47 protein-coding genes and 1 pseudogene (2 of these 48 cut by a window edge) are annotated in these 56,247 nt (G+C 66.2%); 20 read left to right on the top strand and 28 right to left on the bottom strand.

The window, feature by feature from the left end; translation table 11 throughout:
* From ACI766_RS20055 to ACI766_RS20035, 5 genes are all read right to left on the bottom strand, one after another.
* Positions 1-534: the 5' portion of a bifunctional allantoicase/(S)-ureidoglycine aminohydrolase gene (locus ACI766_RS20055; protein WP_003086528.1), read on the bottom strand. 303 nt of this gene lie to the left of the window's left edge; 534 of the gene's 837 nt are visible here — the first part of the coding sequence; the start codon lies at positions 532-534; the stop codon falls past the left edge of the window.
* 136 nt (positions 535-670) lie between these two features.
* Entirely contained in the window at positions 671-1,573 is a 903-nt protein-coding gene (locus ACI766_RS20050; protein WP_023086496.1) for a LysR family transcriptional regulator, read from the bottom strand.
* A gap of 165 nt (positions 1,574-1,738) precedes the next feature.
* Positions 1,739-2,455, bottom strand: coding sequence for a UTRA domain-containing protein (locus tag ACI766_RS20045; RefSeq protein ID WP_003086532.1), 717 nt, complete (start codon positions 2,453-2,455; stop codon positions 1,739-1,741).
* 81 nt (positions 2,456-2,536) lie between these two features.
* On the bottom strand, positions 2,537-3,190 hold the full coding sequence (locus ACI766_RS20040) for an HAD family hydrolase (protein ID WP_003082318.1): 654 nt from the start codon (positions 3,188-3,190) through the stop codon (positions 2,537-2,539).
* 67 nt (positions 3,191-3,257) lie between these two features.
* Positions 3,258-4,592, bottom strand: a complete 1,335-nt coding sequence (locus ACI766_RS20035; RefSeq protein WP_014603174.1) for an MFS transporter — start codon at positions 4,590-4,592, stop codon at positions 3,258-3,260.
* A 493-nt stretch (positions 4,593-5,085) separates the two neighbouring features.
* Here ACI766_RS20035 and ACI766_RS20030 point away from each other — a divergent pair, with 493 nt between their 5' ends.
* The gene (locus ACI766_RS20030) at positions 5,086-5,988 is read left to right on the top strand and encodes a LysR family transcriptional regulator (RefSeq protein WP_003086538.1); all 903 of its coding nucleotides are present in this window, start codon (positions 5,086-5,088) and stop codon (positions 5,986-5,988) included.
* Positions 5,989-5,992: 4 nt separating this feature from the next.
* Here the strand turns inward: ACI766_RS20030 and ACI766_RS20025 are convergent, their stop codons facing one another.
* The 4 genes from ACI766_RS20025 to ACI766_RS20010 form a co-directional block, all read right to left on the bottom strand.
* Positions 5,993-7,174, bottom strand: coding sequence for an iron-containing alcohol dehydrogenase (locus ACI766_RS20025; RefSeq protein ID WP_009876076.1), 1,182 nt, complete (start codon positions 7,172-7,174; stop codon positions 5,993-5,995).
* Positions 7,175-7,275: 101 nt separating this feature from the next.
* Positions 7,276-8,766, bottom strand: coding sequence for an APC family permease (locus ACI766_RS20020; protein ID WP_033940058.1), 1,491 nt, complete (start codon positions 8,764-8,766; stop codon positions 7,276-7,278).
* A gap of 259 nt (positions 8,767-9,025) precedes the next feature.
* The gene (gene toxA, locus ACI766_RS20015; RefSeq protein WP_023086494.1) at positions 9,026-10,942 is read right to left on the bottom strand and encodes an exotoxin A; all 1,917 of its coding nucleotides are present in this window, start codon (positions 10,940-10,942) and stop codon (positions 9,026-9,028) included.
* A 249-nt stretch (positions 10,943-11,191) separates the two neighbouring features.
* Positions 11,192-11,560 (bottom strand): DUF2195 family protein, encoded by a 369-nt coding sequence (locus ACI766_RS20010; RefSeq protein WP_003112477.1) that lies wholly within the window; start codon positions 11,558-11,560, stop codon positions 11,192-11,194.
* Positions 11,561-12,035: 475 nt separating this feature from the next.
* Here ACI766_RS20010 and ACI766_RS20005 point away from each other — a divergent pair.
* The 3 genes and pseudogenes from ACI766_RS20005 (at position 12,036) to ACI766_RS19995 (ending at position 14,298) form a co-directional block, all read left to right on the top strand.
* Positions 12,036-12,901: pseudogene (locus tag ACI766_RS20005) on the top strand (hypothetical protein).
* Between the two features lie 103 nt (positions 12,902-13,004).
* Entirely contained in the window at positions 13,005-14,024 is a 1,020-nt protein-coding gene (locus tag ACI766_RS20000) for an S-type pyocin domain-containing protein (RefSeq protein ID WP_368483871.1), read from the top strand.
* Position 14,025: 1 nt separating this feature from the next.
* Entirely contained in the window at positions 14,026-14,298 is a 273-nt protein-coding gene (locus ACI766_RS19995; protein ID WP_016561652.1) for a colicin immunity domain-containing protein, read from the top strand.
* A gap of 452 nt (positions 14,299-14,750) precedes the next feature.
* Here the strand turns inward: ACI766_RS19995 and ACI766_RS19990 are convergent, their stop codons facing one another.
* From ACI766_RS19990 to ACI766_RS19975, 4 genes are all read right to left on the bottom strand, one after another.
* Positions 14,751-15,305: a Bro-N domain-containing protein gene (locus ACI766_RS19990; RefSeq protein ID WP_010793921.1), complete on the bottom strand. Its 555-nt coding sequence runs from the start codon at positions 15,303-15,305 to the stop codon at positions 14,751-14,753.
* Between the two features lie 532 nt (positions 15,306-15,837).
* Positions 15,838-16,371 (bottom strand): REP-associated tyrosine transposase, encoded by a 534-nt coding sequence (locus ACI766_RS19985; RefSeq protein ID WP_003101814.1) that lies wholly within the window; start codon positions 16,369-16,371, stop codon positions 15,838-15,840.
* Positions 16,372-16,730: 359 nt separating this feature from the next.
* Entirely contained in the window at positions 16,731-17,978 is a 1,248-nt protein-coding gene (locus ACI766_RS19980; protein ID WP_003086547.1) for a ribonucleotide-diphosphate reductase subunit beta, read from the bottom strand.
* Positions 17,979-18,241: 263 nt separating this feature from the next.
* Complete coding sequence (locus ACI766_RS19975; protein ID WP_003082358.1) at positions 18,242-21,133, bottom strand: ribonucleoside-diphosphate reductase subunit alpha; 2,892 nt, start codon at positions 21,131-21,133, stop codon at positions 18,242-18,244.
* A gap of 732 nt (positions 21,134-21,865) precedes the next feature.
* Here ACI766_RS19975 and ACI766_RS19970 point away from each other — a divergent pair.
* From ACI766_RS19970 to ACI766_RS19960, 3 genes are all read left to right on the top strand, one after another.
* A complete protein-coding gene (locus ACI766_RS19970) occupies positions 21,866-22,576 on the top strand; it encodes a winged helix-turn-helix domain-containing protein (protein ID WP_003082360.1) in 711 nt (236 codons plus the stop codon).
* Positions 22,577-22,659: 83 nt separating this feature from the next.
* Positions 22,660-24,276 carry an ATP-binding protein gene (locus ACI766_RS19965; RefSeq protein ID WP_003109067.1) on the top strand — a complete coding sequence of 539 codons (1,617 nt, stop codon included), beginning with the start codon at positions 22,660-22,662 and terminating at the stop codon, positions 24,274-24,276.
* Positions 24,277-24,595: 319 nt separating this feature from the next.
* Complete coding sequence (locus ACI766_RS19960; RefSeq protein WP_003082372.1) at positions 24,596-24,805, top strand: cold-shock protein; 210 nt, start codon at positions 24,596-24,598, stop codon at positions 24,803-24,805.
* Between the two features lie 105 nt (positions 24,806-24,910).
* On the opposite strand, the gene ACI766_RS19955 is transcribed toward ACI766_RS19960, so the two are convergent.
* From ACI766_RS19955 to ndvB, 4 genes are all read right to left on the bottom strand, one after another.
* Entirely contained in the window at positions 24,911-25,294 is a 384-nt protein-coding gene (locus ACI766_RS19955) for a hypothetical protein (RefSeq protein ID WP_003163102.1), read from the bottom strand.
* Positions 25,295-25,311: 17 nt separating this feature from the next.
* Positions 25,312-26,115 carry a putative RNA methyltransferase gene (locus tag ACI766_RS19950; RefSeq protein ID WP_023090735.1) on the bottom strand — a complete coding sequence of 268 codons (804 nt, stop codon included), beginning with the start codon at positions 26,113-26,115 and terminating at the stop codon, positions 25,312-25,314.
* Entirely contained in the window at positions 26,115-27,266 is a 1,152-nt protein-coding gene (dapE, locus tag ACI766_RS19945; RefSeq protein WP_003082377.1) for a succinyl-diaminopimelate desuccinylase, read from the bottom strand. The genes ACI766_RS19950 and dapE overlap by 1 nt, the downstream gene beginning before the upstream one ends.
* Before the next feature lie 114 nt (positions 27,267-27,380).
* Positions 27,381-29,990 carry a glycosyltransferase NdvB gene (gene ndvB, locus ACI766_RS19940; protein WP_003449096.1) on the bottom strand — a complete coding sequence of 870 codons (2,610 nt, stop codon included), beginning with the start codon at positions 29,988-29,990 and terminating at the stop codon, positions 27,381-27,383.
* Positions 29,991-30,201: 211 nt separating this feature from the next.
* On the opposite strand from ndvB, the gene tcdA reads away from it, so the two are divergent.
* Positions 30,202-31,014 carry a tRNA cyclic N6-threonylcarbamoyladenosine(37) synthase TcdA gene (gene tcdA, locus ACI766_RS19935; protein ID WP_003082382.1) on the top strand — a complete coding sequence of 271 codons (813 nt, stop codon included), beginning with the start codon at positions 30,202-30,204 and terminating at the stop codon, positions 31,012-31,014.
* On the opposite strand, the gene ACI766_RS19930 is transcribed toward tcdA, so the two are convergent.
* Both ACI766_RS19930 and ACI766_RS19925 read right to left on the bottom strand, forming a co-directional pair.
* Entirely contained in the window at positions 31,015-31,743 is a 729-nt protein-coding gene (locus ACI766_RS19930) for a 4'-phosphopantetheinyl transferase family protein (RefSeq protein WP_003082383.1), read from the bottom strand.
* A gap of 227 nt (positions 31,744-31,970) precedes the next feature.
* A complete protein-coding gene (locus ACI766_RS19925) occupies positions 31,971-32,759 on the bottom strand; it encodes a dienelactone hydrolase family protein (protein ID WP_003082385.1) in 789 nt (262 codons plus the stop codon).
* 175 nt (positions 32,760-32,934) lie between these two features.
* Here ACI766_RS19925 and ACI766_RS19920 point away from each other — a divergent pair, with 175 nt between their 5' ends.
* From ACI766_RS19920 to ACI766_RS19910, 3 genes are all read left to right on the top strand, one after another.
* Entirely contained in the window at positions 32,935-33,606 is a 672-nt protein-coding gene (locus tag ACI766_RS19920) for a polysaccharide lyase family 7 protein (protein ID WP_003082396.1), read from the top strand.
* Positions 33,607-34,105: 499 nt separating this feature from the next.
* Positions 34,106-34,426, top strand: coding sequence for a hypothetical protein (locus tag ACI766_RS19915; protein WP_003082401.1), 321 nt, complete (start codon positions 34,106-34,108; stop codon positions 34,424-34,426).
* A gap of 77 nt (positions 34,427-34,503) precedes the next feature.
* The gene (locus tag ACI766_RS19910; RefSeq protein WP_073655342.1) at positions 34,504-36,561 is read left to right on the top strand and encodes a lipoxygenase family protein; all 2,058 of its coding nucleotides are present in this window, start codon (positions 34,504-34,506) and stop codon (positions 36,559-36,561) included.
* 43 nt (positions 36,562-36,604) lie between these two features.
* On the opposite strand, the gene ACI766_RS19905 is transcribed toward ACI766_RS19910, so the two are convergent.
* Entirely contained in the window at positions 36,605-37,339 is a 735-nt protein-coding gene (locus tag ACI766_RS19905; RefSeq protein WP_003106697.1) for a TerC family protein, read from the bottom strand.
* A 456-nt stretch (positions 37,340-37,795) separates the two neighbouring features.
* Between ACI766_RS19905 and ACI766_RS19900 the strand changes: the two genes are divergently transcribed.
* On the top strand, positions 37,796-38,992 hold the full coding sequence (locus tag ACI766_RS19900; RefSeq protein WP_003082409.1) for a lytic murein transglycosylase: 1,197 nt from the start codon (positions 37,796-37,798) through the stop codon (positions 38,990-38,992).
* A 31-nt stretch (positions 38,993-39,023) separates the two neighbouring features.
* On the opposite strand, the gene ACI766_RS19895 is transcribed toward ACI766_RS19900, so the two are convergent.
* Genes ACI766_RS19895 through napE form a run of 6 tightly spaced genes read right to left on the bottom strand, consistent with a single transcriptional unit; the run spans position 39,024 to position 43,607 of the window.
* Positions 39,024-39,620, bottom strand: coding sequence for a cytochrome c3 family protein (locus tag ACI766_RS19895; RefSeq protein WP_003082412.1), 597 nt, complete (start codon positions 39,618-39,620; stop codon positions 39,024-39,026).
* Between the two features lie 10 nt (positions 39,621-39,630).
* The gene (locus ACI766_RS19890) at positions 39,631-40,122 is read right to left on the bottom strand and encodes a nitrate reductase cytochrome c-type subunit (protein WP_003082414.1); all 492 of its coding nucleotides are present in this window, start codon (positions 40,120-40,122) and stop codon (positions 39,631-39,633) included.
* Positions 40,123-40,132: 10 nt separating this feature from the next.
* A complete protein-coding gene (napA, locus tag ACI766_RS19885; protein WP_003162643.1) occupies positions 40,133-42,637 on the bottom strand; it encodes a nitrate reductase catalytic subunit NapA in 2,505 nt (834 codons plus the stop codon).
* Positions 42,618-42,947 carry a chaperone NapD gene (locus ACI766_RS19880; RefSeq protein ID WP_003082422.1) on the bottom strand — a complete coding sequence of 110 codons (330 nt, stop codon included), beginning with the start codon at positions 42,945-42,947 and terminating at the stop codon, positions 42,618-42,620. Before ACI766_RS19880 ends, napA begins: the two co-directional genes overlap by 20 nt.
* Positions 42,940-43,431: a ferredoxin-type protein NapF gene (gene napF / locus ACI766_RS19875; RefSeq protein ID WP_003162642.1), complete on the bottom strand. Its 492-nt coding sequence runs from the start codon at positions 43,429-43,431 to the stop codon at positions 42,940-42,942. Before napF ends, ACI766_RS19880 begins: the two co-directional genes overlap by 8 nt.
* Positions 43,432-43,439: 8 nt before the next feature.
* Positions 43,440-43,607: a periplasmic nitrate reductase, NapE protein gene (gene napE, locus ACI766_RS19870; RefSeq protein WP_003082429.1), complete on the bottom strand. Its 168-nt coding sequence runs from the start codon at positions 43,605-43,607 to the stop codon at positions 43,440-43,442.
* 221 nt (positions 43,608-43,828) lie between these two features.
* Here napE and ACI766_RS19865 point away from each other — a divergent pair, with 221 nt between their 5' ends.
* From ACI766_RS19865 to ACI766_RS19850, 4 genes are all read left to right on the top strand, one after another.
* Positions 43,829-44,431 carry an outer membrane protein gene (locus ACI766_RS19865; protein ID WP_003082431.1) on the top strand — a complete coding sequence of 201 codons (603 nt, stop codon included), beginning with the start codon at positions 43,829-43,831 and terminating at the stop codon, positions 44,429-44,431.
* A gap of 79 nt (positions 44,432-44,510) precedes the next feature.
* A complete protein-coding gene (phoP, locus tag ACI766_RS19860; RefSeq protein ID WP_003082436.1) occupies positions 44,511-45,188 on the top strand; it encodes a two-component system response regulator PhoP in 678 nt (225 codons plus the stop codon).
* Positions 45,185-46,531, top strand: coding sequence for a two-component system sensor histidine kinase PhoQ (phoQ, locus tag ACI766_RS19855; protein ID WP_003082438.1), 1,347 nt, complete (start codon positions 45,185-45,187; stop codon positions 46,529-46,531). The genes phoP and phoQ overlap by 4 nt, the downstream gene beginning before the upstream one ends.
* 101 nt (positions 46,532-46,632) lie before the next feature.
* Positions 46,633-49,995 carry a diguanylate cyclase gene (locus tag ACI766_RS19850; RefSeq protein WP_009876084.1) on the top strand — a complete coding sequence of 1,121 codons (3,363 nt, stop codon included), beginning with the start codon at positions 46,633-46,635 and terminating at the stop codon, positions 49,993-49,995.
* A 3-nt stretch (positions 49,996-49,998) separates the two neighbouring features.
* Here ACI766_RS19850 and ACI766_RS19845 read toward each other — a convergent pair whose 3' ends face one another.
* On the bottom strand, positions 49,999-51,000 hold the full coding sequence (locus tag ACI766_RS19845; protein ID WP_003106595.1) for an AraC family transcriptional regulator: 1,002 nt from the start codon (positions 50,998-51,000) through the stop codon (positions 49,999-50,001).
* A 335-nt stretch (positions 51,001-51,335) separates the two neighbouring features.
* On the opposite strand from ACI766_RS19845, the gene dctA reads away from it, so the two are divergent.
* Positions 51,336-52,646 carry a C4-dicarboxylate transporter DctC gene (gene dctA, locus ACI766_RS19840; protein ID WP_003133810.1) on the top strand — a complete coding sequence of 437 codons (1,311 nt, stop codon included), beginning with the start codon at positions 51,336-51,338 and terminating at the stop codon, positions 52,644-52,646.
* A gap of 74 nt (positions 52,647-52,720) precedes the next feature.
* Here dctA and ACI766_RS19835 read toward each other — a convergent pair whose 3' ends face one another.
* Entirely contained in the window at positions 52,721-53,611 is an 891-nt protein-coding gene (locus ACI766_RS19835; RefSeq protein WP_003109209.1) for a LysR substrate-binding domain-containing protein, read from the bottom strand.
* 201 nt (positions 53,612-53,812) lie between these two features.
* Here ACI766_RS19835 and ACI766_RS19830 point away from each other — a divergent pair, with 201 nt between their 5' ends.
* From ACI766_RS19830 to ACI766_RS19820, 3 genes are all read left to right on the top strand, one after another.
* The gene (locus ACI766_RS19830; RefSeq protein WP_003112463.1) at positions 53,813-54,442 is read left to right on the top strand and encodes a glutathione S-transferase family protein; all 630 of its coding nucleotides are present in this window, start codon (positions 53,813-53,815) and stop codon (positions 54,440-54,442) included.
* On the top strand, positions 54,439-55,458 hold the full coding sequence (locus ACI766_RS19825; RefSeq protein WP_003112461.1) for an LLM class oxidoreductase: 1,020 nt from the start codon (positions 54,439-54,441) through the stop codon (positions 55,456-55,458). Before ACI766_RS19830 ends, ACI766_RS19825 begins: the two co-directional genes overlap by 4 nt.
* A gap of 101 nt (positions 55,459-55,559) precedes the next feature.
* Positions 55,560-56,247 carry the 5' portion of an acyl-CoA dehydrogenase family protein gene (locus ACI766_RS19820; RefSeq protein ID WP_003082447.1) on the top strand. 452 nt of this gene lie beyond the right edge of the window, so the window shows 688 of its 1,140 coding nt (coding positions 1-688); it begins with the start codon at positions 55,560-55,562; its stop codon lies beyond the right edge, outside the window.

The raw sequence follows: 56,247 nt of genomic DNA, 5'->3' as shown, positions 1-56,247 counted from the left end.
GGTGCTCCAGCGGCCTTCGGTGTCCGGCATCACCAGCGGCTGGATGTCCTGCTCGTTGGTGACGAAGGCTTCCGGCAGCGGTACGCCGTCGACCTTCTGGTAGTGCTTGCGGATCCAGTGGAAGCGGGTGTGCTGGCCGGTGGTATTGCGCACCTTGTAGTCGGCGCCCGGCGGAATGAAGGCGTAGCCGCCCGGCTGCATGGCGTGGACCTGGCCCTGCAGGGTCAGGCTCAGCTCGCCCTCGACGACGAACAGCACGGCCTCGGCGTTGGGATCCTGCTCCGGTTTGTCGCTGCCACCGTTGGGCGCCAGTTCGACGATGTACTGCGAGAAGGTCTCGGCGAAGCCGGACAGCGGGCGGGCGATCACCCACATGCGCATGTTGTCCCAGAACGGCAGGTGGCTGGTGACGATATCGCGCATCACCCCCTTGGGAATCACGGCATAGGCTTCGGTGAACATCGCCCGGTCGGTGAGCAGCTCGGTCTGTGCCGGGTGCCCGCCGTGCGGCGCGTAGTAGCTGGACTTGGACATGGAGCGTTTCCTCGTTGTTGTCTTGCTGCCGGCTCACGCGCCGCCGGAGCGAAACGGGCGGGCGCGAGCCGTTGCTGACGGCAACGATATCCAGCGCCTGGCGCATGCACAAATTAAATGTTGGAATCCAGCATATTCATTTTTCGAATGCGGGGCGGCTCCGGGTATCTTCCGCCAGCACCCGCGACAGCACGCGCGCCAGCGCCTTCACCATCGGATCCGCCGCCGGCCGGTGCAGCAGCGCCACTTCGAACACGTCCACCGCCGGCAGCCCGGCGTTCTTCGGCAGCACCGCATGGCCTGCGCTCACCGCGCGCAGCGGCAGCAGGCCGATGCCCATGCCGTCGGCGATGGCCGATTGCAGGCCGCTGAGGCTGGAACTGGTGAAGCTGATGTGCCAGCGCCGGCCGACCGCTTCCAGGGCGGCGATCATCTCGTCGCGGTAGACCCCGCGCGGCGGGAAGGTGACGATGGGCAGCGGGTCGAGGTCGATGCAGGGGTTCCTGGCGCTGTCCACCCAGCATGTCTTTTCCGGCCAGCAGGCCAGTGCCTCGCGGCTGGCGCGTCGCTGCTTGAGCAGCACCAGGTCCAGTTCGCCGCGGTCGTAGCTGGCGCTGAGGTCGCGGCTCATGCCGCTGGTGACTTCCAGCTTGACCTGTGGATAACGCCGGTTGAAGGCCGCCAGTCGCTCGGTGGTACGGCCGGCGGCGAAGTCGTCCGGCACGCCGATACGTACCGTCAGCGCCACCGTGCCGCCGGATAGCGCCTCGGCCAGTTCGTCGTTCAGTGCCAGCAGGCGGCGGGCATAGCCGAGCAGCGTATCGCCGGCGTCGGTCGGCAACACGTCGCGGTTGCCGCGCTCCAGCAGGCGGTGTCCGGCCATTTCCTCCAAGCGGCGAACCTTCTGGCTGACGGTCGACTGGGTCGAGTGCAGGCGCGCGGCGGCAGTGGTGAAGCTGCCGCAGTCGGCCACCGTGACGATGGCGCGGAGCAGGTCGAGGTCGAACAGGCGGCTATTCGATTTTTCACTGTCGCTCATGGTCGTATCGCATTTTCGAATGTCGTCGCCGCTTTTAGCAGGCCGTGCCGTCAGCGGCAACCGCTCAGCGTCGACGCAGCGTGCCCAGCGGTCGACCAATGCGCTGGAAGCGGCGGGAAACCCGCCAGGCGGTCATGCATGCGCCAGGAACAGGACCGCGGAGCGCTACTCGGGCACCTCGACGTTGACCTGTAGCGCGTCGTGGCGCCAGTACTCCAGGTCGCAGTCGATCAGGCGGCCCGCCTGGTCGCGGTTGACCCGCACGATCTGCAGCGCCGGGCTGCCCACCGAAACCCGCAGCGGCCCGGCGGCTTCCGCCGGGAGGATGGTCGGGACCATCTCGAAGCGCACCCGGCCGTAGCGGATGCCGTAGTGGTTGGCGTAGAGATCGGTCAGCGAGCGAGTCAGGTCGAAGCGCTCGATGCCGGGAAAGTAGGCGGGATTCAGGTAGTGCTCGACGTACAGCACCAGCCGCCCGTCGACCCGCCGCGCCCGGCGGATCTGGAACACCCGCGACAGCGCCGGCAGCTCCAGGCGCTGGCAGATGTCGACGCTGGCCGGGATCATCGCCGCGCCGAGCACCTCGGTCTCCGGCACCCGGCCCTGGTCGGCGACCATCGCGTGGAAGTGGCTGCGCACCAGCGGGTTGTACAGCAGCCGCTGCGGCGAGACGAACCAGCCGCGGCGTTCCTCGCGGTAGATCAGGCCCTGGTCCTCCAACTGGCCGAGCGCCTCGCGCAGGGTGATGCGGGTGGTCGAGAACAGCTCGCTCAATTGCCGTTCGCTGGGCAGCTTGCTGCCGCGCGCGAGCAGGCCGCGCTCGATCTGCTCGCGCAGGGACTGGTAGATCACCGTCAGGGGGCGGGACGGCTCGTCGCGCATATCGACGCTTCTCCGCTGGGGCTCCGGGGGGCTACAGGGTAATGCTTCCGGGCCGCCGGCGGTATAGCGCGGCGCGCCTTCTCAGCGCCATTCCAGCACTGGCCAGCCGGCCTCGCGGGCGTGCCCGAGCAGCGCCGGGTCGGGGTTCACCGTGTGCGGTCGGTCGACCCGCGAGAGCAGCGGCAGGTCGTTGCGCGAGTCGGAATAGAAGGTCGCGCCGGCCAGCGTCTCGCCCTCCTGGGCCAGCCAGGCGTCGAGGCGACGGACCTTGCCCTCGCGGTAGGTGAGGGTGCCGCGGGTGCGCCCGGTGTAGAGGCCGTCGCGCTCCTCGATGTCGATCGCCAGCACCTCGTCCACCCCCAGCCGGCGGCCGATGGCGCTGACCAGGAAGTGCGCCGAGGCGGAGATGATCAGCAGGCGGTCGCCGGCCTGGCGGTGGCGTTCCAGGCAGCGCAGGGCGTCGGCGTGGATGCGCGGCGCTATGATCCGCGCGACGAAATCCTCGACGGCGCCGGCGATCTCCGCCGGGGTGCGGCCGGCGATGGGCGCCAGGCTGAAGTCCATGTAGTCCTCCATGGCCAGCCGGCCCTCGGCATAGAGTTCCATGAGGCGGCGTTCCTGGTGCAGGAAGGCGGTCTTCTCGACCCAGCCCAGTTCGGTCATGTAGCGCCCCCAGAGGGTCGCGCAGTCGCCGTCGATCAGGGTGTCGTCGAGGTCGAAGAGGGCAAGTGGCATAGGCGGTTCCTTGTTCGCTAGGGATTGGCCCGGCACGCCTGGCGCCGGGCGGTGGTTCGGCGAGGTTTCAACGCGGCTTGCCGGCCGCCAGCAGCGGCCCGCCGGCATGCGCCTTCGGTTCGACGCGGCACGCGCCTGGCCGGCTGTTCCAGAACGGCACCAGCAGCAGGCTGGCGAGCAGCGCGGTGGCGGTGAACACGAAGAACACCGTGAGGGTGTCGAAGTAGCCCGGCAGCAGGCCGCCGAGGATCGCCCCGACCGAGCCGCAGCCGTTGACGAAGCCGGTGGCGGTACCGGCTGCTTCGCTGGTACCGAAGTCGATGGCGGCGGCGCCGCTGATCATCGAGTCCGGCCCGTAGAGGGTGACGCCCATCATGAACAGCAGGCCGACCACCAGGTACAGGCTGCCGCTCTGCATCGCCGGGACGAACAACGCCAGGCTCACGGTCAGCGCCGCCAGGCTGAGCACGCAGGCCGGCATGCGGCGGGCGCCGAACAGCTTGTCCGAGGCCAGGCCGATGAGGATCGGCCCGGCCAGCCCGGCGACCTCGAAGGCCGAAGGCACGATGGCCGAGGCGACCTTGCCGATCTCCGGCATGCGTTCGTAGATGATCACCGGGCCCCAGAGCAGGATCGCGTAGCGCGCCGGCTTGAGCAGGAAGTAGGCGATGCCGAGGACCAGCACGTGGGGATTCCTGAGCGCCTTCAGCAGGGCGCCGGAATGGCTCGGCCGGGGCGCGTTGGCGGGGGGCGCGGCCTCGGCCTCCACGGGCGGCAGGCCGACGTCCTGCGGACGGTTGCGCTGGAGGAAGAAGAACAGCGCGGCCACCGCCAGCACCACTCCCGCCGAGGACAGGAAGGCCATGCGCCAGTCATGCGTCAACCGGTAGGCGCACCAGCCGGCGAACGGCGTCGCCACCAGCCCGCCGAAGGCGTAGCAGGTACTCCACAGGCCGAGCACGCGGCCTCGCTCGTAGGTGGCGAAGAAGGCGCCGATGTTCTTGCACAGCCCCGACCAGCCGGTGGACTGCGCCAGGCCCTGAACCACCATGCAGGCGGCGAAGATCGGCAGGGTGGCGAAGGTACCCATCGCCAGCGCCGCCAGCGCCGAGGTGAGCAAACCGCCGAGCACCACCACGCGGGTGCCGAAACGGTCGGCGAACACCCCCCACATGAACTGGCCCACGGCGTAGGCGGCCAGGTAGAGGGCATCGAGATCGGCCATGGCGCTCTTGTCGAGCTCGAAGGAGGGGTCTTCGGCGATGCCGAGCTTGGCCACCGAGAAGGCCTTGCGGGTGAAGTAGAAGGCGGCGTAGGCCAGCCAGGTGATGACGAAGATCTGGATGCGCCAGCGCTGGAGCGATTGCCAGCCACGGTGCAGGGTACCGTTGTGGTTGTTCATGTGGGTCCCTATGGGTCTAGACAGTGCGGGGAGGTTGTTCTTGTTGTGCTGCTGCAAAGCTGTCCGGATGCATGGTCTAGGCCAGATGCCTTTCCCATGACTTTTTTCGTGCGCAAGGTTGGCTGTCGACGCGCTCCTGCTCGGTCCTGCCGAGGCTGAGATGGATTGTGAAGGCTTGGTGGCGGTGCATGGCGCCGATCCGGTCAGGCTGGGCCGGCTGGCGAAGGTCAATCTAGCACTGGGTATTTTTATGGTCTAGACCAAAAGCAGGGCGAAACGATTCGATTTTTTCGAGGGATTGCCTGGGATTGGTGCATTTTCTTGTCCTGGCGGCACCTTTGGGCGGGACTTTTCTACGTATTTTCAAGAAATTGGAATAGACCAGATTTTCGATGATACGCCAGCGCCTCTGGTGCGCCGTGCGCCGCCGCTGGATGGCCGCGTGTCGCGGCGCTCGGCTAGACTGCGGGACCTCGCGCCGGATCGGACCGCCATGCTGAGAAACGTCACCGACCTAGACCTGCGTCTGTTGCGCATCTTCGCCTGCGTGGTGAAGTGCGGCGGTTTCACCGCGGCCCAGGCCGAGCTGAACATGAGCCAGTCGAACATCAGCATGCACATCGCCAGCCTGGAGAAGCGCCTCGGCTACCGGCTCTGCGAGCGCGGCAAGGGCGGTTTCCGACTGACCGCCAAGGGTCGCCGGGTGCTGGAGGCTTCGCGAACGATGTTCGACGCCATCGGCCTGTTTCGCGACCAGGCGCAGGCGTTGTCCGGACGTTTGGTCGGGGAGCTGTACCTGGGCCTCGCGGACAATCTCGCGACCTTGCCCCAGGCCCGTTTCGGCGATGCGCTGGCGCGCTTCCAGCGGCGCGACCAGGATGTCCAACTGAACCTTTTCGTCAATTCGCCCACCGAGCTGGAACTGGCGGTGATCGAAGGCGAGCTGGACCTGGCGATCTCCTATTTCAGCCGTTCGCGGCCGAGCCTCGAATACCGCCCGCTGTATCGCGAAGAGATCGGCGTGTTCTGCGGCGATCGCCATCCGCTGTTCGCCGAGGCGCAGCCGACCCTGGAGCGGATCGCCGCCTGTGACTGGGTGATGCACGGCTTTCTGCCGGAAAACCTGGTCCTGCCGCTACGCCCGTCGCGCAGCCGCGCCACCGCCTACCACATGGAAGCGGTCGCCCATGCCGTGCTGGCCGGCACCCACCTGGGCTACCTGCCGACCCATTACGCCGAAGCCTGGATCGAGCGTGGGCGGATGCGCGCGCTGTTGCCGGAGCGGCTGAGCTACCCGGTGGAGCACAGCATGATCGTCTATGCCGGGCGCCCCCTCAGCGAAGCCGCCCGCGCCTTCATCGACGACCTGCTGCAGGTCCACGGCCTGGCGTCCTGAGCGCTCAGGCGAGAGTCCCGGCCACCGCCTGGCGGTAGATGCGCGCATAATCCCGGGCATCGAGCGGCAGGGCGTTGGTCGCCGAGGACGACAGGTCGGCCAGCGCCTGCTCGCCCACCCATTGCGCGTCCTCGCCATCCAGGCCGAGGGCGGCGAGGTTCGCCGGGATGCCGATGCGCGCGCGCAGTTCGAGGATCCACGCCAGCAGGCCGTCGAAGCTCGCTTCGTCGAGTTCCAGGTAGCGCGCCAGGCGCGCGGCGTCGGCTTCTACCGCCGGGCGGTTGGCCAGCAGAACGTAGGGCAGCAGCACGGCGTTCAGCAGGCCGTGGTGCAGGTGATGGCGAGCGCCCAGCGGGTGGGCCAGGGCGTGGACCCCGCCAAGCCCCTTCTGGAATGCCACTGCGGCGCTGGCCGAGGCTACCAGCATGCCTTCCCGGGCGGCGAGGTCGTTGCCGTCGCGCACGGCGTTTTCCAGGTGCTGCCTGACCAGGCGCACGCCTTCCAGGGCGATGCCCGCCGACATCGGATGGTAGAGCGGCGAGAACAGCGCCTCCAGGTGATGGGTGAGGGCGTCCATGCCGGTGGCGGCGCTCAGCGCCGGCGGCAACCCGCGGGTCAGGCGCGGGTCGAGGAATACGCAGGCGGCCAGCAGCTCGCGATGGCCGACGACCCGCTTGATGCCCAGTTGCGTGTCGGTCAGCACCGCCTCGCGTCCCAGTTCCGAGCCGGTGCCGGCGGTCGTGGGCAGCGCCAGCAGCGGCGGCAGGCCGAGCAGCGGGTAGTCGGCGAGGGTCGGATAGCTGCGCAGCGTCTGGGTCCATTCGAAGCGTTCGAGGCCGTGCGGATCGCGGCTGAGCAGGGCGATTCCCTTGGCCGCGTCGAGGGCGCTGCCGCCGCCGAGAGCGATCAGCGCGTCATGCCCGCCAGCCTCGAAGCGCCTGGCGCCGCCGTGGACTTCAGCGAGGCTGGGGTTGCTCGACAGTTCGTGGAACAGGTCATGGTCGATGCCGGCGCGTTCCAGGCACTCGCGCACCAGGCGCAGGGGCTCCAGGGCGAGCATGCCGGGATCGGTGACCAGCAGGGGCCGGCGTGCGCCCGCCAGCGCGCAACGCCTCGGCAGTTGTTCCAGGGCGCCGACGCCGCAGAGGATATCGGTGGGGTAGTTCCAGTAATGCAGGTCGCTCATGGCGATGCTCCGTGAAAGCAGGATGATCCGGGCCCCGCCGGGCGCGAAGCCAGCGTGCGGGAACAACCGGAGGAGGCGCCGGAACGGCCGGCGCGTGCGGGTCAGTCCGCCGGCGGAGCGGCGAAGCTGAGGCTGGTGGCGATGCGCCGATGCGGCTTGGCGATGAGCATGTAGAGCAGGCCGAACGCGGCCAGCGCGGAGAACACCACGACCACCGCCCAGACCTGGAACCAGGGCGCGTCGGGCGGGGCGAGGCTGGCCCGCGGCCAGGCGACGTTGAGCGCCTCGAACGACAGCCAGGCGACTGCCAGGACGTTCACCGCCAGCCCCGCGCGCCCCAGGCGCAAGGCGCCCTTGTCCGGGTCCCAGCGGCCGACGAGGCGGGCCCAGAGAGCGCAGGCGGCGACGATCAGGAAGACCACGAAGAAACCGCCGCTGCCGAACGCGATCAGCGTGCCGACCGCCGTGGCGTTCAGCCCCAGGGCCAGGCCGAGGCTGGCCAGCAGCGTGCTGCAGACCATCGCCGCCATCGGCACCTTGCGCCGGTCGACCCGGCGCAGCAGGGCGGAGCCGGGCAGGATGGCGTCGCGCGCCATGCCGAAGATCGCCCGGCCGATGTAGGTCTGCACCGACACCACGCAGGCGACGAAGGCGATCAGCACCACTGCGACGAAGGGCCGCTCGGCCCAGGCGCCGAAGGCGTCCACCACCGCCGGGGTGACCGGGTCGACCACCTGGCCGCTGACCACCGCGCCGATGTCCTGGTAGGACAGGGTCACGGCGAAGGCGGTGAGCATCACGGTGAATCCCACCACCAGCATCGAGCGCAGGATCGCCTGGGGAGTGGAGACGCGGGCATCGGTGGTTTCCTCGGAAATCTGCGAGCAGGCGTCGAAGCCGAGGAAAGCCCAGCCGCCCACCGCCAGCGCTGTCAGCACGCCGTCCAGGTAGGAACCGTCCGCATCGCCTGTGCCGCCCGGGCCGCTGAACAGCAGATCGAGCGGATGGTTGCGGAAGAACAGCAGCAACAGCACGCCGATACCGATGGAGGCGATGGCCTCGGCGACGATCCCGGCATTGACGAAGTACTTCAGCGGGTTGATCCCCAGCAGGTTCACCGCCAGGCCCAGCGCCAGCAGCAGCGCGCCGCAGAGCACCTGGCCGTTGGCCGACGGCGGCGCGCCGGTCGCCAGCAGGCCGAGCCAGAAGCCACCGAGGTAGGCCACGGTAGTCAGCGAGGCCAGCGCCGAAGCCAGGTAGAGGAAGCCGGTGAACCAGGCCAGGCGGTCGCCCACCAGGCGCCGCACCCACTGGTAGCAGCCGCCGGCCAGCGGAAACTGCGAGGACAGCTCGGCGTAGACCAGCGCCACGCCGAACTGCAGCAGCAGGCACAGCGGCACCACCCAGACCCAGGAGGGGCCCATGCTCATGGCGCCGAGGGACATCACCGAGTAGATGCCCACCACCGGCGAGATGGTGGCGAAGCCGACGGAAAAGGACGACCACAGGCTCAGCCCGCGCTCCAGTTCCTGGCGATAGCCGTGGGCCGCCAGCAGGCGTTCGTCGCGGGAGGTATCGCGGAGATCAGTCATGGCGGTCTCCGGGCGAGCGCTGCGGGGAAGGGGAAAGGCGGATGCCACCGATGCGATGGGTGAGCATGGAGAGTCCTCGTCGGCTATTGGAATTGTTATGGCCGCTTCCGGGACGAGCGAAAGCGTGGCAGACGCAGGTTAGGCGGATTACCTATCAGGATGAATTCATATTCGATTGGGCTGGCATCAGGAAAACCTGATGTATGGCCAGGCCCCGAGAAGGCCGGCTCCTGCGAAGGGAGCCGGCCGGTCGCGGCAGTTACTTCAGGTCCTCGCGCGGCGGTTTGCCGGGCTGGCTGGCGTAGTCCGGCAGGGCGCTGATCGCCTGTTCCTTGTCGGGGATGCTGGACGGGTCGAGGTCGCCGCCGACGTTGCGCGGGTCGGTGGGGATCGCCGAGGGAATCACCACGGTGCGCTCGGCCAGCGGCCAGCCGAGAATGGTCTCCAGGCGCCCGCCTTCCTCCTCGGGGCCGGTGATGGCGTCCAGGCGCAGCGGCAGCGGATGGCCGATCAGCCGTTCGACCTCGCCCGCCGCCTCCGGCGCGGCCAGGGTCAGGCCGGTGCGGTAGAAGCCCGGCAGGCTCGAGCGCGGCACATAGACCCGCAGCAGGGCACCGTTGCGGATCCGGCCGCGCGCGTCGGGTTCCTGGTCCTGGGCGTAGCCGTAGGCCAGCGCCGGATCGCCGGCGATATAGAAACCGCGCCAGATCGCGTCGAGATCCTGGCTGCGCGCGCGCACCCCGCCGAAGACGATGCTTTGCGCCGCTTCGAGGAAGGTGCCGTGGTAGCCGACGAACACATAGCCGCGCTCCTCCAGTTGACGGTGCGCCTGGAGCAGCCGCTCCACCGTCCAGTTCTGCGTGCCGCGGGTGCTGAAGCTGACGTCGCCACCGTCGCCGAGGAACTCCGCGCCAGTGGGATAGTTGCGCTCCAGCAGGGCGTCGCCGCTGTCCGCCGGGCCCGCGCATTCACCGGCGGCGACCGGGCAGGTCAGGCTCACCACGTCGGCGCTGGCCGCGCCGGCCTCGTCGTTGCCGGTGCCCTGCCGGACGAAGCGCTCGCTCTCGGCGGCGGCCAGGGTCAGGGCCAGACGGGCCTGCTCCGGCTGCTCGCGGATCGCTTCGCCCAGGTCGCCGCCGCTGCCGGGGCTGGCCAGGGCGTTGCGGATCACCTGGTCGACCTGGTTCCACGACAGTCGCGCCGCCAGGTAGAGGGCGACCAGCCGCTGCACCGGATAGCCGCACTGCTCCAGTTGTTCCCAGCCGCGCGGCTGGCGATGACGGGTGAAAGTCTCCAGCGGCAGGTGGCAGGCCTGGTGCGCGGTCAGCGCGGCCAGGCTGCCGCCCTCGGGGAAGTGCAGGCGATGACTGATGACCGTGGGCTTGATGTCCAGGTCATGCTTCGCCGGGTTGCCGGCGAGCACCCGGTAGATCTTGCCTTCCCAGGTATCGTCGAGGTTGCAGCGCTGCTGGGCGAGGTAGTTGTAGACCCCGTCCAGCGGGTCGAGCAGGCACAACACCTTGCCGCTGGCCCATTCGCTCCAGCGCTTTTCCCGGCGCGGCTGGGCCTGGGCCATGACCACGCTGACCCCGGCATGGCTGATGGCGAGCGTCGGCTGCATCTCGTTGCTCTCGTGCGCCCTGACGAAGAAGGTGGCATCGCGCGCCAGCTTCGCCAGCAACTCGTCGCCCATCTCGATGGTGTAGATCGGCGACATGTGGCTGAGCTGGTTACCGGCGTTCAGTTCGTGGATGAACACCTTGATGTTCGAAGGCTTCTCGTGGCCGATCGGTACCAGCCAGTTCAGCGACCAACTGCCGCGCGCCTGGCGCGTGTAGCTGTAGCGCACCGGCTTGTTCGGCTCGACGCCGCCTTCGAGGCGGATGGTCAGGCCGTCGCTGGTGATGCTGAGGGCGTTGTCGATGGCCAGCTTGAGCGCGTCGTTGCCGCCCTCCAGGACCATGGAGTAGTGCAGCACGCCCTGGCCGTTGGGGTCGGCGATGGCCGGGTCGACGCTCATGCGGCTGGAACGCACGCCGTCCTTGAGGTCGAGCACGCAGGCCTTGGCGCATTCGTTCCAGAGGTCGAAGGCTTCCTCGGCGGCGGACGCGGACGAGCCGCCGGCGAGCAGGCCGAGGCTGGCGACCAGGGGGATCCAATGGGGTATCAGGTGCATCGCGATGGCTCCTGTGATGGGTGAAGGATGAGGCTGATCGAGCGGTTGGTTTTTCTTGTCGGGCGAGCCGGCGGAGAGCGGCGGGGCGTCTAGGGTGCGGGATGCGGGGAGGCTGGCGGGGAGCGGAAGAGGGCTTTTATGGGATTTATGAACTGGATTGCAGAGTGGTGAATGTGCGAACGGGAGGCTTGCCGATCGGCGTGTGCATGCAGGGCGTCCATCTCGGCCTGGTGGTGGCAGCCCGGCCTGTCAGTCAGGCGCCTGGCAACCCAGGGTGACGACCAGTTCGCGGCCGCTCGCCAAGCCGGCGTCCGCCGCCAGGGTCAGCGTGCGCGGCGTGTCTTGGCGACTATCGAGCAGCCCCTCTTGAAGCACGAGGCTGTCGGCGCTGGCGCCCCTGGCCAGCAGCCGATATCGCACCAGCGCTGAGGTACAGCCGCATTCGCCGGTGGAGCGCCGGGCCTCAAGGGTGAGTGGCAGGTGCAACTGGCCCTCCGCCGTGTGCGGTGCACCGAGCCGGGCGGCGAGGCAGGCGGAGAGGGCATTGTCGAGCGTCGCCGCGTCGGCGAATGGGGCGGCCAGGCAGAGGCTGCCGAGGAGCAGGGCTTTGGCGTCCATGTCGGGGTTCCGCTGGGGATGGAAAGGGCATCATGGCTGAGGTGGCTTTATTCGTCGAACGATGGCTGGCCCTGCCGGTAGATCGGCCAGGACTTCATGCGCTGCGGAAACGGCCTGACCAAGTGCAGCGGCTTGCAATCAAAAACGCTGGGCTCGCAATCAGCGTGGTTTTGTCCGGAAGCTCGCGAAGGGGCGGCATGGATGAATTTTGAAAGTGGGAGTTCGTTAATGAACCGAAGGTATGCGGCTTCCGTGACTGGCCGGGGTAGATGAGGTGTGCGTTAAGGAAATGACCGTTTGACGCAGGCGCGATTATAAGAGGTGAGAGAGCGCACCTTCTGGATCATCTAAACACGGGATATTGAAGTTGATTGCAGTGTATTGCCGATGCATTGGGGCTTATTGACTGGGAGAGGGTTCTCGAGGTGGGAGTCGCTCAATACATTACACTTTCAAATTAATGTAGGGGCGATCTATGGCTGTCAATGATTACGAACCTGGTTCGATGGTTATTACACATGTGCAGGGTGGTGGGCGTGACATAATCCAGTATATTCCTGCTCGATCAAGCTACGGTACTCCACCATTTGTCCCACCAGGACCAAGTCCGTATGTCGGTACTGGAATGCAGGAGTACAGGAAGCTAAGAAGTACGCTTGATAAGTCCCATTCAGAGCTCAAGAAAAACCTGAAAAATGAAACCCTGAAGGAGGTTGATGAACTCAAGAATGAAGCGGGGTTGCCAGGTAAAGCGGTCAGTGCCAATGACATCCGCGATGAAAAGAGTATCGTTGATGCACTCATGGATGCCAAAGCAAAATCGCTAAAGGTCATTGAGGATCGCCCGGCCAATCTTTATACGGCTTCAGACTTTCCTCAGAAGTCAGAGTCGATGTACCAGAGTCAGTTGCTGGCCAGCCGAAAATTCTATGGAGAGTTCCTGGATCGCCATATGAGTGAGCTGGCCAAAGCGTACAGCGCCGATATCTATAAGGAGCAAATCGCTATCTTGAAACAAACGTCTCAAGAGCTGGAGAATAAAGCCCGGTCATTGGAAGCAGAAGCCCAGCGAGCCGCTGCTGAGGTGGAGGCGGACTACAAGGCCAGGAAGGCAAATGTCGAGAAAAAAGTGCAGTCCGAGCTTGACCAGGCTGGGAATGCTTTGCCTCAACTGACCAATCCAACGCCAGAGCAGTGGCTTGAACGCGCTACTCAACTGGTTACGCAGGCGATCGCCAATAAGAAGAAATTGCAGACTGCAAACAATGCCTTGATTGCCAAGGCACCCAATGCACTGGAGAAACAAAAGGCAACCTACAACGCCGATCTCCTAGTGGATGAAATCGCCAGCCTGCAAGCCCGGCTGGACAAGCTGAACGCCGAAACGGCAAGGCGCAAGGAAATCGCTCGTCAAGCGGCGATCAGGGCTGCCAATACTTATGCCATGCCAGCCAATGGCAGCGTTGTCGCCACCGCCGCAGGCCGGGGTCTGATCCAGGTCGCACAAGGCGCCGCATCCCTTGCTCAAGCGATCTCCGATGCGATTGCCGTCCTGGGCCGGGTCCTGGCTTCAGCACCCTCGGTGATGGCCGTGGGCTTTGCCAGTCTGACCTACTCCTCCCGGACTGCCGAGCAATGGCAGGACCAAACGCCCGATAGCGTTCGTTACGCCCTGGGCATGGATGCCGCTAAATTGGGGCTTCCCCCAAGCGTAAACCTGAACGCGGTTGCAAAAGCCAGCGGTACCGTCGATCTGCCGATGCGCCTGACCAACGAGGCACGAGGCAACACGACGACCCTTTCGGTGGTCAGCACCGATGGTGTGAGCGTTCCGAAAGCCGTTCCGGTCCGGATGGCGGCCTACAATGCCACGACAGGCCTGTACGAGGTTACGGCTCCCTCTACGACCGCAGAAGCGCCGCCACTGATCCTGACCTGGACGCCGGCGAGTCCTCCAGGAAACCAGAACCCTTCGAGTACCACTCCGGTCGTACCGAAGCCGGTGCCGGTATATGAGGGGGTGACCCTCACACCGTTGAAGACCGAGCCGGAGTCCTATCCGGGAGTGCTACTGGACCTAAACGATCTGATCGTGATTTTCCCGGCGGATTCTGGAGTCAAACCTGTTTATGTAATGCTCAGTAGTCCTCTTGATAGTGGTATCTTCACACGGAGGCAACTACAGAAAAAATTTGATAGCCACAAATATGATTTTGGGCTGGGTGAAAAAAGCGCCAACAATGGAACGCTTGCAGAGTTTAGGGATAAAATTCTTGAGCACCTTGCTGATCCTGCAACCGTAGAAAAAGGGACTTACCACTCCGAAGTAAAATCAAAAGTACATTACAATGCCAGGACTAATATTGTTGTTATCATTGGAGAGGATGGGATGTTTGTTTCTGGGTGGAGGATTGAGCCTGGCACGGATCAATACAATTTTTACATGAAAAATGAGGTGCTTTAAGATGAGCATGGAAATGATAGATATTGCAAAGAAGCTATTAGCCTCATCGATTGACGGGAAAACCTTCAGCGAAGAATTTTTTAAGACTTGGAGGTCCGAGCGCGATTCAGGGGTGCTGGCCCAAGATGATGCATCGCTTGGGAGATGCTTGAGTTTAATGTTTGGTCTGGCCGACAGCTTTACCGAGGGAAAGAAAGAGCGCCCAGGTGAACTTACAGAGGGTGAACTTAAAATAGCTCTGAGTGATTTATTGAAAGAATACAAATACATATAATAAGCCGAACTTTAGTAGGCGTAGACAGAGGCCTCTGTGAGGGGCTTCTGTCTTCTCGTAGAGAGTGGCTTCCCGTCTCGAGATGCAGAAGCACGTCGACTACTAGCAAGATAAACCATAAAAGCCTGGTAGAGCAGTTCGATGCCAAGCCTACGGAGGTTAGTGCGTTGTTCAGCAATACGCTGGACCCGGCGCGAGCGACCGAGTTGCAGGAAAAGATGCAAAGTGCCGGATTACCAGTATGAGCGTCAGTCGCAAAGAGCACTAGCCCGTCGAATGGATTGCAAACTCGCAATTAATCTGAGCCCAGCCTATCCGTCAGTCGCAGATAATTCTGGTTGGCCGCGATGGATTACAGGCCGGTGCTGATTGCAGGCCACGACAAGTAGTCATGTAAAAGCAGGTCACTCCGCTGCTTCAAGCCCTGACTCCTTTCAGGGCATGTGGCGGGGTCAGGCCCGGATCAGCGGGCGTGGGCTGTCGAGGAGTTGGGGGCAGTCGGAGAGGGGGATCCAGGTCTTGCCTTGCCAGTGCAGGGTGTCGATCTCGGCGGTTTTCCAGTGCAGCACGGCGCGCTGGGGCGTGGCGTTGGGGCGGGACTGGCTGCGCAGGCGTGGCAGCACCGAGCCGCTGACCCAACGGCGCAAGCCTCGCGCCGCGCCAGGCACTGCGAGCCAGAGCAGAGCGTAGAGCCCGGACTCGCTGACCAGGCAATCCTGGCGTGGCCCGTGGCGTTCGTCATGGAGCCAGGCGAGCCGCCACTGGTCGGCATCCAGGTGCCGTTCCAGCACATGGCAGAGGGTGAACAAGCGCTCGCGCTGTGCCGCCGTCGCCAGCGGCCACGGCGCCTCGTCACACAACGCCGCCGGCGCCCGACCGCCCAGGTAACGGCCCAGCAGCCGTACCAGGTCGGAGAGCACGAACCAGCCTTCCTCATCCAGCAGCACGGCGTGCAGGACCCGATGGTGGTGGGTGAAACGGCTGGGGTGGAGGAGGGTGTCAGACATGGCGCACCTCCGGGGAGGTGGTGTTGGTGTCGTGCCGCGAGGGGATGAATGGGGTGGGTTGAAAAACGAATGGCATACGCATTTCCTCAATGGAATACACCGCTACTTTCGGGAGCGGTTTGCCGCTGGGTGGTATGCGTTCTTAGCGCCGAAGAATGATTATGGAGCGCACCGATAGCGGTCAACGGTAGGGCGAATAACTGCAAAGCAGTTATCCGCCGATTCTCTGAAGCCATTGCTTGTACATCGACTTGACGAAGTTCTTTCAATCCCCCGATGCTCGGGCGTTACAGGAAAATCCTGTGTAGTTGCGGATAACGCTTCGCGTTATTCGCCCTACCTCTTCCAGAGAAACATCCGACGCTCCGGTCCGCCCCATCAGGAGGCCGAGCGGAATCGTCGTGTAGGAGGTCGAATGCAGGGGCAAGCGCTTTGGTTACTTTCTCGGGGCTGGCCATCCTGCGAGGCCGAGAAAAAGACTTGGTAGCCGGGGTAGAGCGAGTAACGGCACAGCCGTTATCCGCCAGCAGACTCAAACCCGCTCCGCCGCTCGGACCTCCAAGGAAGGATCACCGGCCCAATCCTCGGGATAAAGCCCTTCAGCCACGGCCCGGTGGAAGGTGGAGAAGGGCCAATCCTTGACCGCCGTAACCAGCCCGTGTTTCACAGGGTTGAGATGGATGTAGTCGAAATGGCGCCGGTAGTCCGTGTCATTGCGAATCAGGTGTTCCCAGTAGCGCTGTTGCCAGATGGCGCGTTGTCCTCGCCGCCGTTGCGCGAAGGTACGTGATTCGTGGCAGGGGATGCGCCGTGCGAAGCCGGACTTGATGACCTTCCAGCGGGTGGCGAAATCGGCGTCGTCGGGCGGCAGGGTCCAGAGGCAATGCATGTGCTCCGGCAGCACGACCCAGGCATCGATGCGGAAGGGATGCCGGCGCCTGGTCTGGGCGACCACGCGGCGCAGCAGGTCGATTTCGCGGGTCAGCAGGTTGGAGCGGCGGTCATGCAGGGTGACGGTGAAGAAATAGGTGCCGCCGGGGACCCAGGTTCGTCGGTAGCTTGGCATTGGGGATCGTCCGTGTATCCAGAAGGATTTCGGAGCGTACCTTGGCCAGCTGGCGGATAACGCTGCGCGTTATTCGCCCTACGGAGATTTCAGATTGAGCGAATGGTTGGGCATGTTTTTATTTCTTGTTTTCTAGGGCTGTTTGACAGTCCTCAAATAGTCTGTCGATGGTGTCTTGGGGATAGTGAGCTTGGCACATATCTTCTATTTGATTTGGTGAATTAACTTGCTGAACACCTTGGGTTTTTATTTCTCTTTAATGAAGAACCCCGCACAAGGCGGGGCTCTTCATCTCTACCACTGTCCCGAAATCCCTTTCCGGCGACAGCGTCTAACGGTCTTGACCTAAATCGAGAATCTCAATCCCAGCTCAGTGCTCCGCCCGTCTGGTACTCGATAACCCGCGTCTCGAAGAAGTTCTTCTCCTTCTTCAGGTCCATGATCTCCGACATCCACGGGAATGGGTTGGTGGTCCCCGGATACTCTTCCTTCAGGCCGATCTGGGTCAGGCGCCGGTTGGCGATGAACTTCAGGTAGTCCTCCATCATCGCCGCGTTCATGCCCAGCACCCCGCGCGGCATGGTGTCGCGCGCGTATTCGATCTCCAGCTGGGTGCCCTGGAGGATCATCTGGGTCGCCTCGTCCTTCATCTGGGCGTCCCACAGGTGCGGGTTCTCGATCTTGATCTGGTTGATCACGTCGATACCGAAGTTCAGGTGCATCGACTCGTCGCGGAGGATGTACTGGAACTGTTCGGCGGTACCGGTCATCTTGTTGCGGCGGCCCATGGAGAGGATCTGGGTGAAGCCGCAGTAGAAGAAGATGCCTTCCAGCACGCAGTAGTAGGCGATCAGGTTGCGCAGGAACTGGCGGTCGGTTTCCGGGGTGCCGGTCTGGAACATCGGGTCGGAGATCGAGCGGGTGTACTTCAGGCCCCACGAGGCCTTCTTCGCCACGCTGGGGATCTCGTGGTACATGTTGAAGATCTCGCCCTCGTCCATGCCCAGCGACTCGATGCAGTACTGGTAGGCGTGGGTGTGGATCGCCTCTTCGAAGGCCTGGCGCAGGATGTACTGGCGGCACTCGGGGTTGGTGATCAGGCGGTACACGGCCAGCACCAGGTTGTTGGCGACCAGCGAGTCGGCGGTGGAGAAGAAGCCGAGGTTGCGCATGACGATGCGCCGCTCGTCTTCGCTGAGGCCGTCCTTGCTCTTCCACAGGGCGATGTCGGCGTTCATGTTGACTTCCTGCGGCATCCAGTGGTTGGCGCAACCATCCAGATACTTCTGCCAGGCCCAGTCGTACTTGAAGGGGACGAGCTGGTTGAGGTCGGCGCGGGCGTTGATCATCTGCTTGTCGCCGACCTGCACGCGCGCGGCGGAGCCTTCGAGATCGTCCAGGCCTTCCTGGATGTCGAGGTCGTTCAGGGCCTTCTTGGCGCGGGCGACGGCGTCGGAGTCGTCGGCGGAAACGGCGCGCGCTTCTTCCACCGAGCCGGCGGCTTCGTCGTCCAGCTTGTCATGGCCCTGGGCAACGGCCTGGGCGGCGGCGGGCGCGGCCTTGGCTTCGGTCGGGTCTTCTTTGTCGAATTCGTCCCAGCTCAGCATCTTGCTCTCTCCTGGTCTGGCGGCCGTCTCGGCGGCCTGGATATGGGGCGTGAGGTGCACGCGAAAGCGGTGGTCCGGCACGGTCTGGCCGGGCCGTTCTTCTCCCCCGGAGGGAAGAAGGGGATTGTTCCTGGCCCTGGCGAGGGGCCTTGCGCTGCCAGCGTGGCGCTGGACGAGCGACCGTCAGGCGCCGGGCAAGCCGGACTCACGGGAGGAGTCCGGCTTACCCGGCCGCGACACGGACGCCGTTCAGCGACGCGCGATCACTGGCAGGCTTCGCAGTCGGGGTTGTCGATGCTGCATGCCTGCGGCACCGGCGCCGGCTTCGGCTCGGCGGCCGGGGCGGCTTGCAGGCCGTCGTTGCCACCGGCCGACACGGCGTTGAGCTTGCCGGTGTTGATGGTGGACTTCTCGGTGCTGGTGGCAGCCAGGGCACGGAGGTAGTAGGTGGTCTTCAGGCCGCGGAACCAGGCCATGCGGTAGGTCACGTCGAGCTTCTTGCCCGAGGCGCCGGCGATGTACAGGTTCAGCGACTGGGCCTGGTCGATCCACTTCTGGCGACGGCTGGCGGCTTCGACGATCCAGCGGGTCTCGACTTCGAACGCGGTGGCGTAGAGGTCCTTGAGGTCCTGCGGGATGCGCTCGATCTGCTGCACGGAACCGTCGTAGTACTTCAGGTCGTTGACCATGACCGGGTCCCACAGGCCGCGGGCCTTGAGGTCGCGCACCAGGTAGGGGTTGATCACGGTGAACTCGCCGGAGAGGTTCGACTTCACGTACAGGTTCTGGTAGGTCGGCTCGATCGACTGCGAGACGCCGGTGATGTTGGCGATGGTCGCGGTCGGCGCGATGGCCATGATGTTCGAGTTGCGGATGCCTTTCTGTACGCGCTCGCGCAGCGGCGCCCAGTCGAGGGTTTCCGACAGGTCGACTTCGATGTACTTGGCGCCGCGCTCTTCGATCAGCTTCTTCTCCGAGTCGATCGGCAGGATGCCTTGCGACCACAGCGAGCCCTGGAAGGTCTGGTAGGCGCCGCGCTCGTCGGCCAGGTCGCAGGAAGCCTGGATCGCGTAGTAGCTGATGGCTTCCATGGACTGGTCGGCGAAGGCGATGGCCGCGTCCGAACCGTAGGGGATGTGCTGCAGGTACAGGGCGTCCTGGAAGCCCATGATGCCCAGGCCGACCGGACGGTGCTTGAAGTTGGAGTTCTGCGCCTGCGGGACCGAGTAGTAGTTGATGTCGATGACGTTATCGAGCATGCGTACCGCGGTCTTGACGGTCTTCTCCAGCTTGGCGGTGTCCAGCTTGCCGTCGACGATGTGGTTGACCAGGTTGATCGAGCCCAGGTTGCAGACGGCGATCTCGTCCTTGTTGGTGTTCAGGGTTATCTCGGTGCAGAGGTTCGAGCTGTGCACCACGCCCACGTGCTGCTGCGGGCTGCGCAGGTTGCACGGGTCCTTGAAGGTCAGCCACGGGTGGCCGGTCTCGAACAGCATGGAGAGCATCTTGCGCCACAGGTCCTTGGCCTGGACGACCTTGTGCAGCTTCAGCTTGCCGTAGCTGGCCAGGGCCTCGTAGTACTCGTAGCGCTCCTCGAAGGCCTTGCCGTAGAGGTCGTGCAGGTCGGGGACGTCGGACGGCGAGAAGAGGGTCCAGGAGCCGTCGTCGAAGACGCGCTTCATGAACAGGTCGGGGATCCAGTTGGCGGTGTTCATGTCGTGGGTACGACGACGGTCGTCACCGGTGTTCTTGCGCAGCTCGAGGAATTCCTCGATGTCCAGGTGCCAGGTCTCCAGGTAGGCGCAGACCGCGCCCTTGCGCTTGCCGCCCTGGTTGACCGCGACCGCGGTGTCGTTGACCACTTTCAGGAAGGGCACGACGCCCTGGGACTTGCCGTTGGTGCCCTTGATGTAGGAGCCCAGCGCGCGCACCGGGGTCCAGTCGTTGCCCAGGCCGCCGGCGAATTTCGACAGCATGGCGTTGTCGTGGATGGCGCCGTAGATGCCCGACAGGTCGTCCGGCACGGTGGTCAGGTAGCAGCTGGAGAGCTGCGGACGCAGGGTGCCGGCGTTGAACAGGGTGGGGGTGGAACTCATGTAGTCGAAGGACGACAGCAGGTTGTAGAACTCGATGGCACGTGCCTCGCGGTCCTTCTCCTCGATGGCCAGGCCCATGGCCACGCGCATGAAGAAGATCTGCGGCAGTTCGAAGCGGATGCCGTCCTTGTGGATGAAGTAGCGGTCGTACAGGGTCTGCAGGCCGAGGTAGGTGAACTGCTGGTCGCGCTCGTGATCGATGGCCTTGCCCAGTTTCTCCAGGTCGAATTCCTTCAGCTTGGCATCGACCAGCTCGAACTCGGCGCCTTTCTCGATGTAGGCCGGCAGGGCCTTGGCGTACAGCTCGGCCATCTCGTGATGGGTGGCGCTCTCGGCCACGCCGAGGAAGCCCAGGGCTTCGGCGCGCAGGGTGTCCATCAGCAGGCGGGCGGTGACGTAGGAGTAGTTCGGCTCGCGCTCGACCAGGGTGCGCGCGGTCATCACCAGGGCGGTGTTGACGTCCTTCTCGGCGACGCCGTCGTAGAGGTTCTTCAGGGTCTCGCGCTCGATCAGCGCGCCGTCCACCTCGGCCAGGCCTTCGCAGGCTTCGCTGATGATGGTGTTCAGGCGGCCCATGTCCAGCGGCGACAGGCTGCCGTCGGCGCGGGTGATGCGGATGCTCGGGTGCGGCTGGGCGACGTCGCTGGCGGCGCCGGCGTTCTTGCGCTCGGCGGCGCGGGCTTCGCGGTAGATCACGTAGTCGCGGGCGACCTTCTGCTCGCCGGCGCGCATCAGGGCCAGTTCGACCTGGTCCTGGATCTCTTCGATGTGGATGGTGCCGCCGGACGGCATGCGGCGCTTGAAGGTGGCGGTGACCTGCTCGGTCAGGCGGCGCACGGTGTCATGGATACGCGACGAGGCGGCGGCGGTGCCGCCTTCCACGGCGAGGAACGCCTTGGTGATGGCCACGGTGATCTTGTCATCGGTGTAGGGGACTACGGTGCCGTTGCGCTTGATCACGCGCAGCTGGCCCGGCGCGGTGGCGGCCAGATCCTGCGACGAATCGGCGGCCTGCGGCGCGCTGGCCTGCGGGTTCTCGCGTGTGGTGTCGGTATGCATGGGTGGGTATCTCCACGTTCTCGTAATGGTTTTGCTAGCGGGCGCCGGGGCGCCCATTCCCTTGAATCGATAAAGAGCCGGGCAGCCGGCCTCGCGGCGGCTGCTTCATTCGAATGCTGAGGGTGGGGACTGTGAGTGCCTCCCTGGCCCTGGCGGGTTCGTGGCGTTTTGCCGTCGAACACAATACCTAGTGGTGTTGACTGTCTGTTTACAGCGTCCGTTGCAACACCCGTACCGCTTTTCCAACGTCATGAAGGGCTCCTTGCGGTGAGCGCCGTCGATGCTTTCAGTACGTCTGGAAAATGCTTTTTTGCGGAGCCGCCGGAGCCATCAGAGTGGTCCGTGCGCGGTTGGTTCCGTTGTAGCCGTTCGTGCGCTCGAAACCCAAGATATAGGGGGTGGCGACGATGGGGATACAAGATAATGCGCTAATGGGGTGTTTGCAAGGTGACAGTCTGGGGGAAACCTGTGGATAAAGTGTGGGTCTTCTGTGCGTGAGTCCTAGGAAGCGTCCGTAGGCCGCGGCAGCGCTGGAGAATGCCATTCGTCGCCCTCGGAAAGCACCGGCGCAGACCTACTCCCCAACCTTTCGGGGCGCGCACCCTACCCACAATATGTAGTGTTTGCAAGATGTTCCTCGCGTGCTGCCGCGCGGCCCCCGTATTGGCTACAATGCGGGCCGCTCTGAGGGGGCCGCACGGCGGCTCCGGGACCGCGATACGAGGAGGCTGTGTGGAGCAAGAAGCCTGGCGCATCCTGATCGTCGAGGACGATCGACGCCTGGCCGAGCTGACCCGGGAATACCTGGAAGGCAACGGCCTGAAGGTCGACATCGAAGCCAACGGCGCACTGGCGGCGGCGCGTATCCTCGCCGAACGCCCGGACCTGGTGGTGCTCGACCTGATGCTGCCGGGCGAGGACGGCCTGTCCATCTGCCGCCAGGTGCGCCCGCAGTTCGACGGTCCGATCCTGATGCTCACCGCGCGCACCGACGATATGGACGAGGTACTCGGCCTGGAGATGGGCGCCGACGACTACGTGTGCAAGCCGGTGCGCCCGCGTGTGCTGCTGGCGCGCATCCGTGCCCTGTTGCGGCGCAGCGAGGCGCCGGAAGCGGGCGCCCCGGCGGCGGACAGCAAACGCCTGGCGTTCGGTCGCCTGGTGATCGACAACGCGATGCGCGAGGCCTGGCTGGACGGGACCACCATCGAGCTGACCAGCGCCGAATTCGACCTGCTCTGGCTGCTGGCGGCGAACGCCGGGCGCATTCTCTCCCGCGAGGAGATCTTCAACGCCCTGCGCGGCATCGAGTACGACGGCCAGGACCGCTCCATCGACGTGCGCATCTCGCGGATCCGCCCGAAGATCGGCGACGACCCGATGCACCCGCGGCTGATCAAGACCGTACGCAGCAAGGGCTACCTGTTCGTCGGCGAGGGCTGAGGCGCTTTTTTCCTGCGGGCCGGGGCGCGGGCGTCCCGGTCGGCCAGAATCAACAGCAGCGGACAGCGGCCGGGGGCTCGCCGATGAAATCCATCTTCCTGCGCATCTATGGCGGCATGCTCCTGGCCCTGCTGCTGGTCAGCGGCCTGGGCCTGCTCGGCCTGCACTGGATCAACGAGGTGCGCGGCGAGCACTACCGCGAGGAGCTGGCGCGCGGCACCTTCCGCCTGATGGCCGACAACCTGCAACCGATGACCGCCACCGAGCGCAAGCGCGCCCTGGCGCAGTGGAGCCGCTTGCTGGGGATTCCCCTGCAACTGCGCGGGCTGGATGAGCTGCGGATGGATGGACGCAGCCGCGCGCGCCTGATGAACGGCCAGGTGCTGGTGAAGCAGACCGCCGAGCACGCCGTCACCGTCTATACCCAGGCCAGCGCCGCCGAGAACCTGGTGCTCAGCGGCGAGGTGCAGCAGGTCAGCGAGCAACTGGCGCGGGCCACGGTCTATCTGCTGATGGACGAACTGGTGCGCTACCCGGCCAGCGAACAGCCTTACCACCTGGCGCGGATCGTCCGCGACAAGCGCTTCGGCTTCCCGGTGCACCTGCTCCAGGTCAAGGAGCTGGACCTCGACGACGACCAGCGCCGGCGGGTGGTGGAGGGCGACACGGTGATGGCGCTGGGCAAGGACGGCGACTCGATCCGCATCTTCGCCGGCATCCTCGACACGCCCTGGGTGCTGGAGCTGGGCCCACTGTTCCAGATGAACCTCTATCCGCCGCAGCTGCTGTTGCTGCTCGGCGCGCTGTGCCTGAGCTTCATCGGCCTGATCACCTACCTGCTGGTGCGTCGTCTGGAGCAGCGCCTGCGCAGCCTGGAGGCGGCCGCCACGCGGATCGCCCGCGGCAGCCTGGATACTCGCGTCGAGGTGCGCGGTGGCGACTCGGTGGGACGCCTGGGCGCGGCCTTCAACCATATGGCCGAGCACATCCACCGGCTGCTGACGGTGCAGCGCGAGATGGTTCGCGCGGTGTCCCACGAGCTGCGCACGCCGGTGGCGCGGTTGCGCTTCGGCCTGGAGATGATCGAGACCGCCGAGACCGACGGCGCCCGCCTGAAGTACCTGGAGGGCATGGACAACGATATCCAGGACCTCGACAAGCTGGTCGACGAGATGCTCACCTACGCGCGCCTGGAACAGGGCTCGCCGCCGCTGACCTACCAGCGCCTGGAGCTGGGCGTGCTGGTGCGCCAGGTGGTGGAGGAGATCGCCCCGCTGCGCCGCGAGGTGCTGGTCAGTTGCGAGGAGGGCGCGCTGGTGCCTGAGGAGCTGGGCAGTTGGATCGAGGCCGAGCCGCGCTACCTGCATCGGGCCTTGCAGAACCTGCTGACCAATGCGCTGCGGCATGCCGATCGTCGGGTCAGGATCAGCTACCGGGTCAGCCTGGAGCGTTGCCGGGTGGATGTCGAGGACGACGGGCCGGGGGTGCCGGAGGCGCAATGGGAGCGGCTCTTTACGCCATTCCTACGCCTGGACGATAGCCGGACCCGTGCTTCCGGCGGGCATGGCCTGGGACTGTCCATCGTCCGGCGGATCGTCTACTGGCATGGCGGCCGGGCCTCCATCGGCCGCAGCGAGACTCTGGGCGGTGCCTGCTTCACCCTGGCCTGGCCGCGCAAGGCGGGTCTGCGCGACCGCTGAAAAGCCGACGGAAATATGGCGGCTAGCTATCTGCAAGTGCATGCGCAGACGTATTCCAGGCGTAGCGAAAACATATCGAAAGGCCAGTCCCGCCGGGCGTGGCGAGTATTCCGCCAGGGGCTAAAAAAGTCCTTTTCAGTTGGACTCGTTTGTTTATACTCCGGGACGCGGTGGCTAGTGGAACGCCATTCGAAATGCCCGCTCCAACGGCATTTTGCCGGGGTCGGATAACAAGAACAGCGTTGCGCAGCCGAACCGTCGAAGTCTTCCCGGATTGGGAAGGCCACTTATAAAAAATTGCAAGTTGGAGAGTGTGGTAATGGCTGATCGTGAGGTCGGAACCGTCAAGTGGTTCAATGACGCCAAAGGTTATGGATTCATTCAACGCGATAGCGGTCCGGACGTGTTCGTTCACTACCGCGCCATCCGCGGCGAGGGTCACCGCTCCCTGGTGGAAGGCCAGAAAGTGGAATTCTCGGTGATCCAGGGCCAGAAAGGCCTGCAAGCGGAAGACGTCTCCAAGGTCTGATTCCCGCAAGCAAAAGCCCGTCGCGAGACGGGCTTTTGTCATCCAGCGCATCCACCCCGCCAGGCCCCCGTTGGGTGGCCCCTCGCAGCGCGGGGTTTTCGTCGTTCAGGCGGTGCGCCAGGTAATTTCCTCGACGCCCCCGGCGTCGACCCGCAGCCAGCGGTCGGCGTCCTCTTCGCCCTGGTTTTCCTCCCAGCCGCCCGGCGCGCAGCGGATCTCCACGCCGAGCGCGGCATGCGCGGCCCTGGCGCAGGCGAGGTCGTCGTCCCAGGGCGTGCTGTCGCTCTCCAAGAACAGGCTGTGCCACTTGCCCACCGCCTTCGGCAGCCAGGTGACGCGCACCGCGCCGTGCTCGCCGCGGGCGGTGCACTTGAGGGTCTGGCCGCGCTCCTGCCATGGGCCGCAGGGTCCCAGCGCCTGTTCCAGCCAGGCGGCGACGGCCGCGTGCTCGGCGTCTTTCAGGTAGATCTCGATATCCGGTTGGCGCATGGGGTCCTCGGGGACGGTCAGTCGCGTTGCAGCCAATCGTAGCGCACCGCCACGCTGACTTCGAAGGGTTCGGCCAGGATTCGCGCGCGGCGCTCGGGGTTGACCCGCCAGCCGTGCGGGGTCATGGCCAGGAGGTTTTCCCGCGCGTCGTAGCTGTCCAGCGCCAGGCGAAACTCGAGGGTCTCGGTGTGGCGCAGGCGCAGTTGCGCGGGCAGGCTGGCGAGGTGCTTGTCGTCGGCGTAGTCGCGCACGTCGTCATAGAGCCGCTGGCGCAGTTCCAGCAGGTGCGCGCTGGCCGGGCCCAGGCGCAGTACGCCGCCGCCGGGGGCGAGGACGCGCACGGCTTCGTTCCAGTCGATGGGGCTGAACACGCTGGCGATCAGCTCGCAACTGGCGTCGGCCAGCGGCAGCCGGGCCATGCTCGCCACCAGCCAGGACAACTGCGGCGCGCGGCGGCAGGCGCGTTTCACCGCCTCGCGGGAGATATCCAGGGCATAGCCTTCGGCGCCGGCCAGGGCTTCGCCGAGCCGGGCGCTGTAGTAGCCCTCGCCGCAACCGATATCCAGCCAGCGTCGCGGCGCGCGTTCGGCGGCCAGTTCGGCCAGGCGCCGGGCCAGCGGCGCGTAGTGGCCGGCGCCGAGGAACTGGCGACGGGCCTCGACCATGGCGGCGTTGTCGCCCGGATCGAGGCTTTTCTTGTGCTGCACCGGCAGCAGGTTCAGGTAGCCCTGGCGGGCGCGGTCGAAGCGGTGCTCGGCGGGGCAGGCGACGCCGTTGTCGACCTCGCCCAGGGCGGCGGAGCAGAGCGGGCAGATCAGCATCAGGCGAGCAGCCTCACCAGGGTCTGGTAGTAGATTTCGGTGAGCAGCTCCAGGTCGCTGGCCAGGACCCGCTCGTTGACCTGGTGGATGGTGGCGTTGACCGGGCCGAGTTCGACCACCTGGGTGCCCATGGTGGCGATGAAGCGTCCGTCGGAGGTGCCGCCGCTGGTCGAGGGCTGGGTCTCGCGGCCGGTGACCGCCCTGATGCTGGCGGCCACCGCATCGAGCAGTTCGCCCGGCTCGGTGAGGAACGGCAGGCCGGACAGCGCCCATTCGACGTGCCAGTCCAGGCCGTGCTTGTCGAGGATCGCCTCGACGCGTTTCTGCAGGCCTTCGACGGTGGATTCGGTGGAGAAGCGGAAGTTGAACAGCGCGGTCAGTTCGCCGGGGATGACGTTGGTGGCGCCGGTGCCGGAGTTCAGGTTGGAAACCTGGAAGCTGGTCGGCGGGAAGAAGGCATTGCCGTCGTCCCAGTGTTCCGCCGCCAGTTCGGCCAGCGCCGGGGCGGCCAGGTGAATCGGGTTCTTCGCCAGGTGCGGGTAGGCCACATGGCCCTGTACGCCGCGGATGGTCAGCTTGGCGCCGAGGGAGCCGCGGCGGCCGTTCTTCACCACGTCGCCGACCAGGCTGGTGCTCGACGGTTCGCCGACGATGCACCAGTCCAGGCGCTCGCCGCGTGCGGCGAGGCGTTCGACCACCGCCTTGGTGCCGTGGTGGGCCGGGCCTTCCTCGTCGCTGGTGATGAGGAAGGCGATGGCACCCTTGTGCTCCGGGTGGTCGGCGACGAAGCGCTCGACGGCGACGATCATCGACGCCAGGCTGCCTTTCATGTCCGCCGCGCCGCGCCCGCAGAGCATGCCCTGGTCGTCGATCAGGGCGTCGAAGGGTTGGTGCTGCCAGGCCTGCAGCGGGCCGGTGGGGACCACGTCGGTGTGCCCGGCGAAGCACAGCACCGGGCCGTCGCCGCCGCGCCGTGCCCAGAAGTTGTCCACCTCCTCGATGCGCATCGGCTCCAGGGCGAAGCCGGCGGCTTCCAGGCGGCGCATCATCAGGGCCTGGCAGTCGGCGTCGAGGGGCGTGACGGAGGGGCGGCGGATCAACTCGCAGGCGAGTTCGAGGGTCGGCGAGAGACTCGGCGAAGAGGCGGTCATGGGGAGGGCATCCTGAGCGGGTCGAGCGGAAAGGGGGAATCTTAAAGCATAAACGCGGGCGAAGGGACGCCGTTTAGGCGAGCGGAGCCGGCTGTCCCGACGCCTCGCTCGACCTCAACCGCCGATCCGCTCGGCGCCGCCGGCCAGTTCCTCGCGCGGTTTCGGCAGCGACGAGAGCAGGGCCATGACCAGCGCCGCCAGGTAGGGTAGCGATTGCACCAGGAGCATGGCGACCCAGATCAGCAGGTCGCGGCTCGGCACGCCCTGAACCGCCACGATGCCGGCCGCCGCGCCCCACAGCAGGAGCATCACGAAGACTTCCTCGCGGGCCTCCGCCAGGGCCACCAGCAGGCCGTGGCTGGAGCGCATCTTCGGCGTGCGGAAGAACGGGATGCCGCGGGTGACGAAGCCGTACAGCACCGCCTTGGCAATGGTGTGCGAGAGCGACAGGCCGGCGAGGGCGGCGAAGAACGAGTCGCGCAGGTCGACGCCGACGGTGCGCCGGTAGAGGAAGAGGATCTTGCCGACCTTGAAGACGAACAGGGCCAGCGGCAGGATCGCGAAGATCAGCAGCGGCGGGTCGACGCGCTTGGGCACGATGATCATCGCCGCCGACCAGAGCAGCGCGCCGAGGGTGAAGAAGATGTTCAAGCCGTCGGCGATCCACGGCAGCCAGCCGGCCACGAAGTGGTAGCGCTGGCCGCGGGTCAGGCGGCTGCCGTCGGGACCGCGGCCGCGCAGCAGGGCGTCGGTATGCCGCTTCATGATCTGGATCGCGCCGTAGGCCCAGCGGAAGCGCTGCTTCTTGAAGTCGATGAAGGTATCGGGCATCACCCCCTTGCCGTAGCTGCGCTCGAAGTAGGCGGCCGACAGGCCCTTCTCGAACACCCGCAGGCCCAGCTCGGCGTCCTCGGTGATGCACCATTCCGGCCATCTCAGCTCGTCCAGCACGCTGCGCCGGATCATGGTCATGGTGCCGTGCTCGATGATCGCGTCGCGGTCGTTGCGGGTGACCATGCCGATGTGGAAGAAGCCCTTGTACTCGGCGTAGCAGAGCCGCTTGAAGGCGCTCTCGTGCTGGTCGCGGTAGTCCTGCGGCGACTGCACCACGGCGATCCGCGGGTCGCCGAAGTGCGGCACCATGTGCCTGAGCCAGTCGGGGTCGACGCAGTAGTCGGCATCGATCACCGCGACCACCTCGACGTCCGCCGCCACGTGGCCCAGGGCGAAGTTCAGCGCGCCGGCCTTGAAGCCTTCCAGCGGGGCGACGTGGAAGAAGCGGAAGCGCTCGCCCAGGCGCGCGCAGTGCGCCTCGACCGGCTGCCAGACGGCCGGGTCGCGGGTGTTGTTGTCGATCACCAGGACTTCGTAGTCCGGGTAGTCGAGGCGGGCAAGGGCGTCGAGGGTCTGCTTCAGCAGTTCCGGCGGCTCGTTGTAGCAGGGCACGTGGATCGACACCTTGGGCCGATAGGCCTGCGCGGCGGTGATCGGCAGGAATGGCCGGCGCCGCTTGCGCGTCCAGACCGCCTCGGCCAGCTCGTGGGCCTCGGTGAACAGCACGATGACCACCCCCAGCGCGCCGACGCCCAGCAACGCGCCGACGGTCAGGCTGAACCAGGTGCTGTACTGCTGGCTGTAGTCGTAGGCGATCCACACCAGCACCGAGGCGCAGGCGAACGAGACCACGGCGAGGAAGGTCCTCCCGCGCTGGCGCAGCGAGGAACTGTCGATCAGCAGCAGGGTGAAGGCGAGTACCGCGAGTACCGCCGAGGCGATGGCCAGGGCGCGCCACTTGGGAATCGGCACCACCGGCCCGGTGAAGTTGAACTTGGCCTTGCGGTCGGCGTTGTAGACGCCCCAGTAGGCGCCCACCGAGCCTTCGGCGCTGACCTTCCAGGGCTGGTCGAAGGCTTCGATGACGAAGTAGCTGTAGCCTTCGCCGTTGAGCGCGTTGGTCAGGCGCCGCAGGTAGATGGCCTGGTCCGCGGGTGTCGCCTCGGCGCTGCCGCGCATGCGCCCGTTGCTCGGCCAGCCGACCTCGGCGAGCAGCAGCGGCTTCCTCGGGAAGGCGGCCTTGAGTTCGCGCGCGCGTTCGAGCACGAAGTCCACCGCGTCGGCCACCGGCGTAGCCTCCCAGTAGGGCAGGACGTGGGCGGCGATCAGGTCGACGTGTTGCGCCAGTTCCGGGTATTCGCGGTAGACGTGCCACTGTTCGGCGGTGGTCACCGGAACCTTGACCGCCGCGCGGACCCGGTCGAGGTAGGCGATCAACTGTTCCGCCGTCACCTCGCGGCGGAACAGCGCCTCGTTGCCGACTATCACTCGCACCACGCTCGGCGACTCGTTGGCGATGCGGATGGCGCGGGCGATCTCGGCCTCGTTGCTGGCCAGGTCCGGGCCGAGCCAGATGCCCAGGCTGACGCGCAGGCCGAACGCCTCGGCCAGCGCCGGGATGTCGCCGAGCGCGCCCTGGACCGAATAGGTGCGGATGCTGTGGGTGTGCCGGGCGACCAGTTCCAGGTCGGTGCGCATCTGTTCGGCGCTGGGGTAGCGGCCGCTCTGCGGGTTCTGGTTGAGGCGGAACGGCGAGAAGGAGAGGCCGGAGATGCGTTCCGGCCAGTCCGGTACGCTGACCGGACGGTTGTACAGGGCCCAGATGCCGGTGAAGAGGGCGGCCAGGGCGACGATGACCACCAGGTTGAGCCCGATCTTGCGTGAAGACATAGAGATGAAACCAGGTTCCGGATGTTTCGCTGAACACGGGGCGGCGCATGCTACCCCGCACCCCCCGGGGTGTACAGGCGCCGGGCCGGCGGGTCTGTTGCAAGTCTAGTCCGGCCTGCGCGACGAGCCGTAAGAACGCAGGCGACGCGGCGGCCGCGGCTTTTTATAATGCGCGCGGCAATCCGCGATTCGGTTTCAGAGGTGGTTGGTGATGCAGGTGGATGAACAGCGCTTCGGCGGTATCGGCCGGTTGTACGGTCGCGAGGGGCTGCAACGCCTGGCCGATAGCCACGTCGCGGTGGTCGGCATCGGCGGGGTCGGTTCCTGGGCGGCGGAAGCGCTGGCCCGCAGCGGCGTTGGCGAGATTTCCCTGTTCGACCTCGACGATGTCTGCGTGACCAACACCAACCGCCAGGTGCATGCCATCGAAGGCTCGGTGGGCAAGGCCAAGGTCGAGGTGATGGCGGCGCGCATCCGGGCCATCAACCCGGCCTGCCGGGTCCACGCGGTGGCCGATTTCGTCACCCGCGAGACCATGGCCGAGTACATCGTCGACTTCGACTACCTGATCGACTGCATCGATAGCGTGGCCGCCAAGGCCGCGCTGATCGCCTGGTGCAAGCGGCGCAAGATCCCGGTGATCACCACCGGCGGCGCCGGTGGCCAGGTCGACCCGACGCAGATCCAGGTCGCCGACCTGAACAAGACCTTCAACGACCCGCTGGCGGCCAAGGTGCGTTCCACCCTGCGCCGCGACTACAACTTCTCGCGCACGCCGGGGCGCACCTACAGCGTGCCCTGCGTGTTCTCCAGCGAACAACTGCGCTACCCGAAGCCGGACGGCACGGTGTGCCAGTCGAAGAGTTTCGTCGGCGAAGGGGTGAAGCTGGACTGCGCCGGCGGCTTCGGCGCGGTGATGATGGTCACCGCCACCTTCGGCATGGTCGCCGCCGCCCGCGCCGTCGAGCGCCTGGCGGACGGCCGCGCGCTGCGGCCGTCGCGGCGCACGCCGGGGAACGCCTGATCAGGCGCCGACCGCCACCAGGCTGAGCAGGCGTTCGTCGAGCACGGCGAACTGGGCGTCCAGCTCGCTGCCGTGGCGCCACTCCGGCGACAGGTCGGTGAGCAGGCGCAGCCGGGCCTGGCCGTCGGCGCGCCATTCCAGCAGTTCCGCATGTTCGAAATAGAAGCGCTTGCCCACCAGCGGATAGAGCGCCTTGAACAGGCTTTCCTTCAGCGAGAACGCCAGGGTCACCAGCAGGCCGGTGCGTCGCTCCAGGTCGTCGGCGAAGCGCAGGCGCTCGCCTTCGGTGAGTATCTCGCCATGCAGGTAGCGCGCCCGTTCGGCTTCGAGCAGGGTTTCCACGTCCAGGCCGAGCCCGCGCCAGTCGCCGCGCGCCGCCACCAGGGCGGCGGCCCAGCGGTCGCCATGGGTGATCGAGCCGCTGATCGCGGCCGGCCAGACCGGTGCGCGGTCCTCGCCGACGGCCGGCGTCTGGGCGCGGCCATCGAGGGCGAACAGGGCGGCGCGTGCGCAGAGGCGCCCGGCGAGAAACTCGGCCTGGCGCTTGGCCACCGCGCGGAGGATGTTCGCCGGCGGCTGGATGCCGGCCAGGGCGAAGTCGCCGGGTTGCAGCAGCGCCGGGTCGAAGCGGGTGCTGCGCAGTTGCACGCCGGGCAGCGCGACGGGCAGCGGCCAGCGGTCGTCCAGTGGGGTGCAGAAGGAGGGGAGACGGTCGTTCATGGCGCGCATTGTGCCGGTTCCCGACGTGGCCCACCAGTCACGCGGCGCTTACACAAGATTGCAAAAGCGCAACAAAGGAAAACGGACCGCGAGGCCCGGTTTTGACAGACTGCGCCGCGCATTCCTGTGGAATGCAGGTGAGGTTGTTTGTTGATGACGGGATACTGTCCTGTCTCGACCTTTCAAGACGGGAGTCCCTCCGGGGACTCCCGTTTTTTTATGCGTCGGCGCAGGGTTCAACCCTGCCCGAAGATGTCCTTGAGGAACGCCTGCAGGTCTGCCCAGGAGCGCTGGTCGGCCTGGCGGTCGTAGCCGATGTCCAGGCCGTGGCCTTTGTGCGCGTCGGCGTCGGGGTTGGTGAAGCCGTGTTTGGCGTCGTCCTGGATCACCACCCGGTAGTCGGCGCCGGCGGCGTTCAGTTCCTGTTTCAGGGCGTCGAGGTCCTTGGCCGGGACCAGGCTGTCGGCGCTGCCGTGCTCCACCAGGATCTTGGCCTTGACGCTGCCCTTGCTGGCCGGGGTGGCGGTGCCGAGGGCGCCGTGGAAGCTCGCCACGCCGGCCAGCGGCAGGCCCTGGCGGGCCATGTCGAGGACGATCTTGCCGCCGAAGCAGTAGCCGATCGCGGCGATCTGGCTGGGATCGGTCTGCGGTTGCCGCTTCAGCAGTTCCAGGCCGGCGAGGAAGCGCGCCTTGGCGGCGTCGGCATCCCGGGTCGCGGCCTGCATGAAGGCCATCGCGTCCTGCGGGTGCTCGGTGTGCTTGCCTTCGCCGTACATGTCGATGGCCAGGGCGCTGTAGCCGAGTTCGGCGAGGTCGCGGGCGCGGCGTTTGGCATAGTCGTTGAGCCCCCACCATTCGTGGACCACGATGACCCCAGGGCGGATCCCCGGCTTGCTGTCGTCGTAGGCGAAATAGCCGACCATGCGCGTGCCGTCTGCGCTCCGGTAAGGCATCTCGCGGGTCTGGATAGCGGCCTGGGCGCTGGCGGCGCAGGCGATGAGCAGCAGGGCGCAGAACAGGCGCATGGCATCTCTCCGTGAAAGGGTCCCCGATCAAGATAGACGCTTGTGCGCGGGACGCGGGGAAAACCCTCGGTGCCGGCCTTGCGCCGCTCAAACGCGGGCCATTCGGCCAGGCAAAGCGTGCGCCGCTCATCTACCCTATGGGCGAGTCCCTTCCCCTCGCTAGGACACCGTCTGGATGCCTGACCTGAGTACCTGGAACCTGACCATTCCCCAGGGCCGCCCGGCCATCACCATCTCCACCAGCCAATTGCAGCGCGACTACCGCAGCGACTATTTCCAGCGCACCGCCGACGGCATTCGCTTCTGGGTGCCGGTGAACGGCAGCCACACGCGCAACAGCGAGTTTCCGCGCAGCGAGTTGCGCGAGACCCTGTCCAGCGGCAGGCCCTACAACTGGCGTTACGCCAGGGCCGACAACTGGCTGGAGGCGACCCTGCGCATCGAGGCGGTGCCCTCGACCCGGCGCATGATCATCGGCCAGATCCACAGCGATGGCAGCAATAGCGGCCAGGCCGCGCCGCTGGTGAAGCTGCTCTACCAGTTGCGGCTCGACCAGGGGCGGGTCCAGGCGCTGGTCCGCGAGCGGCCGGACGACGGCGGGACCAGAGCCTACACACTGATGGACGGGATTCCTCTCGGCCAGTCGTTCAGCTACCGCATCGGCGTGTCTCGCAGCGGATTGCTCAGCGTGTCGGTGAATGGTAGCGCCCTGGAGCAGCAACTGGACCCGCAGTGGGCCTACCAGGGCCTTTATTTCAAGGCCGGACTCTACCTGCAGGACAACCGCGGACCGTCCAGCGAGGGCGGGCGGGCGACATTCAGCGAGCTGCGCGTTAGCCATCAATGAGCGGTCGAGGCGTCTGCGCCGCGGACTTCGCGTTGTCGTGGCGCTTCGCAACTGCCAGATCTGGCAGGCGCGGAAGAAGGAAAACCTGGCCCGGAAAAAAATATCCGTATTTTTCCAAGGGGAAATAGGCCGCGCGATCTGGCGATTCTGGTACTTCAGTACAGGGAGCCGCCTTGGCGTATCGCCCCGAATAAATGTGACGTTTTGCGCAGCGCCCTTCCGGGTTTGCACGATTGGTATAGCCCTGGCTGGATGAAATTCACTCTTGCCGCTGGCCAGCGTAGTTCTTTGCAAGTCAAAAGTTCGCCGTCAATAATTATTGTGGATAACTATTGTTCCAGGCTTTTCCTGTCAACTGTGCGAAGCGTCAGCTTATTGCCGGTTTTTCCTCTCGCTATTGCTTTCTCCACGTTCCGAAGAAGTTCGGGCGTACAGGTTTCTTTGCTGTTTTCAGCGAGAACCATTCGTTTCAAAAATTCGAATATGTGGAGATTCAGAAATGAAAAATCAGGTGAATGCCCTGGCGGTTCTAAGTGTGGGTGAAATCGAACAAGTTTCTGGCGCCGGGACTTTCCTGGGCGATGCCATCATCAACGGCGTCTACGCGGCCAACTCCTTCCTGAACTCGCCGCTGTTCTCCAGCATCGGCAACGCGGCCAGCGCCATCGGCCTCAACCGTACCCACGAGCTGGTCGACCTGCTGGCCTTCCAGGTGCCTTCGGTGGCGGCGATCACCGTCGGCAAGATTCTCGGCGGGACCGACAACCACAATGTTCCGTTGCATTACAACAAGGAAAGCGGCGAAGGGCTTTACAGCTGATCGCAACCTGTTGAAAGAGCGATTCGATGCTCAGGCATCGAGTCGTTCCTGGTTAATGCATTGATGGAGTCGATGATATGAAACGCAGGAGTGTGCTCTTGTCGGGTGTCGCCCTGAGTGGAACCGCACTGGCCAATGACTCGATATTCTTTTCACCCTTGAAATACCTCGGGGCGGAACAACAGCGATCTATCGATGCCTCGCGAAGTTTGCTGGACAACCTGATTCCGCCGAGTTTGCCGCAATATGACAACCTGGCCGGAAAGTTGGCGCGGCGTGCGGTATTGACCAGCAAGAAACTGGTATATGTCTGGACCGAGAACTTCGCCAATGTCAAAGGCGTGCCGATGGCCCGCTCGGTGCCGCTGGGCGAGTTGCCGAATGTCGACTGGCTGTTGAAGACCGCCGGGGTGATCGTCGAGCTGATCGTCAATTTCGTCGCCTCGTTGCCGGCGTCGGCCGCCGCGCAGTTCGAGCGGATCGCCGCCGGGCTCAGCGGTGACCTGGAGGCGGCGCGCCAGGTCCACGAGGCGTTGCTGGAGGAGGCGAAGAACGATCCGGCCGCGGCCGGCAGCCTGCTGCTGCGCTTCACGGAGTTGCAGACGCGGGTGATCGCCTTACTGACGCGGGTCGGCCTGCTGGTCGACGATATTCTCAAGAGCGCCAGCAACCTGGTTACCCAGGGGGGGCAGGGCGACGGCCTGAATCGCTTCCGCGCGGTGTTCGGCACCCTGCGCCTGCCGGAGGTCGCCGACAGCTTCCGTGACGACGAAGCGTTCGCCTACTGGCGGGTGGCCGGGCCTAATCCGCTGCTGATCCGTCGCGTCGATGCGCTGCCGGCCAACTTTCCGCTGGGCGAGGAGCAGTTCCGCCGGGTGTTGGGCGCCGACGACAGCTTGCTGGAGGCCGCCGCCAGCCGCCGCCTGTATCTGCTGGACTACGCCGAGCTGGGCAAGCTGGCGCCGTCGGGAGCGGTGGACAAACTGCTCACCGGGACGGGCTTCGCCTATGCGCCAATCGCCCTGTTCGCCCTTGGCAAGGATCGGGCGAGGCTATTGCCGGTGGCCATCCAGTGCGGTCAGGACCCCGCTACCCATCCGATGTTCGTGCGTCCCGCCGAGTCGGAGAGTGATCTGTACTGGGGTTGGCAGATGGCCAAGACGGTGGTCCAGGTCGCCGAGGAGAACTACCACGAGATGTTCGTCCACCTGGCCCAGACCCACCTGGTGAGCGAGGCGTTCTGCCTAGCCACCCAGCGCACCCTGGCGCCCAGCCATCCGCTGCACGTCCTGCTCGCCCCGCACTTCGAGGGCACCCTGTTCATCAACGAGGGGGCGGCGCGGATCCTGTTGCCCAGCGCGGGCTTCATCGACGTGATGTTCGCCGCGCCGATCCAGGACACCCAGGCCACCGCCGGCGGCAATCGGCTGGGTTTCGACTTCTACCGCGGCATGTTGCCGGAGAGCCTGAAGGCGCGGAACGTCGACGACCCGCTGGCGCTACCGGACTACCCCTATCGCGACGACGGCCTGCTGGTATGGAATGCCATCCGCCAGTGGGCGGCCGACTACGTGGCGGTGTACTACGCCAGCGACGGCGACGTCACCGCTGACGTCGAACTGGCGGCCTGGGTCGGCGAAGTGATCGGCAGCGGCAAGGTGGCCGGGTTCCGCCCGATCACCGGTCGCAGCCAACTGGTCGAGGTGCTGACCATGGTGATCTTCACTGCCTCCGCGCAGCATGCGGCGGTCAATTTTCCCCAGCCTTCGATGATGACCTACGCACCAGCCATCTGTGCCATGAGCGCGGCGCCGGCACCGGACTCGCCAGGCGGCAAGAGCGAGGCCGATTGGTTGAAGATGATGCCGCCGACCCTGGTGGCGCTGGAGAAGGTGAACATCTATCACCTGCTCGGTTCGGTCTACCACGGTCGCCTGGGCGACTACCGGCAGACCGGGTTCCCCTACGCGCCGGTGTTTTCGGACAGGCGTGTGACCGCCAGCGGCGGCCCGCTGGAGCGCTTCCAGGCACGCCTGAAGGAGGTCGAGGCGACCATTCGCACGCGCAACCAGGCGCGCCGCAGGCCCTACGAGTACCTGTTGCCGAGCCGGATCCCGGCGAGCACCAATATCTGAGCCGGAGAAAGAGGACGGGGCGCCCCTGGGCGCCCCGTTGCTCTTAGCGGCCTTCGCTTTCGGCGGCGTCCGCCGGCGCGGCATGCCGCTGCTTCAACTGGCGGCGCGCCAGGAGGCTGCCGAGGAGGATCACGAACAGCGCGCCGAAGGCCGCCGCACCGTAGTGCAGGTAGGAATCCCATTGCGCGTAGGGCGCCAGCCAGGGCTTCAGGGCGCTGTCGGTGAGCAGCATGCCGCCGGCGATCCAGCCGAGCAGGCCGCCGCCGAAGAGGATGATCAGCGGGAAGCGGTCGATCAGGCGCAGGATCAGCTGGCTGCCCCAGACGATGATCGGGATGCTGATCAGCACGCCCAGGGAGACCAGGAAGAAATCCCCGGCCGAGGCGGCGGACAGGGCGATGACGTTGTCCAGGCTCATCACCGCGTCGGCGATGATGATGGTCTTGATCGCGCCGAGCAGGTGGGTGCTGCCCTTGATGTCGTCGCCGTTCTCCTCCTCCGGCAGCAGCAGCTTGATGCCGATCCACAGCAGCAGGAGCGCGCCGATTACCTTGAGGTAGGGCAGGTCGAGCAGGTGCAGGGCGAAGAACAGCAGCAGGATGCGGATCAGGATGGCACCGGCGACGCCGCCGAAGATCGCCTGTTTGCGCCGGTGCGCCGGCAGGTGCCGGCAGGCGAGGGCGATGACTACGGCGTTGTCGCCGCCCAGGAGGATATCGATGGCGACGATCTGCAGCAGGGCTGTCCAGAACGTCGGGTCGCTCAACCAGTGGATCAAGGTTGTACTCCGAAACGTGTAGTGAGGGTGGAAAGCCCGGGGCGGTGGCGGGTGGCGGCCGCCCGGCTTTCCTGCGGTGGTCTGGGACCGTCGGGGCCGGCTCCGGCTTGTGGACGGAGGCGGGGAACACTGCTTGGACCGGCGAACGCCCGGCCAGTGCCCGGAAAACGGACGCGCGGGTGGCGCAGCGCGTTCGGGCACGGATGTGACGCGGCGGATCGGCCGCGAGACACCCGGCATGCGTATTCCGCCGCCAGTCTGCCCGAGCAAGGTTTCACCCGCCTTTCAGGGCGGAGATGGCGCCGCACCCGGCGGGACGGTAGGCTAGTGGCCCGTGTGGCTGACTCGACCAGTCGAACGCCGATCACCGAGTCAACCGTACAGGCCACCAGGCCTTCGGCGCCGGGGGAAGCCCGCCGGTGCCATGGATGACCGTTCACCGTACAAGGAAACCCCATGCGCAGTCTTCTTCTCTCCTCGCTGGCCCTGCTACCCGCCCTGGCCCTGGCGCAACCCGACGCCTCGAGCTTCCCTTCCTGCCTCGCCGGCCTGCAGAAGAAGGCCCAGGCGCAGGGCATTTCCGCCGACAGTTATGAGCGCTTCACCAGCGGCCTGCAGGCCGACCTCAGCGTGCTCGACCTGCTCGACGCGCAGCCGGAGTTCACCACCCCGCTGTGGGACTACCTGGCCGGTCTGGTGGACGAGCAGCGGGTCAGCGATGGCAAGGCGATGCTCGCCCAGCACGACAAGCTGCTCGACCAGGTGGCCGCGCGCTACGGCGTGGACAAGTACACGGTGGTGGCGGTGTGGGGCGTGGAAAGCGACTACGGGCGGATCTTCGGCAAGCGTCCGCTGCTGACCTCGCTGTCGACCCTGTCCTGCTACGGGCGCCGCCAGTCGTTCTTCCAGGGCGAGTTCCTCGCCACCCTGAAGCTGTTGCAGGCCGGCGACATCCGCGACGCCGGCATCACCGGCTCCTGGGCCGGGGCCTTCGGCCATACCCAGTTCATGCCATCGACCTACGCGCGGATCGCCGTGGACTTCGACGGCGACGGTCGCCGCGACCTGGTGGGCAGCGTGCCGGATGCCCTCGGTTCCACCGCCAACTACCTGAAGAAGGCTGGCTGGCGCACGGGACAGCCGTGGGGCTATGAAGTGAAGGTGCCGGCCGACTTCCCCGCCAGCCTGGCCGGGCGCGGCAAGCGCCAGCCGCTGTCGGCCTGGGTCGCCCGTGGGGTGAGGCGGGTCGACGGCCAGCCGCTGCCGGGCGGCGACGAGAAGGCCGCGATCCTCCTGCCGGCCGGGGCCCAGGGCCCGGCCTTCCTGGTCTATCGCAACTACGATGCGATCTATTCCTACAACGCCGCGGAAAGCTACGCGCTGGCCATCGCCCTGCTTTCCGACCGCCTGCGCGGCGGCAGCGGCCTGGTGGCGTCCTGGCCGACCGACGACCCGGGCATCAGCCGGCTCGAGCGCAAGCAATTGCAGAAGGCGTTGCTGGCGCGCGGCTACGACATCGGCGAGGCCGACGGGCTGATCGGCACCAGCACGCGCAAGGCGATCCAGGCCGAGCAGAAGCGCCTCGGCCTGACCCCGGCCGACGGTCGCGCCGGGCGCAAGATCCTCGAGGCGCTGAAGGGCGCCCAGCCCTGATTGCGCCGCGCCGCCCGGTCCGCGGGCGGCGCTACCAGCCCTTCACCCCGGTCATGTCCGGCAGGTGGTGGGCGATCCCCTTGTGGCAGTCGATGCAGGTGGCTTCGCCGCTGGCCAGGGCGGTGGAGTGCATCTGCCGCGCGCGCACGCTCTGCCGGGTGAAGTCCATGAACTCGAAGTTGTGGCAGTTGCGGCATTCCAGCGAATCGTTGGCCTTGAGTCGTGCCCATTCGTGCTCGGCCAGCTCGCGGCGGTGATCGAGGAATTTCTCGCGGGTGTTGATGGTGCCGAAGATCTTGCCCCAGACCTCCTTGGAGGCCTGCATCTTGCGCGCGATCTTGTCGGTCCACTTGTGCGGCACGTGGCAGTCGGGACAGGTGGCGCGGACTCCGGAACGGTTGCTGTAGTGGATGGTGTCCTTGAGTTCGACGAACACGTTGTCGCGCATCTCGTGGCAGGAAATGCAGAAGGTCTCGGTGTTGGTCGCCTCCAGGGCGGTGTTGAAGCCGCCCCAGAAGACGATCCCGGCGATGAAGCCGCCGAGGGTGAGGAAGCCCAGGCTGAAATGCACGCTGGGACGACGCAGGACCCGCCAGTAACCGGCCAGCCAGGCGATGAGTGCTTTCATGCGGCCTCCCTCAGGGTTTGCGCGCCGCATTGGCGGCTTCTTTCTCGAGGATCTGGTCGATGTTCTCGAAGCGGTTGTCGACCAGCGGCTTTACGTCCTGTTGCGGCACATGGCACTGCACGCAGAAGTAGCGGCGCGGCGAGACGGCGGCCAGCGGCTGGCCGTCGCGGTCCATGTAGTGGGTGATGCTGATCATCACCGCCTGGGTTCGCGCGCTGTTGGCGCGGCTGTGGCAGGACAGGCACTTGTTGCTGTCCTTGTCGATGCGATAGCCGACGATGCTGTGGGGAATGGTCGGCGGCTGCTCGGGGTAGTTGCGCTCGCGTTTCAGGTCCTTGTTTTCCTCGGCCGCCAGCGGCGGCGCGGGGCGGCTTTCGGCCAGCGTGCCGCCGGGGCGGCGGCCGTCGGGGGCGGGCGCGTCCAGCGGGTAGCCGAGGTCGGCGGCGAAGGCCGCGGGGGCGCCGAGCAGGACGAGGAGCAGGGCAGTCAGCAGAGGTTTCATGGCGCGCTCCTCAGGCCAGGTTGAGCAGTTCGATGCGAACGGCGCACTTCTTGTAGTCGGTCTGCTTGGAAATCGGGTCGGTGGCGTCCAGGGTGACCTTGTTGATCAGCTTGTTGGCGTCGAAGAACGGCACGAACACCAGCCCCTGGGGCGGCTTGTTGCGCCCGCGGGTCTCGACCCGCGCGCGGATCTCGCCGCGCCGGCTCACCACCTTGACCTCGCTGCCGCGGCGCAGCTTGAGCTGGCGCGCATCCTCCGGGTGCATGTAGACCAGCGCGTCGGGCACCGCCTTGTACAGCTCCGGGACCCGCGCGGTCATGCTCCCGGTGTGCCAGTGTTCGAGCACCCGGCCGGTGGCGAGCCAGAACGGGTAGTCCTGGTCCGGCGCCTCGGCCGGCGGCTCGTAGGGCAGGGCGAAGGCAATCGCCTTCTTGTCCGGATAGCCATAGAACTGCACGCCACTGCCCTTGCTCACGTAGGGGTCGTAGCCCTCGCGGTAGCGCCAGCGGGTCTCCTTGCCGTCCACCACCGGCCAGCGCAGGCCGCGCGCCTCGTGGTAGGCGTCGAAGGGGGCGAGGTCGTGGCCGTGGCCGCGACCAAAGGCGGCGTATTCCTCGAACAGACCCTTCTGGATATAGAAGCCGAATGCGTCGACCTCGTCGTTGGCGTAGCCCTTGGCCAGGTCGCTGGCCGGGAAGCGGTCGACCTGGCCGTTGCGGAACAGCACGTCATAGAGGGTCTTGCCCTTCAGCTCGGGGGCCTTCGCCAGCAGTTCCGCGGGCCAGACCTCGTCGGTGGTGAAGCGCTTGGAGAATTCCACCAACTGCCAGAGGTCGGACTTCGCCTCGCCCGGTGCCTTCACCAACTGGTGCCAGAACTGCGTGCGGCGCTCGGCATTGCCGAAGGCGCCTTCCTTCTCCACCCACATGGCGCTGGGCAGGATCAGGTCGGCGGCCTGGGCCGAGACGGTGGGGTAGACGTCGGAGACGATCACGAAGTTGTCCGGGTTGCGCCAGCCGGGCAGCACTTCCTGCATCACGTTGGGACCGGCCTGCATGTTGTTGCTGACCTGGGTCCAGTAGACGTTGAGCACGCCGTCCTTGAGCATCCGGCTCTGCTGCACGGCGTGGAAGCCGACCTTCTCCTGGATGGTGCCGGCCGGCACCTTCCAGATCTTCTCCGCGGTTTCCCGGTGCTTCGGGTTGGTCACCACCAGGTCGGCGGGGAGCCGGTGGGAGAAGGTGCCGACCTCGCGCGCGGTGCCGCAGGCCGAGGGCTGGCCGGTGAGCGAGAAGGGGCTGTTGCCCGGTTCGCTGATCTTCCCGGTGAGCAGGTGGATGTTGTAGATCAGGTTGTTCGCCCAGACCCCGCGGGTGTGCTGGTTGAAGCCCATGGTCCAGAACGACACCACCTTGCGCTTGGGGTCGGCGTAGAGTTCGGCGAGGGCCTTCAGCCGCTCGGCCGGCACGCCGCTTTCGCGCGCGGTGCGCTCCAGGGTATAGGGCTTGACGAACTCGGCGAAGGCCTTGAAGTCGATATCGCTCCAGGTGTTGGCCTTGTCGGCGTTCTTCGCCTTCTTCTCCAGCGGGTCGTCCGGGCGCAGGCCGTAGCCGATGTCCTCGGCGCCATGGGCGAAGCGCACGTGGCGCTCGACGAAGTCGCGGTTCACCGCGCCGCTCTCGATGATGTGGTTGGCGATATAGTTGAGGATGATCAGGTCGGTCTGCGGCTTGAACACCATGGGCAAGTCGGCCAGCTCGAAGCTGCGGTGCTCGAAGGTGGACAGCACCGCGACCTTGACCTGCGGCGCGCTGAGCCGGCGGTCGGTGACCCGCGACCAGAGCACCGGGTGCATCTCGGCCATGTTCGAGCCCCAGAGGACGAAGCTGTCGGTGGCCTCGATGTCGTCGTAGCAGCCCATCGGCTCGTCCATGCCGAAGCTGCGCATGAAGCCCATCACCGCCGAGGCCATGCAGTGGCGGGCGTTGGGGTCGATGTTGTTGCTGCGCAGGCCGGCCTTGAACAGCTTGTTCGCCGCATAGCCTTCCCAGACCGTCCACTGGCCGGAGCCGAACATGCCGACCGACTCCGGTCCCTTGGCCTTGAGCGCGGCCTTGAACTTCTCGGCCATGATGTCGAAGGCCTGTTCCCAACTGATCGGCTGGAACTCGCCCTGCTTGTCGAACTTGCCGTCCTTCATGCGCAGCAGTGGGCGGGTCAGGCGGTCGCTGCCGTACATGATCTTCGACAGGAAGTAGCCCTTCACGCAGTTGATCCCGCGGTTGACCTCGGCCTTGATGTCGCCATGGGTGGCCACCACCTGGCCGTCGCGGGTGGCGACCATCACGCTGCAACCGGTGCCGCAGAAGCGGCAGGGGGCCTTGTTCCAGACCAGGCTGGTGACGTCCGCCTCGGTCACCAGGTTGCTGGCGCGGACCAGGATCGGCAGGCCGGCCGCCGCCGCGGCGATGGCGGCGGCGTTGGCCTTGGCGAATTCACGACGGGTGAGGTTCATCGATTGTCTCCTCGGGCGAGCACGGTATCGCGCGGTCGGTCATGGCCGCCGCGTCGTTGCTATCGTCGTCGTGCAGGATCTCGTGGTAGACCAGCACGGCGTTGAGCACTCCTGGCAGGTTCTGCAACTGGCCCAGGGTGTCGAGAATCTGTTCTTCGCGTTCGGCTTCCAGCACCAGGATCAGCTTGCCCTGCGGGCTTTCCTGGTAGATCTCCAGGCCGTCGAGCAGCGCCAGGTTGGCCTTCACCGCCGGCAGTCGCTCGGGTCGGCAATGCAGGATGAGGCTGGCGATCTGCAGGGCTTCAGGCATGTCGTGGAGACTCCTTGGTGGATAGCGCGCGCAGTTGGATGGCCTGGCTCGGACAGGGCGCCAGGCAGGCGCCGCAGCCGTTGCAGCGCTGGCTGTCCAGCTCGGCCAGGGCGACGCCGCCGGGGGCCGGGCGGAAGCGGATCGCGGCGGGTTCGCAGGCGTCCTGGCAACTGCGGCAGTGGATCCCGGCCAGGGCCAGGCAGGCTTCGCCGATCGTGGCGATCCAGGGGAAGGCCGGGCCCGCGCCATCGAACAGGCCGGCCTCGCAGCGGCTGGCGCATTCCCCGCACAGCGTGCAGCCGGCGCTGGAGAGGTCGAGTTCGACGAGCCGACCGGCGCCGAGCTTCAGCACGCCTTCCGGGCAGGCCTCGACGCAGGCGGCGCAGCCTGTGCAGCCTGCGGCGAAGTCGGCGGCGGTCCACGGCGGGCGACGCGTCGGCGGGTGCCCGCCGAGGCGGCGGAACAGCTCTCGGCGACTGCTCATACCCGACCTCAGGCCGGCGGCCCGGGCGGGCCGGCCAGTAGCTGGTACATCCAGACGCAGAAACCGAAGCCGCCGACCAGTGCGACGGACAGCAGCGGGAACAGGCAGATCACGAGAAACAGGAAGAGCCTGGCTTCCATGCCCTTGACGCGTCCCTGGTCGGGTTGTTCGTTCATTGGCCCAGCCTCTATGCAGGCGACTGTAGAAAGCCTAGACCCTACTTGCAGTACGGGCAAAAACCTCGCCGAGCCGGCGCGCGGCAGCCTGGAAACAGAGCGTTCGCCGGCAAACGCGAGTCGTTCAGCCCGGGTTCAGCAAGCGTTCAGGGGCGGTTCAGTACCCTGTCCGTACTCTGCAAGCCGTGAACGACACGACTCTCGCAGAACGGAGAAACACCATGAAAGCACTCAAGACTCTCTTCATCGCCACCGCCCTGCTGGGTTCCGCCGCCGGCGTCCAGGCCGCCGACAACTTCGTCGGCCTGACCTGGGGCGAGACCAGCAACAACATCCAGAAATCCAAGTCGCTGAACCGCAACCTGAACAGCCCGAACCTCGACAAGGTGATCGACAACACCGGCACCTGGGGCATCCGCGCCGGCCAGCAGTTCGAGCAGGGCCGCTACTACGCGACCTACGAGAACATCTCCGACACCAGCAGCGGCAACAAGCTGCGCCAGCAGAACCTGCTCGGCAGCTACGACGCCTTCCTGCCGATCGGCGACAACAACACCAAGCTGTTCGGCGGTGCCACCCTCGGCCTGGTCAAGCTGGAACAGGACGGCAAGGGCTTCAAGCGCGACAGCGATGTCGGCTACGCTGCCGGGCTGCAGGCCGGTATCCTGCAGGAGCTGAGCAAGAATGCCTCGATCGAAGGCGGCTATCGTTACCTGCGCACCAACGCCAGCACCGAGATGACCCCGCATGGCGGCAACAAGCTGGGCTCCCTGGACCTGCACAGCAGCTCGCAATTCTACCTGGGCGCCAACTACAAGTTCTAAATGACCGCGCAGCGCCCGCGAGGGCATGCTTCGATGGCCGGGCCGGAAGGTCCGGCCGCATCTCATCCGGAGGAACCTCATGAAACTGCTGGTAGTGGAAGACGAGGCGCTGTTGCGCCACCACCTCTATACCCGCCTGGGTGAACAGGGGCACGTGGTGGACGCGGTACCGGATGCCGAGGAAGCCCTCTACCGGGTCAGCGAATACCACCACGACCTGGCGGTGATCGACCTCGGCCTGCCGGGCATGAGCGGCCTGGACCTGATCCGCGAGCTGCGTTCGCAGGGCAAGTCCTTCCCGATCCTGATCCTCACCGCCCGCGGCAACTGGCAGGACAAGGTCGAAGGCCTGGCCGCCGGGGCCGACGACTACGTGGTCAAGCCGTTCCAGTTCGAGGAACTGGAAGCGCGCCTGAACGCGTTGCTGCGACGCTCCTCGGGGTTCGTCCAGTCGACCATCGAGGCCGGCCCCCTGGTCCTCGACCTGAACCGCAAGCAGGCGCTGGTCGAGGAGCAACCGGTGGCGCTGACCGCCTACGAATACCGCATCCTCGAATACCTCATGCGGCATCACCAGCAGGTGGTGGCCAAGGAACGCCTGATGGAACAGCTCTACCCCGACGACGAGGAGCGCGACGCCAACGTCATCGAGGTGCTGGTCGGCCGCCTGCGGCGCAAGCTGGAGGCCTGCGGCGGCTTCAAGCCGATCGATACGGTGCGCGGCCAGGGCTACCTGTTCACCGAGCGCTGCCGGTGATCCGTTCCCTGCGCATCCGTCTGATGCTCGGCGCCGCCGCCCTGGCGGTGCTGTTCATGCTGGCGCTGCTGCCGGCCCTGCAGCGGGCCTTCGGCATCGCCCTGGAGAACACCATCGAGCAGCGCCTGGCCGCCGACGTGGCGACCCTGGTCTCGGCGGCGCGGGTGGAGAAGGGCCGCCTGGTGATGCCCGAGCACCTGCCGGTGGAGGAGTTCAACCTGCCGGAGGCCAAGGTCCTCGGCTATATCTACGACCAGAATGGCGATCTGCTCTGGCGCTCCACCTCGGCGGCCGACGAGTCGATCAACTACACGCCGCGCTACGACGGCCGCGGCAACGAATTCCACACCACCCGCGATGCGAAGGGCGAGGAGTTCTTCGTGTTCGACGTCGAGATCGACCTGCTGCGCGGCAAGCAGGCGGCCTACAGCATCGTCACCATGCAATCGGTCAGCGAGTTCGAGAGCCTGCTCAAGGGGTTCCGCGAGCAGCTCTACCTGTGGCTCGGCGGCGCCCTGCTGGTCTTGCTCGGGCTGCTCTGGCTGGGTCTGACCTGGGGCTTCCGGGCGATGCGCGGGTTGAGTTCCGAGCTGGACCAGATCGAATCCGGCGAGCGCGAGAGCCTGAGCGAGGAGCATCCGCGCGAGCTGCTGCGCCTGACCCACTCGCTGAACCGCCTGTTGCGCAGCGAGCACAAGCAGCGCGAGCGCTACCGCCACTCCCTCGGCGACCTGGCGCACAGTCTGAAGACGCCGCTGGCGGTCTTGCAGGGGGTCGGCGACCAGCTCGCCGAGGAGCCCGGCAACCGCGAGCAGGTGCGGGTGCTACAGGGCCAGATCGAGCGCATGAGCCAGCAGATAGGCTATCAGTTGCAGCGCGCCAGCCTGCGCAAGAGCGGCCTGGTACGCCATCGCGAGCAACTGGCGCCGCTGGTGGAGACCCTGTGCGACGCGCTGGACAAGGTCTATCGCGACAAGCGGGTAAGCCTGCAGCGGGACTTCTCGCCGTCCTTCAGCGTGCCGGTGGAGCGCGGCGCGCTGCTGGAACTGCTCGGCAACCTGCTGGAGAACGCCTATCGCCTGTGCCTGGGCCGGGTCCGCGTGGGCGCCCGGCTGGGGCCGGGTTACTCGGAGCTGTGGGTCGAGGACGACGGTCCCGGAGTGCCTGCCGAACAGCGCGCACGAATCATCCGCCGCGGCGAGCGCGCCGATACCCAGCACCCGGGGCAGGGCATCGGCCTGGCCGTGGCGCTGGACATCATCGAGAGCTACGACGGCGAACTGAGCCTGGACGATTCCGAGCTGGGCGGCGCCTGCTTCCGCATACGTTTCGCTACAGTCTGAGACTTGGCGGCCGTTACCTACGTCTGAGGTGTTTCCGCGCTACGCTGAAGTCTGTTCGGCTGGCGCAGTTCCTTTGACGCAGGTACCGGGGATTCGAGCGGATGTTCAGTGGCAAAACCGACGACAGGGGCTTGTGGGCGGGCATCCAGGCCGGTGTGCTGTTCTTTCTCGCCGCCCTGGCCTGCATCTACCTGTCGCGCCAGCCCGCCACCATCGCTGCGATCTGGCTGCCCAACGCGATCCTCACCGCCGCCCTGCTGCGCGCGCCGCTGCGCCAGTGGCCGGCGATCCTGCTCTGCTCCGCCGTGGCCAACCTGGCGGCCAACCGCCTGTATGGCGACAGCCTGTGGATGAGCGCGGCGTTCCTGCCGGCCAACCTGAGCGAAGCGATCTTCGCCGCGATGCTGTTACGCATCAACCGGGTGCGCGAGGACTTCGAATTCAACCTGCATTCGGCGGTTCGCGTGCTCTGGGCCGGCGCGCTGATTCCGCCCTTGCTCGGCGCCTCGGTGGGCGCGGTGCTGGTCAGCGTCTTCGGCATGGGGCGTTTCCCGGAAATGTGGGCGCGCTGGTACGTGGGCGATGCGATGGGCATGCTCGCGCTGCTGCCGTTATGCATGGCCAGCAACCTGGCGGCCTGGCGTCACGCTCTGTCGGGGCGGGCGGGAGTGGACAACGCGATGCTCCTGCTGGTGACCCTGGTGATCAGCTTCGTGGCCCTGACGCGCCTGCCCTACGCCTTCATCTACGTGCTCCTGCCGCTGCTGGTGGCCGCCGCCAGCACCAGCGTGTTCGGTACCGCGCTGATCGGTTGCCTGAACACCTGTTTCATCGCCGTGCTGATCGCCCTCGGCGTGTTCGTCCCCGAGTCGTCCCAGCAACGTTTCGGCGAGCCGCTGCTGTACCTGCCGATGGCCTTGACCCTCATTCCCGCCTTCCTGGTCTCGGTGATCATGGAGCGCAGCCGCCGCGAGCAGCATCAGGTGGCCATCGGCGAGGCGCAGTTCCGCGGCGCCATGGAATTCTCGGCGATCGGCATGGCCCTGGTGTCGCTGGAGGGGCGGCTGTTCAAGGTCAACGAGGCGCTGTGCCGGATGCTCGGCTATTCCGCCGAACGCCTGGGCGAGCTGTCGTTCCAGGAGATCACCTATGTGGACGACCTGGAACTGGACCTCGACCTGGTGCGCGACCTGCTCGCCGGGCGTATCAACTCCTACCAGATGGAGAAGCGCTACCTGCGCCAGGACGGCGAAACCTTCTGGGCGCGCATCAGCGTGTCGCTGGTGCGCGACGAGGAGGGAGTCGCCCAGTACTTCGTCACCCAGGTGGAGGATATCGACAGTCGCAAGCGTGCCGAGCTGGAGCGCGAGCGCCTCGCCGAACGGATCAAGCTGGCCACCGACGCTGGGCAGATCGGCATCTGGGAGTGGGACCTGGCGCGCAACCGCCTGCACTGGGATTTCCGCATGTTCGACCTGTACGGCATCCGCAGCGGTCCCGGGGAGACCACGGTGGAGCAGTGGAAGGCGAGCCTGCATGTCGAGGATCACGACCGCGTGCTGCGCGAGCTGGAGCGCGCCGTCAGCGGGTTGCAGAAATTCGACTGCGAGTTCCGTATCGTCCGCCCCAACCGCGAGGTTCGCCACCTGCGGGCGATCGCCACGCTGACGCGCGACGAGGACAACCGTCCGGTGCGGATGATCGGCATCAACAGCGACATCACCGAGATCCGCACCCTGGCGGAAACCCTGCACGAGGAAAAGGAACGCCTGCAGGTGACCCTGTATTCCATCGGCGATGCCGTGTTGACCACCGACGCCGGCGGCCGCGTGACCTTCATGAACCCGGTGGCCGAGGCGATGACCGGCTGGACCTTGCAGGACGCCATCGGCGCGCCCCACGAACTGGTCTTCAACGTGCTCGACAGCGACACCGGCGAGGCCTTGGAAAGCCCGGTGCGACGCTGCCTGCAGAACACCCGGGTGTTCTACCTGGAGGACGGCGCCACGCTGATCAGCCGCAAGGGCGAGCAGCACGATATCCAGAATTGCGCGGCGCCGGTGCGCACCCGCGATGGCGAGATCATCGGCACCGTGCTGGTGTTCCAGAACGTCACCAAGGCCCGGGCGATGCAGCGCGAGCTGAGCTATCACGCCTCCCACGATGCCCTCACCGGGCTGTTCAACCGCACCAAGTTCGAGGAGGAGCTGCAACGCGCCCTGGCCAACGCCCAGGAGCGGGCGACCCAGCATGCGCTGTGCTTCATCGACCTCGACCGCTTCAAGGTGGTCAACGATTCCGCCGGGCACGCGGCGGGCGACATGCTGCTGCGCGAGCTGAGCCGGATTCTCGCCGACCGCACCCGCGCCTCCGACACCCTGGCGCGGCTGGGCGGCGATGAGTTCGGCCTGCTGCTGTTCGATTGCGACCTGGCGGAGGCGGAGCAGGTGGCGAGCAAGCTCATCGAGCAGATCTGCTCGGTGCGCTTTCCCTGGGAAGGGCGGCTCTACGACGTGGGCGCGAGCATCGGTATCACCGCCCTTACCGCCACCTCGCGCAGCACCAGCGAACTGATGAGCCAGGCCGACGTGGCCTGCTACGCGGCCAAGCATGCCGGGCGCAACCGGGTTTCGGTGTACCAGTTCGGCCATGAGGAAGTGGAGCGCCAGCACCGCGACATACTCCTCGCCAGCGGGCTGCGCGAGGCCCTGGAGAACGACCGCTTCCAGTTGCAGGCGCAGGAGATCGTCCCGGTCGGCCCCCGCCGCGACGGCGACCGGCACTACGAGCTGCTGCTGCGACTGTACGATCCGGATGGCCAGATGACTCCGCCGGGCGCCTTCATCCCGGCCGCCGAGCGCTTCAACCTGATGGCCAGCATCGACCGCTGGGTGATCAACGAGGCGCTGATCAACTTCGGCGCGCGGATCGCCGCGGTGGAGGGCCTGAGCATCGGCATCAACCTGTCCGGCAACTCGCTCAACGACCCGCTGTTCCTGCCTTACCTGCTGGATCGCATCGAACACTCGCCGCTGAGGCCGGAGCGCCTGTACTTCGAGCTGACCGAGACGGCGTTGATGAACCAGTTGTCGGTGGCTTCGCGGATCGTCGCCAAGCTGCGCGACCTCGGCTGCAAGGTGGCGCTGGACGACTTCGGCTCCGGCCTGAGTTCCTTCAATTACCTGAAGAATTTCGTCGTCGACGTGATCAAGATCGACGGCAGCTTCGTCCGTAACCTGGACAAGAGCCCGGTGGACCAGGCCATCGTCGACTCCATCAACCAGATCGCCCACCGCCTGGGCGCGGTGACCGTGGCCGAGTTCGTCGAGAGCCGGGAAATCCTCGATCACCTGGCGCGCCTCGGGGTGGATTTCGCCCAGGGCTACGCGGTCGGGCGGCCGCAGCCGTTCGCCACGGTGCTCGACCAACTGCGCAGCGGGCTTCGTCGCCAGGAGCTGGGCTGAGCTTCAGGCTTCCGCCTGGTGCCGGTACGCGCCGGGGGTGAGGCCGGTCCACTTCTTGAACGCGCGATGGAAGGCCGAGGGCTCGGAAAAGCCGAGCTGCTCGGCGATGTCCTGGATCGATAGCTCGTCCCGACCCAGGTGGTAGATCGCCAGGTCGCGGCGCAGGTGGTCCTTGAGTTGCTGGAAGCTGCCGCCTTCCTCGCGCAGGTGGCGTCGCAGGGTCTGCGAACTCATGTGCAGTTGGCGGGCGACCTGGTCGAGGTCTGGCCAGCGCCGGCAGTCGCGGCCGAGCAGGCGGCGGATCTGGCTGGTCAGGCTGTCGCCGCCGTCCGGGCGCGCCAGCAGGTCGGCGGGAGAGTGCTGGAGGAACTGCTTGAGGGTGCGTTCGTCCTGCAGCAGCGGCATGCCCAGGTAGCGGGCGGCGAACAGCAGGCTGGTGCAGCCGGCGGAAAACCGCCGGGGGCAGGGAAACAGCAGGTCGTACTCGGCCTGGTGGTCCGGCGCCGGGTAGCTGAAGGTGGCTTCCTCCAGGCGGATGCGCTGGCCGATCAGCCAACTGGCGAGGCGGTGCCAGATCACCAGCAGGCTTTCGGCGAGGAAGTGATCCGGGTCCGACAGGTGGCGTTCCTCGAGGCTCAGGCGCACCAGGTCGCCGTCGCGCCGCAGGTGGATCAGCGGCGCCTGGGGGAACAGGCCGTAGAACAGTTCGCCGCGCTGCAGGGCCTTTTCCAGGGTCCGGCAATGAATCAGGGTGTGGCACATCATGGCGAAGGTGCCGCGCTTGCTGCGGACTTCGCCGAAGCCCATGTATTCGTCGTCCAGCACTTCCCAGAGCAACTGCATCAGGCGGGTGAACTGCTCCGGCGCGATGCGTGCCCGCGGTTCGTCCAGCAGGGCCGGCTGGATGCCGGCGCGACGCAGCAGGGCGGGGCCGTCCAGGCCTTGGCGCGTGGCCCCGCGCAACGCGGCGCGGACGAAATGGCTGGCGATGGTGCGCTCACGCATGGCGGCGTCCTTGTTGTTGGAACGGCGATGGTAGGGCGCCACCCGGAAGACGACAAGGGTGGTGGCGGACTCCCGCCATGCTCGCGCGGCACAGCCGGCCCGCCGGGCGGTAATCCGCCACGCTTAGCCCGCTATGCAATTTTCATTTATTATTTAACTTGTTGATATATAAGGATTTTATTTAGATAAAGAGCATCCTGGCACAGCCTCTGCAATGCCTGGGCAAGGTTCCGCCGCGGCGGTTCACGACAAAAAATCTCCCCAGCAAGGGGGGTAACGCTACCGGTGAGCGCGTTCCAGGGAACTGGCGAAGCGCCCCCGTGAGGACTCTGCCCATGACCAAACAACCCTTCTACAAGAGCCTGTACGTGCAGGTTCTGGTCGCCATCGCCATCGGTATCGCGCTCGGCCACTGGTACCCGGAAACGGCGGTGGCGATGAAGCCGTTCGGCGACGGCTTCGTCAAACTGATCAAGATGGCCATCGCGCCGATCATCTTCTGCACCGTGGTCACCGGCATCGCCGGCATGCAGAGCATGAAGTCGGTCGGCAAGACCGGCGGCATGGCGCTGCTGTACTTCGAGGTCGTCTCCACCGTGGCCCTGATCATCGGCCTGGTAGTGGTCAACGTGGTCCAGCCGGGCGCCGGCATGCACGTCGACCCGAACACCCTCGACACCAGCAAGATCGCTGCCTACGCCGCTGCCGGCGAGAAGCAGAGCACCGTCGACTTCCTGATGAACGTGATCCCCGGCACCGTGGTCGGCGCGTTCGCCAACGGCGACATCCTCCAGGTCCTGTTCTTCTCCGTGCTCTTCGGCTACGCCCTGCATCGCCTGGGCAGCTACGGCAAGCCGGTGTTCGAGTTCATCGAGCGCGTCTCCCACGTGATGTTCAACATCATCAACGTGATCATGAAGGTCGCCCCGATCGGCGCGTTCGGCGCCATGGCCTTCACCATCGGCGCCTACGGCGTGGGTTCGCTGGTGCAGCTCGGCCAACTGATGCTGTGCTTCTACATCACCTGCATCCTGTTCGTGCTCATCGTCCTCGGCGGCATCGCCCGCGCCCACGGCTTCAGCATCCTGCGCTTCATCAAGTACATCCGCGAGGAGCTGCTGATCGTGCTGGGCACCTCGTCTTCCGAGTCGGCCCTGCCGCGGATGATCGACAAGATGGAGAAGCTCGGCTGCAACAAGTCGGTGGTCGGCCTGGTGATTCCCACCGGTTACTCCTTCAACCTCGACGGCACCTCGATCTACCTGACCATGGCCGCGGTGTTCATCGCCCAGGCCACCGATACGCCGATGGACATCACCCACCAGATCACCCTGCTGCTGGTGCTGCTGATCGCTTCCAAGGGCGCCGCCGGCGTCACCGGCAGCGGCTTCATCGTGCTCGCCGCGACCCTTTCCGCCGTCGGCCACCTGCCGGTCGCCGGCCTGGCGCTGATCCTCGGCATCGACCGCTTCATGTCCGAAGCCCGCGCGCTGACCAACCTGGTCGGCAACGGCGTGGCCACGGTAGTGGTTTCCAAGTGGTGCAAGCAGCTCGACGAGGGCACCTTGCAGCGCGAACTGGCCGGCGAGGGCAACGCTTCGTCGCCTGCCAGCGATATTCCGGTGGGCGGCCGCGAAGCGGTCTAAGCTCAAACCTGTTCGGCAGGGGGAAGTGAAGAGCTCCCTGCCGCCCTTCGAACCCGCCCTCGTGGCGGGTTTTTTTATGCCTCGGCGGCGGCCTGCTCGCGCAGCCAGGCGAGGAACAGCGAGAGGGGCGCTCGTTGCGCCGCTCCTGGCAGGCTCACCGCGTAATAGGCGAAGCGGCTCGGCCAGGGCCGCTCGAGGGCGACCGCCAGGCGGCCGCTGGCGATCTCGGCGCGGGCATGGATCTCCCGTACCAGCGCGATACCCTGGCCGGCCTCGGCGGCGCGAACCAGCAGCAGGTCGTCGGCGAAAGCCGGACCTCTCTCGCTGCGCGGGTCGTCCTCCACCCCCATCGCCCGCAGCCACAGGCGCCAGTCATTGCGCTCCGACTCCTGCAACAGTGGGTAGGCCAGGCAATCGATCGCTTCGCGGATCTCAGGACCTTCCGCCAGCAGGCGCGGGCTGGCCACCGGGATCAGCGGCGGGGCCATCAGTGCCTGCACGTCGAGTCCGGGGTAGTCGCCGAGCCCGTGGCGGATGGCGACGTCGATTCGTTCCCGGCGCAGGTCGGCGAGCAGTGCCGTAGCCTCCACGCGGACTTCCACCTGCGGGTGCGACGCGCTGAATTGACCGAGGCGCGGCACCAGCCAGGTGGCGGCGAAGGAGGGCTCGGTGCTGACCGTGAGGGTCTGGCGGGCATTGATCGCCTCCAGCTGGGCAAGGCTCGCGGTGATCTGCTCGAAGGCCTGGCGGAGGCCGGGATAGACCTGCTCGCCCTCCGGCGTCAGGCGCATGCCATGGCTGAAGCGCTGGAACAGGACGACGCCGGTGCGCGCCTGCAGAGCCCTGAGCTGCTGGCTTACCGCGCCGGGAGTGACGCCCATGGCCGCGGCCGCGCGGGTGAGATTGCCATGGCGGGCGGTTTCGACGAAAGCGCGTAGCGCGAGGAGCGGGAGGACGGCACCCATGAATTCAGTTTTTCTATAAACAGGTTGTAGAAAGGATCGTTTTTCATCCGCCGGCCTGGGCTTCAGCATGTGTGGCGAAACGAGAGACTTTAGCCTAGCTGCTTTCTTCGGTGTGCGGGAAGCGGCCGAGGCGGTTTCCCCGGTCGGCGCCGCCCCCATCGCCCAGGCGCCGGATAGTCCAGCGCTGCAAGGATACTTGCCATGCCTTCCCTCCAGCTCTACAGCGACAGTTCACCCAACGGATTCAAGATCACCATCGCCCTCGAGGAACTGGGGCTGCCCTACGCACTGCACCACGTTCGCATCGACCATGGCGAGCAACGCCGCCCGGAATTCCTGCGCCTGAATCCACATGGCCGGATACCGGTGCTGGTAGACCGGGCCGCCGGCATCACCCTGTTCGAGTCGGCGGCGATCCTGCAGTACCTGGCGGAGACCAGCGGGCGGTTGCTTCCCGACGCCCCCCGGGAACGCTGGGAGGCCCTGACCTGGCTGACTTTCCATGCTTCCAGCATGGGGCCCATCCTCGGCCAGCGCGTGCATTTCGAGATCTTCGCCGAAGAGCGGTACCCGCCGGCCATCGAACGCTATCGGCGGCTCTCCGAGGAGGTTTTCGCCACCCTCGACCAGCGCCTGGCCGGACGGCCCTGGCTGGCCGGTGAGCAATACTCCATCGCCGATATCGCCACCTTCGGCTGGACCCATACGGCGCGGATTGTCGACTTCGACTTCAGCCATTATCGCCACCTGGACGACTGGCACCGGCGCATGGCCCTGCGGCCTGCGGTGCAGCGCGGGATCCTCCTGCCGGAACCGGCGGTGGGTCCATGAGCGCCCTGCTGCAAGGCGCCTCGGCGCCGGCCTTCGTCGGGCACCCTGGCTATCGGCGCATGTTCGCCGCAGACGCGCTGACCCTGGGCCTGTTCCTGCCGTTGCGTTTCTACCAGGGCGACATGCGGGTGCTGCTGGGCCAGGCGCGGTTGGTCGAAGAAATCGATCGACTGGGATTCGCCGCCGTCTGGGTACGCGACGTACCGCTGTTCGACCCACGCTTCGGCGATGCCGGACAAGTGTTCGACCCGTTCACCTACCTTGGCTATCTGGCCGCGCGGACCCGCCGTATCGCCCTGGCCACCGGCAGCGCGGTGCTTGCCCTGCGCCAACCGGTCGACCTGGCCAAGGCCGCGGCGAGCGTCGACCGGTTGTCCGGCGGACGCCTGGTGCTGGGCCTCGCCTCCGGCGACCGGCCGGTGGAGTTCCCCGCCTACGGGTTGGAGCATGCGCAGCGCGGCGAGCGGTTCGCCCAGGGCCTGGACTACCTGCGCCAACTGCTGCACGGCTGCCGGCACGTCGCCTCGCCGCTCGGTACGCTGGACGACGCCGAACTGTTGCCGCGTCCGCCGGCCGGCGCCATCCCGCTGGTCGTCACCGGCTCCGCGCGGCAGCCGGCGGACTGGCTGGCACGCCAGGCGGATGGCTGGCTGACCTATCCGGAGTCGACTGTCGATGCGTCCGGACCACGTCGCCTGGCCCGGAAGATCCGCGCCTGGAGGATGTCCATCGCGGACGGCGGGTTCCGCCCGCACATGACCAACGAATGGCTGGACCTGGTGGACGACCCGGCGTATCCGCGTACGCCGTTGCACGGCGGCTACGTCCTGCGCACCGGGCGCAACGGCCTGATCGAGCTGCTCGGCGAATGGCGCGCGGCGGGCGTCAACCATGCCGCCCTGGGCATCCAGTTCGCCGCCAGGCCGGCAGCGGAAGTCATCCAGGAACTGGCCGAGGAGGTGCTGCCGTTGTTCCCGTCCCACCCGGGCGTGCAGCCGGCGAGCATGGACTGGTAGCTGACCGATTCGGTCAACCGAGCCTGAGCGCTCGCGTCATTGAGGGCGCCGGCCGGCGCCGCCTACCCTGCGGAACCACTGACCGCAGGGAGTCCCCGTACATGCAACGGCAGATCTTCGAGACCGAACACAACCTGTTCCGCGATGCCTTCCGCGCCTTTCTCGACAAAGAGGTGGTACCGCACCAGGATGCCTGGGAAGAGGCCGGGGTGGTCGACCGCGCTGTCTGGAGGAAGGCGGGGGAGATGGGCTTCCTGCTGCCCTGGGCGGACGAGGAGTACGGTGGCGCCGGGCTCAAGGACTTCCGCTACGAGCAGATCATGTGCGAGGAGCTGGCGCGGATCAACGAGCCGGGCTTCATGATCCCGCTGCACTCGGCGTTGTGCGGGCCGTACATCGCCGAATACGGTAGCGCCGAGCAGAAGGCCCGCCTGTTGCCGGGGATCGTCCGTGGCGAGACCATCCTCGCCGTGGCCATGACCGAGCCGTCCGCCGGCTCCGACCTGGCCGGCATGCGCAGCACCGCGGTGGACAAGGGCGACCACTGGCTGCTCAACGGCTCCAAGGTGTTCATCTCCAACGGCCTGCTGGCCGACCTGGTGATCGTCGCGGCGAAGACCGATCCGGCGAACAAGCACGCCATGGGCCTGTTCCTGGTGGAGCGCGGCATGCAAGGCTTCGAGCGCGGGCGCAACCTGAAGAAGCTCGGCATGAAGAGCCAGGACACCGCCGAGCTGTTCTTCAACAATGTGCGGGTGCCGAAGGAAAACCTGCTGGGCGACGCCAAGG

The organism is Pseudomonas sp. DL, assembly GCF_047199225.1.
Classification (GTDB): domain Bacteria; phylum Pseudomonadota; class Gammaproteobacteria; order Pseudomonadales; family Pseudomonadaceae; genus Pseudomonas; species Pseudomonas aeruginosa.
This window is presented reverse-complemented; position numbering and strand designations above follow the sequence as displayed.

Excerpts from the sequence above, each read along its gene's own strand:
- dctA (WP_003133810.1), top strand. The coding sequence starts at position 51,336 with ATGACCAAACAACCCTTCTACAAGAGCCTGTACGTGCAGGTTCTGGTC.
- ACI766_RS19995 (WP_016561652.1), top strand. The coding sequence starts at position 14,026 with ATGAGCATGGAAATGATAGATATTGCAAAGAAGCTATTAGCCTCATCG.
- ACI766_RS20000 (WP_368483871.1), top strand. The coding sequence starts at position 13,005 with ATGCCAGCCAATGGCAGCGTTGTCGCCACCGCCGCAGGCCGGGGTCTG.
- ACI766_RS20050 (WP_023086496.1), bottom strand. The coding sequence starts at position 1,573 with ATGAGCGACAGTGAAAAATCGAATAGCCGCCTGTTCGACCTCGACCTG.
- ACI766_RS19975 (WP_003082358.1), bottom strand. The coding sequence starts at position 21,133 with ATGCATACCGACACCACACGCGAGAACCCGCAGGCCAGCGCGCCGCAG.
- ACI766_RS19850 (WP_009876084.1), top strand. The coding sequence starts at position 46,633 with ATGTTCAGTGGCAAAACCGACGACAGGGGCTTGTGGGCGGGCATCCAG.
- ACI766_RS19915 (WP_003082401.1), top strand. The coding sequence starts at position 34,106 with ATGAAAAATCAGGTGAATGCCCTGGCGGTTCTAAGTGTGGGTGAAATC.
- napA (WP_003162643.1), bottom strand. The coding sequence starts at position 42,637 with ATGAACCTCACCCGTCGTGAATTCGCCAAGGCCAACGCCGCCGCCATC.
- ACI766_RS19920 (WP_003082396.1), top strand. The coding sequence starts at position 32,935 with ATGCCTGACCTGAGTACCTGGAACCTGACCATTCCCCAGGGCCGCCCG.
- ACI766_RS19845 (WP_003106595.1), bottom strand. The coding sequence starts at position 51,000 with ATGCGTGAGCGCACCATCGCCAGCCATTTCGTCCGCGCCGCGTTGCGC.
- ACI766_RS19960 (WP_003082372.1), top strand. The coding sequence starts at position 24,596 with ATGGCTGATCGTGAGGTCGGAACCGTCAAGTGGTTCAATGACGCCAAA.
- phoP (WP_003082436.1), top strand. The coding sequence starts at position 44,511 with ATGAAACTGCTGGTAGTGGAAGACGAGGCGCTGTTGCGCCACCACCTC.
- tcdA (WP_003082382.1), top strand. The coding sequence starts at position 30,202 with ATGCAGGTGGATGAACAGCGCTTCGGCGGTATCGGCCGGTTGTACGGT.
- ACI766_RS19990 (WP_010793921.1), bottom strand. The coding sequence starts at position 15,305 with ATGTCTGACACCCTCCTCCACCCCAGCCGTTTCACCCACCACCATCGG.
- napF (WP_003162642.1), bottom strand. The coding sequence starts at position 43,431 with ATGAGCAGTCGCCGAGAGCTGTTCCGCCGCCTCGGCGGGCACCCGCCG.
- ACI766_RS19965 (WP_003109067.1), top strand. The coding sequence starts at position 22,660 with ATGAAATCCATCTTCCTGCGCATCTATGGCGGCATGCTCCTGGCCCTG.
- ACI766_RS20020 (WP_033940058.1), bottom strand. The coding sequence starts at position 8,766 with ATGACTGATCTCCGCGATACCTCCCGCGACGAACGCCTGCTGGCGGCC.
- ACI766_RS19930 (WP_003082383.1), bottom strand. The coding sequence starts at position 31,743 with ATGCGCGCCATGAACGACCGTCTCCCCTCCTTCTGCACCCCACTGGAC.
- ACI766_RS20025 (WP_009876076.1), bottom strand. The coding sequence starts at position 7,174 with ATGAGCGACCTGCATTACTGGAACTACCCCACCGATATCCTCTGCGGC.
- ACI766_RS20030 (WP_003086538.1), top strand. The coding sequence starts at position 5,086 with ATGCTGAGAAACGTCACCGACCTAGACCTGCGTCTGTTGCGCATCTTC.
- dapE (WP_003082377.1), bottom strand. The coding sequence starts at position 27,266 with ATGACCGCCTCTTCGCCGAGTCTCTCGCCGACCCTCGAACTCGCCTGC.
- ACI766_RS19825 (WP_003112461.1), top strand. The coding sequence starts at position 54,439 with ATGAGCGCCCTGCTGCAAGGCGCCTCGGCGCCGGCCTTCGTCGGGCAC.
- ACI766_RS19895 (WP_003082412.1), bottom strand. The coding sequence starts at position 39,620 with ATGAAAGCACTCATCGCCTGGCTGGCCGGTTACTGGCGGGTCCTGCGT.
- ACI766_RS19880 (WP_003082422.1), bottom strand. The coding sequence starts at position 42,947 with ATGCCTGAAGCCCTGCAGATCGCCAGCCTCATCCTGCATTGCCGACCC.
- ACI766_RS19985 (WP_003101814.1), bottom strand. The coding sequence starts at position 16,371 with ATGCCAAGCTACCGACGAACCTGGGTCCCCGGCGGCACCTATTTCTTC.
- toxA (WP_023086494.1), bottom strand. The coding sequence starts at position 10,942 with ATGCACCTGATACCCCATTGGATCCCCCTGGTCGCCAGCCTCGGCCTG.
- ACI766_RS20045 (WP_003086532.1), bottom strand. The coding sequence starts at position 2,455 with ATGCGCGACGAGCCGTCCCGCCCCCTGACGGTGATCTACCAGTCCCTG.
- ACI766_RS19890 (WP_003082414.1), bottom strand. The coding sequence starts at position 40,122 with ATGAAACCTCTGCTGACTGCCCTGCTCCTCGTCCTGCTCGGCGCCCCC.
- ACI766_RS19910 (WP_073655342.1), top strand. The coding sequence starts at position 34,504 with ATGAAACGCAGGAGTGTGCTCTTGTCGGGTGTCGCCCTGAGTGGAACC.
- ACI766_RS20040 (WP_003082318.1), bottom strand. The coding sequence starts at position 3,190 with ATGCCACTTGCCCTCTTCGACCTCGACGACACCCTGATCGACGGCGAC.
- ACI766_RS19900 (WP_003082409.1), top strand. The coding sequence starts at position 37,796 with ATGCGCAGTCTTCTTCTCTCCTCGCTGGCCCTGCTACCCGCCCTGGCC.
- ACI766_RS19830 (WP_003112463.1), top strand. The coding sequence starts at position 53,813 with ATGCCTTCCCTCCAGCTCTACAGCGACAGTTCACCCAACGGATTCAAG.
- ndvB (WP_003449096.1), bottom strand. The coding sequence starts at position 29,990 with ATGTCTTCACGCAAGATCGGGCTCAACCTGGTGGTCATCGTCGCCCTG.
- ACI766_RS19835 (WP_003109209.1), bottom strand. The coding sequence starts at position 53,611 with ATGGGTGCCGTCCTCCCGCTCCTCGCGCTACGCGCTTTCGTCGAAACC.
- ACI766_RS19955 (WP_003163102.1), bottom strand. The coding sequence starts at position 25,294 with ATGCGCCAACCGGATATCGAGATCTACCTGAAAGACGCCGAGCACGCG.
- ACI766_RS19980 (WP_003086547.1), bottom strand. The coding sequence starts at position 17,978 with ATGCTGAGCTGGGACGAATTCGACAAAGAAGACCCGACCGAAGCCAAG.
- ACI766_RS19925 (WP_003082385.1), bottom strand. The coding sequence starts at position 32,759 with ATGCGCCTGTTCTGCGCCCTGCTGCTCATCGCCTGCGCCGCCAGCGCC.
- napE (WP_003082429.1), bottom strand. The coding sequence starts at position 43,607 with ATGAACGAACAACCCGACCAGGGACGCGTCAAGGGCATGGAAGCCAGG.
- ACI766_RS19950 (WP_023090735.1), bottom strand. The coding sequence starts at position 26,115 with ATGCTGATCTGCCCGCTCTGCTCCGCCGCCCTGGGCGAGGTCGACAAC.
- ACI766_RS20010 (WP_003112477.1), bottom strand. The coding sequence starts at position 11,560 with ATGGACGCCAAAGCCCTGCTCCTCGGCAGCCTCTGCCTGGCCGCCCCA.
- ACI766_RS19865 (WP_003082431.1), top strand. The coding sequence starts at position 43,829 with ATGAAAGCACTCAAGACTCTCTTCATCGCCACCGCCCTGCTGGGTTCC.
- ACI766_RS20035 (WP_014603174.1), bottom strand. The coding sequence starts at position 4,592 with ATGAACAACCACAACGGTACCCTGCACCGTGGCTGGCAATCGCTCCAG.